The sequence below is a fragment of the Sphingobium lactosutens genome, assembly GCF_013393185.1.
In the GTDB taxonomy this organism is placed as follows: domain Bacteria; phylum Pseudomonadota; class Alphaproteobacteria; order Sphingomonadales; family Sphingomonadaceae; genus Sphingobium; species Sphingobium lactosutens_A.
In genome coordinates this window covers 1-57671 of the sequence record NZ_QJQX01000079.1, presented here as the reverse complement: position 1 = coordinate 57671, position 57671 = coordinate 1, and the positions used below count along the sequence as shown (strand labels likewise).

The following is a 57671-nucleotide window of genomic DNA, read 5'->3' as shown; positions in this document are numbered from 1 at the left end:
GATAATTCCATGGCGGGATCATGCCGACCACGCCGATGGGCTCCTTCAGGATACGCGTGCCGCCCCGATCCTCGGAAAAGGGATAATCCCCGATCGCCCCGGCAAGATAGCGGAATTGTTCGGCGCTTGCCTGCACGATAACGCGCGCATAGGCGACCGGCATGCCGATATCCGCCGTTATGGCCTGCGCCATGTCTTCCGCTCGTGCCGCATGGCCATCGGCGATGCGGTTCAGCAGCGCGGCGCGTTCCTCGAGGCTGGTCCGTGAATAACTGGCGAAGGCTCGTCTTGCAGCGGCAACCGCGCGGTCCACGTCCTCCGCCGTGCTGAGCGCCAACCGGCCCGACAACGATCCCGTCGCGGGATTGACGATGTCCTGCGTGGCGTCAGTGGACGGGTCGACCCAAGTGCCGTCTATGTAGTTCTTGAGGATGTCGTCCATGACGGTACCTTTCCAATCTTGCTAATTCTTGTGGCCCTCGCCCGGAGAACCCTGATTATCCGCTAGATGCGCGGTTGAATGGCGGAGCATCGGTCTTCTCCACCGCGGTCCGAAAAGTTCTCCGTTATCGAAACACGGGACGGACTGGTTCTCGCGAGGTGGCCTGACCCGCTCAACTATCTCGCCGTTCGGGGCGGTTCCGACGACTTTTCCGTCGCCAGAACCGCCCCGCCCCCCAGGGAGAGGCGCGGGGGGAGGGGGTTTATTTGCCGTGGGGCAGGAATACGCCGCGGAAGCGCATCTTCCCGGTCGACAGCCGGTCATAGGCCTCGGTCGCCTGATCGAGCGAGAAGGTCTCGACGATCGGCTTGACCTTGCCCTTGGCAGCGAGATCAAGAATTTCCGCCAGGTAGTGCTGTCCGCCATGCGTGGAGCCAACCACGCGTTGGCGCATCATATGGAACGGCTTGCCGTCGGACGGGATCGAGAACGGCTTGCTGAAGTCGAGCCCGCAAAGAACGATGCGCCCGTCAGGATTCACGCCCGCCATGGCCTTTTCGGCGGTGTCGAAGTCGTTGGTTGTGACCAGAAGAATGTCCGCACCGCCGGCTGCCAGCAACTCAGCGCCGTCGGCGACGACGAGATCGGCGCCGAGATCAGTCGCCAGCTTGTGCTTGTCCGGCGAATGCGTGATTGCGATGGTCTCGTACCCCAGCGCCTTGGAGAACTGCACGGCGACGTGGCCCAATCCACCGATGCCCAGCACGGCGATCCTTTCACCAGGCCTCGGCTCCGCATCACGCAGACCGCTCCACGTGGTATAGCCTGCGCACATCATCGGCGCGGCATCGACATAGTCGAGTCCGTCGGGCAACAACACCGTGCCTTCGGCCGAAATCGCGATATATTCTGCGTGCCCGCCCTGCGTCGCGAACCCGGTCGTCCGGGGCTCTACGCAGTTCATGGCCGTCTGGCCGGTCAACGGGCGGTTCTGGCGGCAGTACGCGCACCGACCGCATGAGGACTGCACCCAGGTCGTGCCGACCCGGTCTCCAACCTTGCGCGTATGCACGCCCGCGCCGACCTCGACGATCTCGCCGACCACCTCGTGACCAGGCGTTTGCGGGTAGATGTCACCACCGGCCCCCTGGGTCGCCCAGACATCGGTAAAACACATCCCCGAGGCATGAATTTTCACAAGGACCAGCCCTGGCTCTGCCTTGGGTACAGGAACCTCTTGAACCTCCCAGGGACGATTCGCCCCTGTCATCACAACTGCCTTCATCTTCATGAACTTATCCTTTTCTTCGGCGGGCCCGCTGGTGGGGCTGACGGTCTAGGGCCCAGGTAGCGACCAGCAGGGTAGCGTGGCCCCGCAGTAGTGCGCCTGCATGCAGATTACGGCCCGTTGACTATCCAGACAATCTGTTCAATATTTCACAACATCATGAAAACAATTCACCAATCCAAAAGCAACGATCTGTCTGCCTTTGCCGCATTCTTGGCGGTCGCCACGCATCGCAGTTTCCGCAGTGCCGCCAGCGAACTCAACATGACGCCCTCGGCGATCAGTCATTCAATCAAGGTTCTCGAGCAAAGGCTGAGTGTCCGCCTCTTCAACCGCACGACTCGTAGCGTCTCCTTGACGGAGGCGGGCGAACGCCTCGCCTCGAAACTGAGGCCGGCGATGGCCTCGATCGAAGAAGCCGTTCAGGAGTTGGAGGGCGATGGCCATTTCCCGAGCGGCACCGTACGGATCAATGCCAGTGAGGGCGCAATCCGGTTGGTTCTACGGCCCATGCTCGCACGCTTTCTGAACAAATATCCTCATGTCCATCTCGACATAGTCAGTGACGGCAGACTCAGCGATATTGTTGCCGATGGTTTTGATGCAGGTATTCGTTTGGCGGAGGCCGTACCAAAGGATATGGTGGCGATCTCCGTCACCAGAGAAGTGCGGTTTGCGGCAATTGCGTCGCCCGAGTACTTCGAACGCCGCGGATATCCAAGCGTTCCGCACGACCTATACGACCATGACTGCATCCGCTTCCGATTTGAAAGTGGCGCAATCTACCGATGGGAGTTGGAGCGACTGGGGGTTATGGAAAGGATCAATGTGTCCGGACCTCTCACGTTGACCGACCAACCGCTGATGGTGGAGGCCGCAATCGATGGGATAGGCATCGCTTTCGTCCCCGACCATCTTGCGAAAGATGCACTGGAAGACGGTCGCCTCAAACGAGTTTTGGAAGACTGGTGCCCTGCGGATCCAGGACTGTGTCTTTACTACTCGGGACGGCGCCACATATCATCTGGTCTGAGAGCGTTGATTACCATGCTGACCGAACCACCATCAGACAATTGACGACCCGCATCGTTAGCGCCCTGCAATCAATGCCGGGCAAGGCGCATTTGTCGCTCAAGAGCTTAGGTCGCGACCGTGGCCTTGGACCGGGCGGGGAAATTCAGTGCCGCGAAAATGCCAGTTTCCTCGGTACCCGAGCTCATCGCGTTTATCTGCCCAAGCCAAGCCTCCGGACAGCTGCTCAATCCGGCGGCAATTGGCCCGGCCGGTCGATGTCGGTGAGTTCGCCTGCTGGTGCGGCGACGAGCACAGCGGACGCAAGCAAGGCACGCCCGCCCATGTCTCCATGCAATTGCTCCAGTTCATCGAACCTCGATCGGTCGAACAAGGCAGGGGGCATCGCCACACCGCGCATGCTTGATCCGACAACCGGTGCCGTTCCCGGATCAAAGCGGTCGAGCATCGAGCGAAGGTGCACAGACGTCACGAAGGGCATGTCAGCGAGCATCAGCAGCGCGGCTTGCTCTCGGCCTGACCGGGCTGCATTGATCCCCAGTCGAACTGAATTTGAGATGCCATGGTCAGGCAACAGGTTGGGCACCGCCTCGAAACCGAGCGCTGCAAACCGTCGCGCCAACGGTCCGTCACAATCAGCACAAATCGCAATCAGTCGTCCCGATGCGAAGTCGATGAGAACCCGTGCCGCGTGGACCGCGAGCGGGACGCCGCGAAGCTCGGCCATCAGCTTGTCGTCCGTGCCGAAGCGTCGCGATTGCCCGGCGGCCAAAAGAATTGCCACAATGGCACCGAGTTCGGTCATCTCCCCTCCACTTGCGCCACTTCGGCGCTCATCTTGGTGTCCCGCGCATGAACAGTTTAACAAGCACGCCGACCAATATTCTGCAATTCACATTGGAGCGCCCGACCCGAGGTAGGGATATCGTCCTCGTCACGCTGGTCGGGATCACCGGCTCCTCGCCTCGCGCGCTCGGCGCGCAGATGGCCGTGGATGCTTTCGGCGACTATCGAGGATCTTTCTCAGGCGGCTGCATCGAAGCCGCCGTTGTTGCCGAAGCCGTGGCGACACTTCAGTCCGGCAAGGCAAGGCTCGTCCGATTCGGTGTTGGCTCGCCTTATATCGATATTCGCTTGCCGTGCGGAGGCGGGATCGATCTTCTGTTTTCGCCGAGACCCGACCCGCAAATCATCGCGGCGATCCTGACTGAGCTCGAGGGCCGCCGGCCGACTGGGATAAACGTCTCGCTTGACGGCATCGGCGTCGCCATCGTTCCAGACGTCGCCACCGGCTGGCATTCGAACACATTCAGCGTCGCATATTTACCATGCGTCAGGATCGTCGCGATGGGCCATGGCGATACGCTGATCTCGACCGCACGCCTCGCCCACTTCCTGGGCGCCGATGTGCAGGCCTTCTCTCCCCTAAGAAGCGACGTTAGCACGCTGTTGGCGAACCAAATCGATAGCACCTTACTTGAGATCCGCACACAAACGCCGACGCTCGAGTCCGATCCCTGGACCGCTTTTGCTTTTCTGTTCCACGAGCATGAGTGGGAAGACACCCTGCTACCCTGGGCGCTACGGCAAGCTCATTTTTGCGCATTGGCCATAGGCGGGCATGGGAGTCGGAAAAACAGGTCGGAAATGCTGCGCCGCGAGGGCTTCGCGCGCGCCGTGCTGGAGCGCTTCGAGCTACCCGCCGGCCTCATCCCAGCGACGCGCGACCCGGCGACCCTCGCCCTGTCTATCGTCTCGCAAATCATCGGGGAATATCACTCTAGTGTCTTGGGGGGTGGTGCTGCCCATGACACGAACCGACTTACCCAATCTTTGGCACCGTGAGTAGATGACGCTCATAAGGTCGGTTCTTTCCACGGGCATCTTCGAACGGATCGACTTTCATACATCTTACGGGGGCAGCGCCGGATTGCCTCACCATCTCATCAGATCCTCAAGCCGGCGGGTCAATCCAGGAAGCGCGTTTCACCTATGCGATCACAGCGCTGCGCATGGATTTACCAACCTGCGTTTCGATGACGGGGCCTTTTCGGAAGCTGACCTTATGACCGGAAGGATCGTGAGTGTTGATCATAGCGCCCTCGCTGCCCGACCCGTCATTTGGCGCGCACCGGATCGCTGATCAGGCGCACGTCCTGCTCTATACGGCCAGACGTGTCTCACTTATTTTGCCGCGGCCGTCATTGATGAAATGCTCTCATCATCGCATCAAAACTACCGTGGATTATAGACATCCCATCGGTTTGCTATGTGACGATGGGCAAATCACTCCTCGAAGAAGTAAAAGCCATGGTCATGCTACACATAAATGGTCAGCAATATTCGTTCGAGGGCGATCCCCGGATGCCGTTGCTGTGGTATCTCCGCGATGAGATCTCGTTTACGGGCACGAAGTTTGGTTGCGGAATGGCCCTATGCGGCGCCTGCACGGTTCACCTCAACGGTGATCCTGTCCGCTCCTGCCAGATGCCGGTCGGCGACGTGGGCGACCGGCAGATCACGACAATCGAGGCGATGAGCTCGGACAGGATCGGCAAGGCCGTCCAGGATGCGTGGATTGCCGAGCAGGTTCCCCAGTGCGGCTATTGCCAGTCAGGACAGATCATGTCTGCCACCGCACTGCTGCGGGTGAAGGCGGCCCCGTCGGACGAGGACATCGACGCAGCGCTGAGCGGCAACATATGCCGGTGCGCCACCTATCGACGCATCCGTACTGCGGTCCACAAGGCAGCGCAGGAGTTGCGTTGATGCGGCGTCTTCGCATGATGATCGCCGCCGATACGGCATCCCAGCGGTCAATGCAGGCCAGCCGCAGGCAAGTGCTTGCAGGACTAGGTGGGTTCATCATCGCACTCGGGATGGGCGGACGCCTCGCGCATGCCGCCGCGATCGAGAAGGACGCGGGGTTCGTTCCCAATGTCTTCATCCGCGTCGCCCATGACGGTCACGTCAAGGTCATCTCCAGCTATCTGGAGATGGGCCAGGGAACCTTCACCGGCCTGGCAACCATGGCAGCTGAGGAACTGGACGTCGGAATCGACCAGGTCACGGTAGAGGCGGCCCCTGCCGACCTTGCCTACGCCAATCCCAAGTTCGGCATCCAGGGCACGGGTGGCAGCACCGCCATGGCCGGGGCGTGGGACAAGATGCGTCCCGCAGCCGCGACCGCCCGCGCCATGCTTCTTACGGCGGCGGGCAAGCGCTGGCGCGTCCCGGTCGAACAGCTCACGGTAGAAAGAGGCGTCGTCCATCACGTGGCCAGCGGCCGGTCCGCCGGCTACGGCGACTTTGTTGATGCCGCCATGCGCATGGCCGTCCCCACCACCGTCGAAGTCAAGAAACCGGATCAATACCGTTTGCTGGGCCGGCCCGGCACCCGCCGCATCGACGTTGCCGCCAAGGTCGATGGCAGCGCGATCTACACGCAGGACCAGAAGCTTCCCGACATGCTGGTCGCGGTGATGGCCCATCCGCCCAAGCTTTGGGGCAAGGTCGCCGCGGTCGACGCAGAGGCGGCGCTCGCGGTTCCGGGCGTCGTCGCCGTGGTCGAGGTGCCGGGGGACGACGATGTCCAGGGTGGTGTCGCCGTCCTGGCGCGCAACACCTGGGTGGCAATGCGTGGCCGCGACGCGCTGAACATCCGCTGGGACGGGACGAAAGCGCCCCGGATCGACACCGCGGAGATGGCGAAAAGGTTCGAGGATCTCTCGAAAACCCCTGGCCGGGTCGCGCTGACGCGCGGAAAGATACTAACGGATCGCCCGTCCGGCGGCACGACGATCGAGGCCATCTATCATCAGCCCTTCCTCGCCCATGCGCCGATGGAGCCGATGAATTGCCTCGTCCACATCGAGGGTGATCGCTGCACGATCTGGAACGGCGAGCAGAATCACACGATCGATCAGGTCAACGCGGCGAAGGAGCTCGGCATCCCGACCGACCATGTCGCGATCAACCAGCTTTATGCCGGCGGCAGCTTTGGCCGTCGCGCCAATCCGCGCTCCGACTTCGTGCGGGAGGCGGTGCGGATCGCCCGCGAGGCGCGCAAGAAGGGCATCGGGGTCCCGATCAAGATGGTCTGGATGCGCGAAGACGACATGCGCATGACGCAGTATCGTCCGCAGACCGTCCACAATGCGGTGATCCAGCTCGACGGCGACGGGAAGATTGCATCTTGGCATCATCGCATCGTCGGCGCGAGCTTTACCAAGGTAACCGCGCCGGACGGAATCGACCATATGCTGCTCGAGGGCATCGAGGACATGCCCTATGCCATCCCCAACCTGCGCCTCGAACAGCATAATCCCGAGGACACCTACGTCCCGACGCAATGGCTGCGGTCGGTCGGGCATACGCACAGCGCCTTCGTTGGCGAGACGCTGATCGACGAGGCCGCGCGCGCGGCCAAGGCCGATCCCTACCAGTATCGCCGCGCGATGCTGCTGAAGGGCGATCCCCGCCAGCTCGGCGTTCTCGATCTGGTCGCGCAACGCTCGGGCTGGGGCCGTCCGCTCGCGGAGGGGGCCGACGGCACCCGGCGCGCGCGCGGGATCGCGCTGCAACAGGCGTTCGGAACCTATGTGGCCCAGGTGGTGGAGGTCAGCCTGCACCAGGATGGAAGCTATGCTGTCGACCGGGTCTATTGCTCCGTCGACTGTGGCACCGTCATCAATCCCGACATCGTCATGGCGCAGATCGAGGGGGGCACCGGTTTCGGACTGTCCTTCCTGCGTCAGGCGATCACGATCAAAGACGGTGCCGTCCAGCAGGGCAACTTCAACGACTATCCTGTTCTTCGGATGGACGCGATGCCGCCGGTCGAGGTGTCGATCATTCCCTCGACGGCAAAGCCGACCGGCGTTGGCGAACCCGGTGTTCCGCTGATCGCACCGGCCGTAGTCAACGCGATCGCTTCCCTTACAGGCAAGTCCATCCACGCACTTCCCCTTCCCGCAGAGATTGAACTTTGATGACCAGCGAAAACCCCGCTCCCCGGAAGCGGTTCAGGCCGCTGCGCTGGGCCGGTTATGCGGCGATCGTGGCGGCCGCCGGCTTTGGCATCCTGCTTGGCGACGCGATGATTACCCCTACAGGCCCGGATCCGGTTTCCCCGATCGGCGGCGCTCCTGCGGACCTGCCTGCGTCGATGTCACGGGGCGAATATCTGACGCGCGCGGCCGACTGCGCGGCATGCCACACCCGGCAAGGCGGCCTGCCCTACGCGGGCGGGCGGCCCTTCGAGCTTCCGATCGGCACGATTTTTTCCACCAACATCACCTCCGACCCGCAAAACGGCATCGGCCGATGGACCGACGACGCATTCGTGAAGGCCGTGCGGGAGGGCATCGGTTCCAAAGGCCATCTTTATCCGGCGATGCCCTACACCTCCTATTCCCGGATGAGCCGGGCGGACGTACTGGAAATCAAGAAGTATCTACTCTCGCTGCAGCCCGTCCCCCAGGCAGCGCCGGAGAATACACTCGGCTTCCCGTTCAACCAGCGCTGGGGAATGTTTTTCTGGAACACCGCCTTCTTCCGTGAACGCCGGCAACCGCAGGTCGAGGGTCACAATGCGACCTGGCACCGTGGCGCCTATCTGGCGGATGCGCTGGGTCACTGCAGCGAATGCCATACACCGCGGAATCTCGCCTTCGCGAGGAAGTCTGGCAGCGCCTTCGCGGGTTCGGTCACCGAGGGCTGGAAGGCGTATAACATCACGGCCGACAAGACCGACGGGATCGGTGCCTGGACGGACGACCAGATCGCGTCGTACCTCCGCACCGGCCACGCCCCGGGCCGAAGTTCTGCGGCAGGGCCGATGGCCGAGGTCGTGGAGAACAGCACCCAGTATCTGACCCCATCAGACATAAAAGCGCTGGTGGGCTATCTCCGCTCGGTACCGGCCCGCAAGGGCGGCGAGCCGGGCGGCACCGTCGAGACCAACCCTCTCGGCGCCCGGAACTCGAACGCGGTTCTGCCGGGTAAGGATCCCCAGCAGACGTCGTCGCGCGGCGCAAGGCTGTTCGCGGGCGATTGCGCAGGATGCCACCAGTATAATGGTGCAGGACGCCAGTCGAACTATGCCAACCTCACGGGCAGTCGCGCGGTGAACGACCCGTCCGGCGCGGCGCTGGTCCAGGTGCTGTTGCACGGCACCAAGCTGAATGTCGGGGGCGTCGAGCAGAGCATGCCGGCATTCGGAGCGACATATTCGGACACGCAGATCGCAGAGGTCGCCAATTATGTCCTGACCCACTTCGGTTCCAAGACTGGATCGGTGACGGCCGGCGACGTCAAGAAGCAGCGCAAATAGAAATGACGATGGGACGAGGGCACGGGGCCGCGAGATCGAGCCCATCAAACCGTAGGCCGCCCCGTCTGCCCCGGGTGCCGCATCATCAAACCCGCTCCTGCGCGACGCGGGAAATGAGCGAGTCGCAAGAGTGAGAGAATGCCAATCATCCACCCTCGGCTTTGCCGAACGGCTTCCGCTTAACCGCGATCGTCCGTGGATCGGGTATCTCGTCACGGTCGTGGCGATTGGCATCGCTTTCGTCGTCCGCGAAGCGGTCGACTCACTGGTGCCCGCCGGCTTCTATCCTTTCCTAGCCTTCGTGCCGGTTGTCGCGGCCTGTGCTTTCCTGTTCGGCCCGCGTCAGGGATTGCTTGCCGCCACACTTGGCGGCGCGCTCGCCTATTATTTCTTCCTCCCGCCGCAAAATTCGCTCACGATAACGCGCAACGCGGCGATCGGCGTCGGCCTCTATGTCTGTATCGGGATCGCCTTTGTCTATATCGTCGCACTTCTCCAACGCGCCTTGGCGGCTTTGCGCGCCGAGCGCGATCATAGCATCATGCTCGCGGAAACGCGCCGGCTGTTGTTCCACGAGTTGCAGCATCGCGTTTCCAACAACCTACAAGTGATCGGCGCGCTGATCTCGCTACAGCGCCGTGAGATCGAGAACGAAGACGCGCGTGCCGCGCTCGATGCCGCGTCAAGTCGGTTGGCCATCGTTGGCCGAATCTGCCGTGAACTCTATAGGGCGGACGGCAAACATGCGAATCTGCCAGAGTTTCTCCCCGGCCTGACCGGCGCCGTTTTCGAGGCAGCGGGGCGAGACGATATTCATTGCAGCTTCGACTTGCCACGCGATTTGGCTCTCAATCCCGATCGGGCAGTTCCGTTCGCGCTGATGTTCACAGAGGCGATCGCGAACGCAATCGAACACGCCTATCCTTATAGCGGCGGGCCGGTGAAAGTCACCGGTACGCACAGCAACGCTGATGGCCAGCGCTTGGTGTTGACGATCGACGATGAGGGCAAGGGCCTTCCAATCGACTTCGATCTCGATGCTGGGGAGAGCATGGGGTTGCGCATTGCTGCCAAGCTCGCGCGCCAACTCGGCGGCGAATTTTCGCTTGAACCTGGGTTAAACGGTAAAGGTGCGCGCGCCAGAATCACAATGCCTGCGGATTTCGTTGGATAAGGTAATCAAGGCATGATGGTTGTGTGATTTGGCGCATGTTATTCATCACGGATCGTTGTCGATCTGTAGCGGCTTTGGAGGCGGTGCAACTGCGCTCCGATTATGGGCTTTTAGCCCCTCCCCTTGCCGCGCGTGCTTGGGACAAGTTGCCGGGGGCGGGCACCGCTCAATATTGGCGAGGTGGAGGCCTCTCCCACACTCGTGGAAGCTAGGTTCGCGCCCGCAGGTCGCGAACGGCACCAGCCTGGCATCGACCGCCCTGCATCGTGCAGCCCCCGCTTATCGGCCTATCGCGGACAAAGTCTTCGGAAGATATGGTTTCTGTCCACATCGTTATATTTAGGGAGGCTTGGCGTGAGCAGGTTGTGGAGTCCGTTTGTACAACGCCTTGTCCCCTACACTCCCGGCGAACAGCCGAAGGGCAAGAGTTTCGTGAAGCTGAACACCAACGAGAACCCGTATGGCCCTTCGCCTCTGGCCCTAGAGGCCATTCGAAATGCGGCCGATGACAGATTGCGGCTGTACCCCGATCCGACCGCATTAGAGTTGGTCACTGCAATTGCCGACACGCTGAACATGGCAGCGGATCATGTGTTTGTCGGTAATGGCTCCGACGAGGTTCTCGCCCATGCATTCAGCGGGTTCTTCCGCGAAAGGGGCGTAGTGTTGTTTCCCGACGCCACCTACAGCTTTTACCCGACCTATTGTCAGCTTTACCAGCTTCCATTTCGTCCGATCCCACTCGATGGAGACTTTCGGATAGATCCCGAGGACTATCGCGGCCCCTGCGGCGGTATCGTCATTGCGAACCCCAACGCGCCCACTGGCATCGCCCTCGATTTAGACGAGATTGCAGATATTCTGCGCCGGAACCCCGATGTACTAGTGCTGGTTGACGAGGCTTATGTGGATTTCGGCGCCCAGAGCGCGTTATCGCTCGTGCCGGAATATGATAACCTCCTCGTGGTACAGACCTTTTCCAAATCTCGTAGCCTCGCCGGCCTGCGAGTCGGTTTTGCCGTCGGGCAACCGCACCTGATCGAGGCACTCCGTCGGATCAAGGATAGCTTCAATTCCTATCCGCTCGATCGACTAGCCGTTGCGGGCGCGGTGACGGCCTGGCGCGATGAAATCTGGTTCGACAGAACGCGGCGTCTCGTAATAGCCGACAGGGAATGGACAGACCAAGCACTGCGCGAGTTGGGCTTCCAGGTTCTTCCGTCGACGGCGAATTTCCTTCTAGCCTCCCATCACGGGATCAGAGGGCGGACGCTACTTGAGGAACTGCGCGCTGAGGGCATTCTGGTACGCCACTTTGATGCAGAGCGGACCCGAGACTGGCTAAGGATTTCCGTGGGAACATCGCAAGAGTGCCGTACGCTCCTTGGGGCGATCTCTTCAATAGTGTCGCGCTGCGCTATCTGACGCCTGCGCCGCCCCCCCTAATTGCTGCGGCGGCCACAGCCCCAACTATTTCACTCGGTGCTGAAGTAAGTTCACTACATTTGGGCACCCATATCCCCCTTTCCCAAACTCTATCAGATATCGATATCGCCCGCCCGGTCACGATGTATCATTTACCACTGAACGACTGTGTCGATTGGCACTGATCGAAGCGGCATGGCTACAGCGCACGAAAGCGACGCCGGCATTCCGAAAGGCGCAGCCCAATTTTGATGTCGGTCTCGCTCGGGGCGAAGCGGGCGTTGCCACTCAAGTGCAGTCAAATCTTCCTAGTTCCACGATAAAAAACGTTTGCCATTATCTGTTGCAAACGTTTTTTATCCATCTTACTGCTCAGGCGACAAAGATTGAATGGCCGACTCAAGGCTGAAACGGAGGGGACTATGAACGGAACTACCAAAATCGCGCTCTGCTGCACGACGGCTTTTCTCGTTGCCATGCATTCGCAAATCGCCAGCGCGCAAACCGCCCCTGCACCCGATCAACAAAAGCCAGGCTCATTCGACGCAGGCAAGGGGAGTTCGGTTGATGCGAGTGTGGATGCACTTGGGCTCGACGACATCGTCGTCACCGGTACGAGGACCGGTCGCAGAAAGTTCGAAACTTCTTATGCGATCACCACGATCGATGACGAGCAGATCAAGCAAAAAGCTCCGCTCAGCGTCGCTGACCTGATCTCATCCACACCCGGCATCTATGTCGAGAGCTCCGGCGGCGAGGTCGGCAACAACGTCTATTCCCGTGGCCTCCCAGCCGACAATTACCGCTATCTTCCGTTGCTGGAAGACGGCCTTCCGGTTTGGGAAGAAGGGGCAGGCGCCTTTACCAATGCCGACGAGTTCTTCCGCGTCGATGCGACGGTAGACTCGCTGCAAATCGTCCGCGGTGGCTCAGCTTCCATCACCACATCCAATGCCCCAGGCGGCGTTGTCAACGTTATCACAAAGCGGCCTACGCGGGAGTTGCAGGGGCTGGCCAAAATAGAGGTTGGTGACTGGGATCATTATCGCGGGGACATCAATATCTCAGGACCTTTAACCGACCGCCTTTCTTATTCGATTGGTGGCTTTTATCGCCGCGACAGTGGTCTTCGGGATCCTGGCTTCACGGGGAACCGAGGCGGCCAACTCCGTGTCGGCCTCCAATATGATTTCGCCGATGAGGGCTCGCTCTTCATCAGCTATCGCAAGCTTGACGATCGCAACATCTTCTATACCGCCATTCCCTTGGCAAGCCCGCATAAGGGGCTGCCTGGCTTGAATGCCGGTGACGGAACGCTCGTCAACGACGCCTTCGCGCGCCTTACTGTGCCAGATGGCGGAGGCGCATACACCAAAGATATCGATCTGACCGACGGCATTCACACGAACACCGATACGGGAACTCTTATCTTCAACAAGCCGTTCGGCGATGGTTGGGAGGTCAATAATCGCGCCCGCTATACAAGCGGGAGTGTCGACTTTAATGGCCTCTTCTCCTCGGGCGTGTCTACCAGTCAGAACTTTCTCAACAGCGCGCTGAGCCGCTTGCAGGCAGCGCGTCCCGACACGGTTTCGGCCGTCTATCTAGATGCAGCAACCGGGCGGCAGGTCGCAGCATCAGCCCTCGGCAATCAGTTGGCTCTTACCGAGAGCATCTTCAACACGCGGGTCAAGCTGCGCAACTTCATCAACGATCTTAGCGTGACCAAAAAGCTGCCGACCGGCTTTGGCGACCATACTCTGACGCTCGGCTATTATTTCAGCCATTTCACCCAGACCCAGACCTGGAACTGGAACGACATTCTTGTCGAGGGCATCAATCGCCCGCGCTTCTTCGACGTGGTCGGTCTTGATGCGGCGGGCCAGCAGACGGTCTCGCTGACCACCAATGGCCTTCTCAACCTGCATAGCAACCTTCAGCGCTTCCACGACAATGTCGATATCAACGCCTTCTATGCGACCGACAGCTGGCAAGTGACCCCCAAGTTGCGGATCGACCTCGGCGCACGCTACCATCATGTCAGCAAGAAAGGCACGATCACGCAGACGACCGGTGTGAACCTGGGCGACACGACCACGATCGCCGACGACAATGTCCTGGTTTTCACTGGCGCGGAAACGCCCTATCGGTTCAAGACGGGCAAATGGGCCTTCTCGGCCGGCGCGAACTATGAGTTCAGTGGACGGGTTGCCGCTTTCGCGCGCTACAGCCGCAGTTTCCGCATGACGCCTGAGTTCGCGCAATGGTTCGACGGTGTTCCCGTGGAAGACCGGATCGATCTTGTGGAAGGCGGGGTCAAATATAATACGCGCCCGTTCTCCGCATTCGTCACGCTCTTCTACAACAATTTCCCGAACGTCGCTTTCCAGACGCAGGTCGCGGGGCCGAATGGAACGACCGTCACGCAAAATGCAAGGGCGGCCGCCCGCTCTAAGGGCGTTGAGGTCGAATTGTCGCTGCGCCCAGTCTCCTTCTTCGATATCTCCGCGAGTGGAAGCTATCAGGATATCTCCTACACCGGCTTCTCGGGTGTAGAGAATGGGACGGCGTTCGATTTCAGCGGCAATCGTATCGTCCGTCAGCCGAACTGGATGTTCTCTGTCCGCCCGACCTTGCATCTGCTTGACAGCAAGGCGACCATTTTCGGGGAGGTCGCCTATACCGGCAAGCGCTACGCAGATGCCGCGAACACGATCGCCCTTCCTGCCTACACCGAGGTGAGGCTTGGTGCGAGTTACAAGGTCAGCGACCGGCTGTCGGCGGAGCTTGTCGTCACCAATCTCTTCGATACCGTCGGGCTTACCGAAGGCAACCCGCGGGTGGGAGCCATCATCGGCGTTCAGGAAACGGCCTTCCAGGGCCGCCCGATCTTCGGTCGCCGCGTTCGTGGCGGCATCACCTACACCTTCTGAACGGAGCCGCCACGATGCGTAAATGGACCGCCTTGGTGCTGGCGGCAGCTTTTGCCGCCCCAGCGCCGGCGCTGGCGCAATTTCGCCAACCTGTCCTGTCACCAGATGGCAGACTCGCGGTCGAGATTTCCCTCGACAAGGGAGAGGCGGTCTATCGCGCGACATTCAACGGACGGCCGATCCTCGATCGTTCGCGCTTGGGATTTCGATTCAGTAACGCAGCACCGCTGGACTCAGGATTTCGCGTTACCGCGTCGCAGTCCCTCGACCATGACGAAATCTGGAACCAACCGTGGGGCGAGCGGCGCCAGATGCGAGACAGGTATCATGGTCTGATTCTTACGCTGGCTGCACCGGACGGGCGACAGCTCGGTGTGGAACTGCGCGTGTTCGATGATGGGTTCGGATTTCGCTACACGCTGCCGGGGAAACGCGACGATCAACTGGTCGTGAGCGATGAGGAGACCGAATTCCATTTCGCCCAAAATTATCGCGCATGGTCGATCCCTGCCTATCGCGAGAAATACAGCGAATATGAATATAACCGCTCTTCGCTTTCCGCCATCCAGACCGCGCAGACGCCTTTGACGCTCGAAGGCGACGGCGTGGCTCTGGCCGTGCATGAGGCGGCCCTAGTCGATTATTCTTCAATGAACCTCCGCATGCCGGAGGAAAATAGCCGCACGCTCAAGGCCGACCTCTCGCCCTGGCCCAATGGCGACCGTGCACGAGTGAGTGGCGGCCAGAAAACGCCCTGGCGCGTCGTCATGGTAGCCGATGACGCCGCCCGCCTTGCCGATTCAACGATCGTCCTCAACCTCAATGAACCCAATAGACTGGGCGATGTGAGTTGGGTTCATCCGGGAAAATATATCGGCATCTTCTGGGCCATGCATACCGGTCTGCTCACCTGGGAACCGGGAGAGCGCCTTGGTGCGACGACGGAGCGAACGCGGCGCTATATCGACTGGGCAGCAGCCCATGACATCAAGGGCGTTCTGGTCGAAGGATGGAACAAGGGGTGGGAGGTTTCGGAATGGTGGAAGAATGGACATTCTCGCTTCACGTTCAATGAGGCTCAGCCCGCCTTCGACATGCCGGCCGTTTCGGCTTACGCGCGATCCAAGGGCATCGATCTGATCGGCCACCATGAGACCGGCGGACAGGTGCAGGACTATCTGCGCCAGCTCGAACCGGCACTGGCCTATTACAACCGATATGATGTTCGGTCGATCAAGCTCGGCTATGTTGGCACGAAGCTGGACTCGATCTACTGGCCGGACAGCCAATATGCTGTCGAGAATCTGCAGAAGGTGGTCGAAGCGGCCGCACGCCACCACATTTCATTATTCCCGCACGAACCCGTCAAAGATACCGGTCTGCGCCGGACCTGGCCTAATCTTCTGAGCCGGGAAGGAGCCCGCGGGCAGGAATATAATGGGGGCAGTCCGGACACCGGCAACGCACCCGATCACACCACTATTCTTCCCTTCACTCGGCTCCTGTCCGGACCGCTCGACTTTACGCCGGGCGTCTTCCATTTCGATTATCGCGCGACCCGCCCGAATAACCGGGTGCCCTCGACGCTCGCCAACCAGCTCGCCCTCTATGTCATACTCTATAGTCCGGTTCAGATGGCAGTGGACCTGCCTGAACATTATGACGAACATCCCGAAGCATTCCAGTTCATCCGGGACGTTCCGACCGACTGGGAAACCAGCCGGACACTTCAGGGACGTATCAGCGAATATGTCGTGACCGTACGGCAGGACCGCGGCAGCGCTGACTGGTACCTGGGAGCTATCACCAATGAAGCGGCGCGCACGGTGAGCGTGCAACTCGACTTTCTCGTCGCCGGAAAACGCTATGAGGCGCAGATATACGCAGATGGTCTTGGGGCCGACTGGCGAACTGCGCCTGAGAGCGTCGCAATAAGCCGGCGCATCGTGACGTCGACCGATATGCTCGATCTCCGCCTGGCTCCCGGCGGCGGCCAGGCAATCCGCTTCAAGGCTCTATAATGTATCAAAGTTCTACCATCGACCATCGCATCGATCATTTTGGCAGAACGCTTCGTCGGCAACTCAAGCGCCTGTACGGCGACGTCCATGATGTCGATGACCTGTGGGAGCGTGTCGAAGAGATCCTGCGCGCACGGCATGAAGATCGTTCTGCGGCACTGAGGGATCTCGACGCGACGCGCGCGGCAGATCCGAACTGGTTCGTGGCGCCCGAAATGCTCGGCTATTCGACCTATATTGATCGCTTTGCTTCGACCGTCCCGGGGCTAGAGCAGCATGTCGATCATCTCGAGGCGCTGGGCGTTCGCTATCTTCATCTCCTGGCGCTTCTCAAGGCACGGAAGGGAGACAGCGATGGTGGCTTCGCTGTCGCTGACTATCTGTCGATTGAACCAGCTTTGGGCACGATGGCCGATGTCGAAAGGCTTGCAGCGCAGCTGCGCAAGAGCCGCATCAGCCTTTGCGTCGATCTCGCGCTCAATCACACGTCCGACGATCATCATTGGGCGTTAGCCGCCAAGGCAGGCGATCCCTTGTTCCGGGATTTCTATATCGTCGTCGACGAGGAAACGGCGCGCCTGCGCGAGAAGGATCTGAGCCAAGTCTTCCCGGGCACCGCTCCCGGCAATTTCACCCATGTACCCGAGATGGGTGGCTGGGTCTGGACAACTTTCTATCCTTTCCAGTGGGATCTCAATTGGGCCAACCCGAAAGTGTTGCTGGCGATACTGGACGCGATGTTGCGCCTCGCCAATCACGGCTTCGAGGCATTCCGGTTCGACTCGATCGCCTTCCTCTGGAAGGAGGCCGGGACTGACAGTCGGAACCGCCCGGCAGCGCATCACATCGTCCGCGCCTTGCGCGCTGCGCTCGATATCGCCGCCCCTGCCACGCTGATCAAGGCGGAGGCGATCGTCCCGACCGCTTATGTCCCACCCTATTTCGGCGCGGATGAAGGCGAGGGCTTCGAGGCTGAATGCCATCTGGTCTACAATAATTCCCTGATGGTAGCCGGATGGGTCGCCCTTTCGGAAGGGGATGCCGCTTTGCCGGAGGCAATCATCCAAGCAAGCGGCGGTCTTCCCCCGGGCGCGAATTGGTTGAGCTATGTGCGATGCCATGATGATATCGGATGGAGTAGCGTGCTGAATGACCTTGCGAGCTTCGATCCGAAACCGATTGAGCGCCTGACCCAGGCAGCGCGTTTCACCGAAGGTCGGCAGGGCAGTTGGGCCTGTGGGGAAGCCTTTCAGTCAGATGGGGCGAGCGTACACGGCACGAACGGAACCCTGGCTTCACTGGCAGGCCTGGAGCGCGCGACAGACGAACAAAGCAGGGATGCGGCCTTGCGTCGCATCCGTCTTCTCAATGCCTTGTCGATTGCCAGCGGCGGACTTGCAACGCTCTTTATGGGAGACGAGGCCGGGCTCCTGAACGACCATTCCTATCTGAACGATCCGCAGCGTCGCCACGAAGGTCGTTGGGTGCACAGGCCGGACATGGACTGGGAGGCCTTGGACAAGCCGACAGCACGTAGAATTATTTCGGATATCAACGCGCTCCGAGACGCGCGCATCGCCAGCGGCGGGGCAGGCGGTCCGGAAGCCTTCGACACAGGCCATCCTGCCCTCCTCGGTGTTCGGTGCGGAAGCGACCTTGTGTTTCTCAATTTCAGCGCGACGCCTATTTCTGTGGTCTTACCGACCGACTGCAGTGATCGGCTGATCGGTCGGCCCATCGATCGTCAAGCCATTCTGAAGCCTTGGGATGTCTTGTGGGCGGGAGTGAGCGAATGACAAGAGCACCGCTTTTCGGCTGTATCGAGGCTGGCGGTACGAAGTTCATGCTGGGGGTTGCGCGCGACTGCGACACGATTCTGGATACGGTTCGGATACCCACAAGCACTCCGGATGTCACATTGCGCGATGCTTTGGCCTTCTTCGTCAATGCCAGCAATCAATGGGGCTCGTTTGACGCATTTGGTATCGCTTCGTTCGGGCCTGTCGATCTTGATCGTCTCTCCTCCAGCTGGGGCAGAATCACGGATACACCAAAGGCGGGATGGACCGGCGTGGATCTGGTTGGGCCAGTTGGCAACGCGTTCGATTGCCCGGTCGGCTTCGACACGGATGTGAATGGCGCTATTTTGGCAGAAAGCCTTTGGGGCGCGGCCGTCGGTGCGGATATTGCCGTTTACGTAACAGTGGGAACCGGTATCGGTGGCGGCGCGCTGGTTGAAGAACGCCTGGTCCACGGCGCGCGTCATCCGGAGATGGGTCATATGCTGCCGCGACGGCATGCACTCGACCTTGAATTTCCTGGGATCTGCCCTTACCATGGCTGCTGCCTTGAAGGCCTGTCCAGCGGACCCGCTATCATGGCGCGCTGGAGACATTCACTTTCCGAACTCCCGCAAGACCATCCCGCGCACGAGATCATCGCCTATTATCTCGCACAAATGATCGTCGCGCAGCAGGCCTTTCTCTCTCCCCGCCGCGTCGTGCTGGGCGGCGGCGTCATGGCAACGCCCGGTTTGATCGAACGCGTGCGAACGCAGACCTCGATATTGGGCGGCGGCTATTTCGGGTCTGTCGATTTCGATGGGCTCATCGTCGAACCAGCGCTCGGCGATCGCGCCGGCCTCCTCGGCGCCCTCGCGCTGGCTCAGCGAGCAAGGCGATGACAAAACCTCGCCTGTCATTCCCACGCATTCTCGAAATGAACCTCGGGTTTCTCGGCTTGCAGTTCTCTTTCGGGCTGCAACAGGCCAATATGGGACCCATCTATGGTTATCTGGGGGCAAATGAAGCAAACATGCCGCTTCTCTGGCTTGCAGGTCCCGTAACGGGGTTGCTTGTCCAGCCACTGATCGGCGCACTCTCGGACCGGACGAACAGTCGGCTTGGCCGGCGGACACCCTATTTTCTCGTCGGCGCGGTTCTGTGCTCCCTGTGTCTATTGGCCATGCCCTATAGTCCGGTACTGTGGGTGGCCGCGTCCTTGCTCTGGGTGCTTGATGCATCGAACAATATAACGATGGAGCCCTATCGCGCCTATGTCGGAGATCGGCTGCGCGAAGAACAGCGTCCATTGGGGTTTCTAACCCAGTCCGCTTTCACCGGGCTTGCCCAGACATTGTCGTATCTATCTCCCTCGCTGCTCGTTTGGATTGGTTTCAGTCAGGATGCGGTCGATCGCAATGGCATTCCTGACGTTACCCGGATCGCCTTCTTTCTGGGAGCGCTCCTGAGCCTTTCGACTATTCTATGGTCGGTCGTACGCGTGCCCGAACTTCCAGTATCAACTGCTGATGGCGATCACGGTAGCCATAGGTCCCTTTCTTTACGAGGGGCGCTGGCGGACATCCAAATCGCGATCATCGAGATGCCGCCGGCTATGCGTCAGCTCGCCTTGGCGATGCTATGTCAGTGGTATGCAATGTTCGCCTATTGGCAGTTCATTGCATTTGCCCTGGCACGTTCTCTTCATGGAACCGCAGATGTCCATAGCCATGGCTTTCGCGAGGCGACATTGACGGTTGGGCAGGCTGGCGCCTTCTACAATGCGGTCGCCTTCGTTAGCGCTTTCGCTCTTGTGCCCGTCACGCGACGTCTCGGCGCCCGCAGCGTCCATGCTTGCTGCCTTGCCGCATCGGGCGTCGCGATGCTCACTATCCCGCTCATAAGCGGGGAACCATGGCTCTATCTCGCGATGATCGGCATCGGACTCGGCTGGGCCAGCATGATGGGCAACCCTTATGTCATGCTCACAGACGCCATCCCCTCCCATCGCTTTGGTATCTATATGGGGATATTCAATATGTTCATCGTCGTCCCGATGATTATCGAAAGCATCAGCATTCCCTTAATCTATCGGTCTGTCCTCGGGGACGACCCGCGCAACATACTCTACCTGGGTGGCGTGTTGATGCTGGTCGGGGCCCTTGCAACGTTGAGGGTGCGGGCAGGTGCAAGATTTCCCACACCTGCCCAGGCAAAAGTTTAGGCGCTCTCGCGCACTACTAGTGTCGGCGGCATTGAGATCGACCGGGTATTTTCTCCATCGATCCGTCGGAAGAGGAGATCGACAAGGGCGTCGCCCGCCGCCTCCAGGTCCTGCCGGACCGTCGTGAGCGGAGGCGCTGTATAAGCCGCAAGGCTGACATCGTCATAGCCGACAATAGCAACGTCATGTGGCACACGGCGGCCACGCTCCTTTAATGCCCGCATCGCGCTCAGCGCGATGACGTCGGATGCAGCCACAAGCCCATCGACTTCCAGTCCCGCGTCCAGCGCGGATGCAACGGTCCGATAAGCGGCCTCGCCTGTCAGATGCGCTTGCAAATGGGCTATAGGATCGATTCCAGCCTCTGTGCAGACCTGCAAAAATCCTTCATTTCGCGCTTTAAGCTCGGGGATATCCGTCATTCCAACGAAAGCGAGCCTGCGGCAGCCGCGCTCGAGCAGGTGACGGGTGGCCAGCTGCCCCCCGAGGCGATTGTCAGATCCCACCGAGCAATAGGATTGCCGCGAAGTCTTCTGCCCCCATACCACAAGCGGAGCGTATGTTTTCGCTACACCCCGCAATTCCTGTTCTTGGTCTGACTGACCGATCACTAAGATGCCATCAACGCGTCCGCTACGCGCGATCTGGCCGAGCCAACCCGGGGCGCTGGGTATCACCTTGGACAAAACAAGTTCATTGCCGCGAGCCGAGAGGGCGTCTGCAAGATGCCCAATAAGCGTAATGAAGAACGGATCGGAAAATGTCTGGGCGCTTTCATGGCCAAGCGGAAGCACGACAGCAATCGCATCGTTCCGCCCGCGCTTCAAGCTTTGGGCGGTTCGATTGATCTGGAACCCATGCTCATCCGCGATGCTCTGTATCCGCTCACGGGTCTTCGCACTCACGTAGCCCCGATGGGACAATGATTTGGAGACAGTGCCCACAGAAACGCCTGCCAGCGCCGCCAAGTCGGTAAGATTCATTGGACGTTTCATCCAACACGCTCTGCCAGTTTGGTGACCGAATTAGAAGGGGTAAGGCAGAGAGTGAGTGGGTCCCACGCAGCGCGGATTTGAAATGCGTACTGCAACCAGCTCGCTGCTAAGCTAAACTGCCTTTAGCATCTCTAACAGATGGGCCAGGTCCAAATCGGGAATGGACTGGCATTTCTGAAGTATCTCTTTCATTGCCTGCTCCCCTACGAATGGAGCGGCCAACGCCGAAAACTTTCTGTCCAGGCTTGCGTCAAGATCGTCAGATCGGCCGCTGCGGCCGAGCGAGGTATCATAAGCCGCGTTGAAAATGCTGCCGTCAACGTCACGCAGTGTTGCACGGGCTTCGAACCGAGAATCGAGATCGCCCCGGATAAGGACCTTCTGGCGCAGCTCGCGCAGCCCCGGCTCCTGCGCGATGTGATCACTGAAGACGTCGATGTCCGCTGTGTCATGCCCGCCCAGCACCAGAGCGGCGACGTGCCGCAAGCTGAACTTGCTTTCGAAGCCCGTCTCCGGCTCCGCAATGTTGCAGGTCTTGAGATGCTCGGAGGGTACCCGCAACGTCAGATCCGCCACATCATGCGGCGATATTCCATGCTCCAGCACGATGGATCGCACAGCTTCGATGCTGGAATGCGTCAGAAAACAAGACGCATGATGCTTGAACTGCACGGACGCAAGGCTGTCGCCGAACTCAGGCGCTCTCCAGCCCGGAGGAATGGGCTGGTGCGCCTGAGTGCTCAGAAATCCCCGATCCGCTTCCAGGCTATCGGCAGAGGCGGTCATGCCGCGAGCAGCCAGACTTGCCGCGGTAACCCCGGCAGAACATGCGCGTCCGGCATGATAGGGTTTGGCCATCGTTCCAAACATGCATTTAAGCCCCGCAGCCTGCGTCGCGGCAAGCCCGATCGCATGCTGGACCGCGCCTTGATCGAGACGCATCAGGACGGCCGAGGCAGCGACGGCACCGAATGTTCCCACCGTCGCCGTCGAATGAAAGCCGTGATCATAATGAGCCGGCATCACGAGCGAACCGACGAAGTGCGCCGCGTCATAACCCGCAATGATCGCCCGCACGAACAGTTCGCCATCTGCCCCCAACGCCTCGCCGACCGCGAGCGCGGCGGGCACAACAACGGCTCCTGGATGGCCGACGAAAGGCTGGATATCGTCATAGTCAAGCGCATGACCGGCTGTACCGTTGATCAAGGCCGCGTTGGCGACCGAGGCCCGTGTCCGTGCTCCGATTAGCGATATGGCGCCTGCGTCCGGCCCGAATTCAGCTCGCATCAATTTCGCGACAGGCTCAGCCGACCCGGCGACTGCGACGCCAAGCCAGTCGATCAATATCCGGCGCACGGCAGCATGATGCGCCTCCGTCGGCTGCCGATCGCCGGCCGTCACGATTGATTGCGCAAGCATCGCTGTCAGCGGCTGCCTGTCTGTCAGGCCCGTTTCAACAGTCATATGCGGATCGTCACGCATTTGAGTTGGGTATAATGGGTCAGCGCCTCGATGCCCTTCTCCCGGCCGTAACCGCTGTTCTTGTACCCGCCAAAGGGCGTCTCTATGCCGCCGGCCATATATTCATTGACGAACACCTGCCCTGCTTCCAACGCGGCTGCCATGCGCAGCGCACGGCTGAGGTCGCGCGTCCAGACACCCGCCCCCAATCCGAATTCGCTGTCGTTGGCCATTGCGACGGCCTGATGTTCTTCCTCGAACGTCAGGACAGTCAGGATCGGTGCGAAAGCCTCCTCGCGCGCGATCCGCATGTCCGGAGTCACGCCGGAATAGACCGTGGGAGCGGCAAACAGGCCGCGCCCAGCTTCAGCTCCTGCCGCGCCGCCGGTCAGCCGGACCGCCCCCTCGGAAATCGCCAGCTCATGAAATGCCTGGACACGTTCGAACTGCGCAACGGTCGTAATCGCGCCAAAAACCGCGCCGTCCTGATCGCCATATTTCAACGCCTCGACCGCAGGTACGAGCCGGCGCAGGAATTCGTCGCGGATCGAGGACTGCAGGAGCAGGCGGCTTCCGGCGATGCACACCTGCCCGGCATTGACCGTGAAGGCACGGACGACCCCTGTGACGGCGGCATCGAAATCCGCGTCATCGAAAACAATATTCGGAGATTTGCCGCCCAGTTCCAACGTGAGCGGGATGATGCGCTCTGCGGCAACGCGGCCGATCTCGCGACCCGCCCGGACGCTGCCCGTGAACATGACCTTGCGGACGCGCGGATGCGCCACCAGTGGCTCTCCGACCTCCCGTCCCGTCCCGAGCACGACGTTGAGGACGCCGGGAGGTAGCCCGCACTGCTCGACCGCCAGTCGCGCGACTTCGACCAAAGTGGACGGCGTCTCCTCCGACGGTTTCGCGACCACTGTATTGCCTACAGCCAGGGCCGGCGCGACTGCCCGGGCCGCCTGATTCAACGGAGCGTTCCAGGGCAGGATAGTGGCAACGACACCGAAAGGCTCGCGCCGCGTATAGCTGTGATAGGGCGCGCCGATATTGATCACATCGCCATAGAAGATGTTGGCGAGGCCGCCATAATATTCGAAATATTGCGCCGACGTTTCGATCTCGCCGGCCGCCTGCTCAAGCAACTTTCCGGTGTCTAGCGCTTCCATTTCGGCAAGCCGGAGGGCATTCGCCCGGATCATTCGACCAATATCGACAAGGATGCGGCCACGCTCCATCGGCCGCATGTCGCGCCACGCCGCGAAAGCGGAAGACGCCGACTGGGCAGCAGTATCGACGATCTCCACGCCTCCGAGCGCGACGCGCCCGATAACCTCACCCGTCGCTGGCGCCCGATTATCAACGTAGCTGGCGTTTGGTTCGACGACCGAGCGGCCGGCAATAAAATGCTCACAATTCATCGTTCGAGCCTTTCCCATTCTTGATCCTAGCCATTTCGGGCGCAGCTCAAAGCGACGAGCGCACTTCATTGCATATGCAATGGATCGTCCCACAAAGTTTGGGGCTGACCCTTGCCGTGGCACTACTCGAGCTCGGTCACATTCCGGGGGAGCAGCATGTCACTCTTCCCCATTGAACCGGTGACCAAGACCAGTTGCAGCTACCTGAGTACCAACCCTCGGTTCGACGACGTTTTGCGCCTCGGAGAAGGCAAATGATCGCCCCTATGTAGCGTAGCCTACCCCACCCTCACCCTTCCGCTGTGAACTGGACCGGCATGTCGACAATCGCGCTGAACCAAATAGAGTTGAGAAAGGTCGGCTTGGTGCTCGGTGCGATATCGGGTACCCGGCGGACAATCTGGCCGAGCAGCAATTGGAGTTGCAGCTTTGCGACCCTTGCCCCCAGGCAAATGTGCGGCCCGATACCGAACGATAAATGCCGGGCCGCGTTCGTACGCGTGATGTCAAATCGGTCGGGGTCATCGAAAATTTCGGGATCCCGGTTCGCGGCAGCGTAGGAAAGATACAGTTTGTCCCCTTCTTTAACCTCGCGATCGCCGATCACCGTGTCCAACGTCACGGTCCTGCGAAATTGAATAACAGGCGGCGAGAACCGCAATACTTCGTCGATGGCATTCGGTAGATATGTCTCCAGATCGGATCGCAGCAGCGCATATTGGTCCGGATGCTCGCTCATCAGCCGGATGAAATGCGCCGCCGTACTGCGGGTGGTTTCATGCCCGGCGATCGACATCGTGACGAAAAACATTCCGATCTGTGCATCGGTAAGCCGCTCGCCATCAACATCTCCGTTGACATAGGCACTCATCATGGAATTGTCGGGCATGATGCGCTTTTGCTCAGCGAGCCAGGCAGCGTACGCAAAAAGTTCGTCCAGCGGTGCGACGTCGCTTTCTGCTGTTAGACGCTCTCCTTCGGTCAGCGCATTTTCAACGTCGGCCATCGCGTTGCCCAACCGAAAGATCTTCTCGCGGTCGGTATCGGGAATGCCCATGAGCGTACAGAATGTGTAGACGGGAAGACGCGACGCGACATCGAACACGAACTCGCATTCACCGCGCCGTGCTATGGAATCCACGATTTCCTTCGCTACGCGTCCGATCTCGGGCTCGAATTCGGTTATCGCCTTGGGCGAAAACGGCGGCGTCACGAGCCGTTTGGCCTTCATATGCTGTTCGGGAGCCATCCCCATCAGCCCAGCCTGCTGAAATGCCAGCGCCTCTCTTTCGAGATCCCATATGACGGGTCCGCCGACATGCGACGAAAAGAGTTTCTGGTTTCGAGACACCACGTCCTTGTAGCGCGTCAGCACCCAGAAACCCTGCTGGAGTTCACCCCAGATGGAAGAGCGGTTCAGCTGAACAATGTAGTTCTCGGCGGCAGGAGCCGGATTCCAGTGCACGGAGTCACCGCTCTCCCGCCACCGCCGTAACAAGTCGAACGGTGGCCCTTTTTCAGCGGGAATCAGTCCCGGAAGTCCGAGATTATCCTGGAGACTATTCATGCGATTGCTCCGCTTTCCTGCTGATAGGAGCGAGCGCGTCCAGCCGCTCGCGCCATGCCCGGATATTGGCACACCTCTCCACGATCGCGCGGGCTTCCTCTGCGTAGAGCAGCGCCGACACCTGCGCAGCGGCCGAGATGTCGGCTGAGGAGATAGTGTCGCCCACAAGCCACGGCTGATCTTCGAGTAAATTGTCGAGTGCTCCGAAGTGGCGTTCTAGGTCACGAACGATCGTGGGATGATCCTTGCGGCCGACACCTTGAGCAGCCGTCAGCTTACCCGCTGCGTCGAGAAAATAAGTGCGAAGATCGTCACGGGAGAGGTGAGGAAACGACACGGCGAATTCATCGAGCGCCCGATCGAGGTTGTGCGCCCAAGCTAGGCGCACGGTGATTTCGTAGAAATAGAGGCTCTCGTCTGCCCAGTCTTCGATGATTGCTGCAAGTGCGCGATCACGGATGCTCTGCGGTGCCAGCGGCCTATCTTTGAATGTAGTGTCGAGATATTCCAGAATGTCCGTCGAGTCCTGAACGATCGTTCCGTCATGGTCGATGGCGGGAAATTTCCCGACTTTGCTCACACGGCTGTATGCCCCAGCCGCTGCCTTGGCGCGATCGACGTCATGCGCTTCGAACGCGATGCCCTTGTAGTTCAGCGCCCGGCGGACCTTCTCGGTAAAGGGCGAGGTTGCAAATTGGTATAATATGATCATGAACTTGCGCCTCGCGCTGGCCCAGCAGTCAGCTCAGCCAAAATTCTGCCGGTGTCATGGGGGTCATCGTCCGGTGAGCCGGGCGCATAACATGCGAAAGCGGCTTCCAGCTGCTCGGCACGCCGCCGGGAGGCCTTCAGCGAACTCGGGTTGGTCGGAATGAAGAAATCACCGCGCATCACGCCTTCTATCGCCAGGCGAGCCACATCTTCGGCCCGCTTTCCCCTGGAAAGCCACATTCCTGCGGCCTCAATTGCGGCCGGGTCCCCTGGACCCAGCGGGCTCAGATGCTTAGTCCGGTGCAAGTCGGTCGAGACAAGGCCTGGACAAAGTGCGCTGATGGAGATCCTCGCCGGCAATTCCGCGCGAAAGACCTCCGCGAGCCCCAGTACGGCATGTTTTGTCGCGGTGTAGATGCCCACTCCGGGATGTTGCAGTCCCAGAGAATGTTCGGACGCCGTCACGCAAATCCGACCGTTTGCGCCGGAACCGAGCATCAATTTCGCAAAAGCAGAAACGCTGTTCCAGACACCGCGCACGTTGACCGCGAACAACCAGTCGAACTCGCGCACATCCGCATCGACCAGCGGACCACTAATGCCGACGCCCGCATTGGCAAAAACCAGATCGACGCCTCCCATGTCGGACCAGGTTTTCTCGGCAAGGGTCGTCACCGCCGCAGTGTCGGAAATGTCGCAGGCGACACCGGCGACCTTGCCGCCGATCTCGTTCGCGGTTGACTGCGCCTTATCCTGGTCGACGTCGACCAGCAGGACGCGGCAACCCCGCGCCGCAAGATCGGTCACCAAGGCGCGGCCGATTCCTGAAGCGCCTCCAGTGACAACCGCCGACTTGTCGGCCAATTCCATCACAGATTTCTCTCCCAGTTTAGGCCATCGTGCGCTTGCGATCGCCGCGCCGGTTAGCCCCGGCCGACGTTTCAGCGGCTTAGTAGCGATATGATAGATTGACCCCGAAGGTCCGCGTCCTGCCGGGAATGCGCCCGATGGTATCGTTGAGTTTGACCGTATTGGTCCAGTAATTTTCGTTGAACAGGTTGTTGGCGAACAGTCCGACCCGCCAGCTATTGTCTACCGAATGGAGCGTGATGTTCGCGTTGACGAGCGTATAAGCGTCGATAGCGAACCTCTGGTCGAAGCTGATGCGCCCGATCGTCTTCGTCTGGTAGTTTGCGGTTGCGGAAAACTGCAGGCCAAGATTGCTGCCGATTGGCTGGTCGTAGGAAACCATTCCGTTCAGCTGCCACTTCGGAGTCTGTGGAAATGGCGCCTTCGAGAAATCGACGCTCGCACCTGTTTCGTCATATCCAATGAAATTGGTGATCTCGCTCTTGGTATAGGAGGCCCCCAATCGCATCATCAGTTCGTGGGTTGGCCTATAGGTCAGTTCCGCCTCCCCGCCGTATACGCGCGATTTCGGAACATTCACGATACTTGGCAGCGTCACGAAAATGGGATCCAGGATAACGCTGAACAGCTGCTTGTTGCGATAGTCATAATAGAATGCCGCCGTGTTCAGCTGAACCTGCTTATCGGCAAAACTCAGCTTGGCGCCTATTTCATAGGCCGTCACCTTTTCTTGCTTTGCCGGTTCAAGCTGGGTCTCGACGTTAGCAGCAACCACCGGGAAGACGCCCGTCTTGAAGCCACGGCTGATTGAGGCGTAGAGCAGTGTGTCACTATTGGGCTGCCAGGTTGCGCTGACGCGACCGGCGACATTGTCCTCTTTCAACCGGAGATTGAAAATCGGTGGATTTGACGAAAAATCTGCACTGTACGTCAGGCACTGGTTAGGCTGAATGTTCGGGTCCCGGAACGGCTGCCCGCTAGCCAAGGCAACAAGCGCCGCCACGCCGGTATTCCAGACAGGGGCGGTATTGTTGTTATAGTCGCGCGAGCACCCCTCAAATGTCAGCTTGTCACTCGTGTAGCGAAGCCCGCCGGACAGTTTGAAGGTATCAGTGACCTCATACTCCGCGTTGGCGAAAGCAGAAACAGATTCGCTCGTCTGCCTGGTCGTGTTCTGGTAGCGTGAAAACCCTTCGGCGATCTGTTGCTGTGTGTATTGAGTCTGCGGAACCATCGATCCCAGGAAGGAGAGCAGATTGAGCACCGATACATCGCCGCTGTACCCAACCTGATCGTCTACAATGCGATCGTCGGAATAATAGGCGCCTGTAATCCAGTTCAGTCGCCCTGTCTCACCGCTCAGGCGGAGCTCCTGAGAAAAAGACTTAATACGACCGATGGATCTATATCCGAAGAGTTCGAAGGCTGTGCCATCCACATCGCTAAGATCATCGCGCTTTACATCGCTATATGCCGTGAGCGACGTCAACTTAACGGCATCGGAAATCTGATAGTCGGCTCTACCATAGATCGAATAGAATCGGGCATCAGCTTTATATGCAGGAGAGTCGGCAAGGTTCGGCCCCCAGTCCGCCTGCCCGGCATTGAGCCTCGTGCTCACCGCCGGCGCGAGCCCCGGTATTTCGAAACCCGGCGTAACCGGCGTGAAATAGGCCGCCTGCGCCGCGACGGTGTCGGAACTGTTTTTCCAGTAGGAAGCGCCCAGTGTAAAAGTGAATGCCTCGCTCGGCGTCCAGAGCAATGTGCCGCGTATGGCCTGCCGGTCGATCTCTCCGAGCCTGTCGCCAGGTCGGCTAATGCTACGCTGCCATCCCTTGTCGGAATTCTCGCTTCGTCCGGCGATCCGGAACGCCAAGGTCTCGGTGATCGGTCCGCTGATGAACCCTTCGAAATTATATGTCTCGTAATTGCCGAGTTCGGCGGAGATCCCGGCTTTGAACGTCTCGGTTGGCTTGGCGGCGATAAAGTTCACCAACCCGCCGGTAGTGTTGCGGCCATAGAGCGTTCCTTGCGGGCCCTTGAGGACTTCGACCCGCTCGATGTCGAAGCTTGGACCGCTCGCCAAATAGGGATAGGCATAGGCAACCTCATCCATATAGAGCCCGACCGGCGACGTCGACGACAGGTTGGGCGTATTAAAGCCAATGCCACGCAGTGTGTAGATGGGCGTGTTCGCCTCGGACTTGGCGAAATTGAAACCCGATACGACTTGCGCGAGGTCGCTGGCGTCTCGGACGCCTGCATCTCGGAGAGAATCGCCGGTAAAGGCCTGAATCGACAAAGGGACCTTGTTGATGCTCTCCGAGCGTTTCTGCGCGGTGACGACAATGTCACTGTCGGAGGGCGCCGCAGCGGATTGGCTTGAATCGGTTCCCGGGTCGCCTTGCGGGGCTTCCGGCACGCCGTGCGCCCATGCTGAAGTGGCCGCTAGCGACATCGCGCCGGCGCCAACCAACAGATACTTACGGAATCCCCTCATTATTATACCCCTCCCACTTATTATCGTTGTTCGTGCCGACTTGACTGTCGGGTCTCTCTTATCGAGCGCGGATCGCGAAGGGATGTTGTCTGGGAGGCGGTTACGGACCTCCGCGGTGTCCCCTATCGTCCGAACGTAGAGGATGAATGTCACAGTTTTCGTTGCTTGCGGATCACATCCGTAATGATGTGCGCTGCATCGGTATTTTGTGGACCCGCGCCGAGGCAAAGTTGAACAACTGCAGCCCAGAGTGGGACGTTTGCGGGAGAGGGCGGAACCCTACGCTCTCATGACTGCCATCCGAGACGCTGGCCGAGTTTATTCCTTCGCTGGCCGCGAGACCAGCGGTTACGTTGACCTTGGCGGGTGTGCCGCGGGCGCCTGATCGACGACGATTGATCACGCTCTCATCCGCGGGTTGATTATCGCACTACCCGTATCCGTCGCTGGGCCTATCATCCGCCTAAGTTCGGGCGTCGGACGAACCTGCCCCACCGTAGGCCGAGGATTGCCCATCACAGTCGGGTGCCCGCGGCACGCCGGCCAAGGCTATGCAATTGTGCGCTGGCGCCTCCTCTCGGGATCGTCACGCGTCGATCAGCCAGCCATCGCCGGTGACACACGACGTGCAATGTCCCAGGCATAGCCGACCAGTTCACGCGCAATCGCGGTGGTCACCTTGGGCTGGGGTTTACCCGCAGCTGCGAGGCGACGGTAGCGCTGACACAGGCGGACCTGGGCTTTCCATCCAATCGCCTGGATCTCTTCGGCCAAATCGCCGACGCGCTCGCGATAGCGGCGTTCCTCGCGAGCGGGCAACCGGTACGACCAACCAGCCTCAACCAGCATGGTGCGTGCCTGTGCATTACCAGCTCGCGTGATCCGGCCGCGCTTGGTGCGAGCGCCACTGGAATGCTCCGAGGGCACCAGACCGACATAGGCCATCAACTGTTTGGGATTGTCGAAACGGGTGAGATCCCCGACCTCGGCGACCAGCGTCGCGGCGCTGACCAGCCTGATGCCGCGCAGGGCCTGAAGGTTGCGAACCAACGGTGCAAAACGCCATGCTTCCACCGCTTCGCCCAGTGCTGCTTCGAGGCGGCCGACCCGTGCCAGCGCTTCAAGCACCCGCTTCTGCATTTCCTCGAAGGCCAGCCTCTGATGCGGGAAATCGACCCGCTGTTCCGACAGCCATCGCCAATACATCTTCGTCCAGGCTGCCTTGCCGCCAAAACGACGATCATGCCGAAGCAGGAAGCTGCGCACTGTCTGCTTGGCCCCGATAGCATCGTCCTGCGCGCTGCGACGGGCGCGGATCAGGTCACGTACCGCCTCGTGCGCTTCGTCCGGCACCCAGATCGCGGTAAGTTCGCCGGCACGCAGCAGCCGCGCCAGCGTCATCGCATCGCGGCGGTCGGTTTTCACATGGTCACCCGGCCGCCGCGGCATCATCGAGGGTGCGATGACGATACAATTCTGCCCCAGCTTCGTCAGCAACCGGTGCAGACCATAGCCGCGGGGCCCGGCCTCGTAGCAGAAGCTTAACGTCGTATCCGATGCCGTCAGCCGCTTGATCAGCTTCCTGACCGCATCGTCCTCATTGGCAACGGTGCCAACGTAGCGCACCTCGCCTCCGCGCTCCCCGTCGGCAACTCCGACCGCAATGGTCTCCTTGTGCACGTCCAGGCCGATGTACTTCACTACCTCCGTCATGACTCGCCTCCGTTGCTGACAAATCCATCGTCAGCATCTCAGATTTGAGCCGCTAAGGCTCTGGCAGTCATGGGGTCTAAGCGCCAACAGTCTCGCTCAGGCGACGCTTTTCACCTATGCTTCGCACATCACCGGGAATGGCTTGGTCTGGGGACATCGCGGCTGTTCCAGCTGCGGGGTACAACGGCATTTCCCTACAGAAGCCGACGTGCGCGATCTTGGCCGTTCATCGACATGAACTGGCTGACTGCTGCCTGTCGGGTCGGAAGCAAGTCTGACAATGCGGGCTACCGCTCTATCGTAGATGCAGGAACGTGTTTGTGGTGATGTCCGACATTCCCCAAATCAGGTCATGATCATAGCGCTCGCTACGACCACCATTCCGAGTAAGATCCCACCCGCAATCCATCGGCCCGCCGTGAGGATGGCTGCAGCAATCGTACTTGGATCGACCGGGATCGGATCGGCTTCCAGGCGCCGCAACGCCGCACGTATGAGCCGCGGGGAATCATCACCGACCTTCACGAGCTCCCCAGGCCAGAGCTTGTAGCACTGGACCCCAGTGTTCGGGCGAGAGCCTTGCCTGCGCAACACGGAACGCCGACCGCCGCATGGCAGCCGACAGATCGAACTCAGGGTAGATTGCCGACAGCACCCCGTCGATCGTCACGAGCGCCTTGAAAATCAGCAGCAGATCGGGCGGCAACACCATGCCTTCGTCGCGCATCATCGGCAGGAAATCCGCCACCATCGCGCTCAGCACGATGCGCCCCCCACCGTGCCGGGCCACCAGTCGCTCGGCGGTGACGTGAACTCGTTCCGGGGCCACACCGCTTCCCGCCGACCAGATCGCCAGCACCTCGGCTAAGGCAGCGGGATCCCCGGAATTCAGCGATTGGACAAAACCGATAAACTCCTCGCGACGGCGTGGCGAGACGTGTCCGATCATGCCGAGATCAAGCAATGCGATGCGGTTACCGTCCAGGCACAGCAGATTGCCGGGATGCGGGTCGGCATGGAACCGTCCGTTGATCAGGACCATGTCGAGCACCGCCTCGGCGCCGAGGCGCGCGATCGCCGCCGGATCGATTCCAGCCGCACGCAGCGTGTCACCATCACGCGGCGCGACGCCGTCAATATAGTCCATCACCAGCAGCGTTTCGGATGTCCATGCCCAATGAATCTCGGGCACCACCACGCGCGGTTCGTGGACGAAATCGCCGCGCAGCCGGTCGGCATTGCGGCCTTCGCTGGTGAAATCAAGTTCTTCGAGGATACACTCGGTAACAAGGCCCTGGCGGTGGCCAATCTCAGTCTCCCTTTGGGCGCGATGGCCCTGGTTGGCGGTCCCGCCCATGCCTTCTCGGCGCCCGCCCAGGGCGACCTCGGCTACGATATCTACGATATCGTCGTGAACCAGGGCGTGAAGGGCCCGTTGGGCTTCGTGGGCGGCGTCGCCGCCTTCCTGTTCGGCGTTTCGCGCCTCTTCTCGAACATTATGATCGGCATCCCGACCATCGTCGCGGCGGTCTGCCTGATCAAGGCGGATTCCATTCTCCAAACCTTCGGGATGGTCGTCTGACACGCGCGGCAGGACTGCGCCCCGGCTGACCGGGGACATGCCTATGCCGCCACCAAGCTGGGGACCGATGGTCGGTCCCCGGAAACCGGCACCTTCACAGGTGTCATGAAGCAGGAGGAGAAGGGCGATGGACGAACGCCTTCCGCAATATCTGCATCGGCCGGTCCAGATTCTTTGGTTCGGATCGGACGAGTTCCTGCTCGCGACCTCGAGCGTTTTCGTGGCCGCGATCGTAGGCGGACTTGTCGGCTGGGCGCTCATCGCCGCCCTTCTCCTTTTCATCCCGTGGAAGCGGACCAAGCCCAGGGGCTATCTGCCTCATCTCGCCTGGCGCTGGGGCCTCGTGTCCTTCCCACACTATCCGGGTCCCACGCAGACCCGCTTCTTCGAGTAAGCACCATGGGCATCTTCAAGCGCAAGGAACCGGGCGGTGACCCGTTGCTGGGGAAGCCGGCAAGCTATGGCATCCATCGCTACCTGCAGGGCTCGGCGAACCTTTTCGAGGAGAATCGGCTGCTCAAGGTCGCGATCGCAGGGATGTTCGGTGTTACCGCGGTCCTGGGCGTGGTGATCTACACGACGAACCAGAATGCCCGCACCATCATCGTGCCGTTCGGCGCCACAGGCGATCTTCATGTCTCGGGGAACACGCCCTCGGAAGCGTATATCGTCTCGATGACGCGCAACATCGTGGCACTGTCGGGAACATGGTCGGCCTATTCGGCGGACCGGCAGTTCCAGGAGTTGCTCGGCCTCGTCCACCCGTCCGCTTACGGCGCAATGCGCGACAGCCTGAACGTCATCCTCGACGAACTCGCGAACAACCCAACGCTGTCGATCGCCACCTATATCCGGAACGATCAGCCGGTGCGGTGGACCGCCCATGAGATCGTCGTGCCGATCGAGAAGGTGCGCGTCATCGCCGGCGTGATCCGCAAATTCCGGGGCATTTTACGCATCGGCTACGGCATCGAAAATGGCCGCTTCTGGCTGACGCGTCTTTCCGAGGAGCAGTTCGATGCCGAAACCCACTGACTGCCGCGCGATGTGCGGCGCCCTGATGCTTCCCCTGCTCTTTCTGGCAGTGCCGGCGGCGGCGCAGACGATCCACGCGCTTCCCGAACAGACCAGTCATATTCGCCTGTCCAACCGCGACATCAATCATGTCGTGTGCGAGGGCGGCGAAATCGAGGACATCAAATTTTCCGCCGAGAAGGGTCTTGCGGTGGAGAAAGGCGGCCCGGACGCCTGGATCAAGTTCCTCGCCCGGGAGATCGACGATGCTGGCCAGGTGACGCGCACTTATGTGACGCAACCTTCTGAATTCTTCGTGCACTGCAACGGCGCCACCTATCCGCTTTATGCCGAGCCAGCCGAGATCCCGGCCCAGACGGTAGTGCTTGTGCCCGGCGCCCGGCAACGCGCCCAGACCAATAGCGAGTGGATGGCTGCGCTGGCCGATGAGGACCGCGCCGTTTCCATCACCATGGCGCTGCTGGACGATCGCATCCCCGCCTCGTTCAGCGAGGTCGCGCCATCTGCCGGCTCGCTCAGCATTGCGGCGGCGCCAGACCTGTCGATCACCGAACAACGCCGTATCGCCGTCGAGGGCGCCGGGCTTTCAGCTTCCCAATATCATGTGCGATCCACGGCCGCGGTGACGCTGGACGAGCGCCAGTTCGTCGATCCGGCGCTTGGGGAGCGTATCTTCTCGGTCACCCTGGACCGGGTCCGCCTCGAAGCCGGTGAAACGGCCCGACTGGTCGTCGTACGCAGGGGAGCCGGGCGATGAACGGCGACATGGACAAAGATCAGGCGGAAGGCCCCGAAAGCCTGTCGCCCTATCAGGCGCATCTTGCCGCGCAAAATGCACGCGACGAAGAGGCAGCCATGCGCCGTCCCGCCACGGCCTTGCTCGACTGGAAGGCGCTGTGGGGCAAGATGTCGGCGAAGCAAAAGCTGCGCGCGCGCCAGCTCCTGGTCGGCGTGGCAGTCGGTGCACTGGGGATCGGTCTCTATGTCGCTTCGGACAGAGAGGAGGAGATCAAGCCCGTCGATCCCGCCGCATCGCTCAACATGGGCGCAGGGCTGCGCGGCGACAGTCTCGAGGTGAAGCTGCGGGGCGACCTCAAGAAGGTCCTCGATGGCCAGCAGCTTCTGGGCGACAGGGTCAGCGCGATCGAGGAAGGCAAAGTCGTTCCAGGGTCACGCACGCCCAGCGGCAGAGCGCCGGGCGGTATCGATGGCGATCTCCCGCCTGCCCTGCCGGACAGTGTGCCCGCCCTTCCCTATCCCACGGAAACCGGCGACATCAGCGCGGATGCCGACAAGCTTCCTGCGCCGCCTACCGGTCCGGTTGCGCCGCCTGCTCCGCCCGCGCCGCCGGTGGAAAAAACGGTCGGCGCGATCGGGACAGCGACCGGTCAGGTCGTAGCCCAGGGCGCGGCCGACAATTCCGCCTCATCCAAAAAAAAGAAACGGACGATCTATTTACCGCCTGGTTTCATGAAAGCGCGGCTCCTGACCGGGATCGACGCGCTGGCGAGCCGGGACGCGACCAGTAATCCCGAACCCATCATCGCGCGGGTGCAGGCGCCCGCCGTCTTGCCCAATGAGGTGAAGGCCAATCTTGCCGGATGCTTCGTCGTCGGCAACGCCACCGGGAGTCTCGCCAAGGAACGGGTCGAGGTCCAGCTCGTGTCCCTCTCCTGCGTCGATTTCGACGAACATTCGATCGTCGATCAGCCGGTGAAGGGCTTCTTCGTCGATACCGATGGCAAGAAGGGCCTGTCGGGCAAGGTGGTGACGCGCGCCGGGGCGACCCTGGCGCGCGCGTTCATCGCGGGCACCATCAGCGGCATCTCGCAATCGGTCGAAAGCACCTTCGGCAACACCTCGACTTCGGCTCTGGGCACAGTGCGCACGCTTGATGCGGGCGACGCCGCCAAAACCGGGATCGCCGGCGGCCTATCGAAATCCTCGGATAAGCTCACCGACTTCTATCTCGATCTCGCTCGCCAGGCTGGTCCCATCGTCGAGGTGGGCGCCGCCAAGGATGTGGTCGTGGTGAAGCGCGCATTCCGTTCCGTTCGCTCCTGACCCGTTCGTTGAGCGTGGGCTCCTACCATAGGCCCGGCCCCCGCGACGCCCCCAGCCGCATGTGCGCAACCTTTACCCGCATCGACTTGCCGGCGATCTCCACATCCTCATGGCTCCAGTCGAACTGGTAGGCCTCGCCACGCTGGAACAGCATCGGAATAAGGCCGTCGTCCCGTCGCCGGCATCCCTGCGCCGCTCGATCTTCCACCGTGCGGCATAGCGGCGCACGGCATCGTAAGAACCCTCGAACCAAAGGCCAGCGCAGCTAAACCCTCACGCACCAGAAGGTCGTGGATACGGGTCATCCGAAGCCGGTCACACCGCCTGAATATCCAGACGGCTGTTTAAGCTATCGAAATGAGGCCCCCTTTTAGACGCCGATCAACCCCGCTAACGGGGTTCTTTCTGCACGCCGATCCACAACGTGTCCGCGCAACACTCGACAGCGATGCTGCGTTGACGATGCGATCGCTCGGCCTGTCGACGCGTATTCTGGTTGCGAGCCCCCAACTGGCCAGCCAAGTCGAAAGCATCGAGCAACTGGCCGCGCCCCCCACATTGGCAACGCATGACCCAGCGTACGATCTCGAATAGCATCTGGAAGCGGAAGACGACCGCAAGCAGGCGGGCGGGTGACGCCGCGCATGGGCTGTGCCGATATGGCGACCGTGCGCAACGCAGCCATTGGAGTCCTAGGCGTGGCGATCCCGCCCGATCATATCTGCCGCGAGCCGCTCCTCGCTGGAAGTCTGGTGCGCGTCTTGCCTACCGCCGGATGCACTGACGACGATGGCTGACGCTTCGATCGCGCTATTCATGATCGGGTGAAGCGCCAACGGTCAGCGTCGCTCTCGTCGGGGTCAAACCGATATCCGTCGCTGTCAAAACCGCGCATGGCTTCTACATCAGCGATATGATGTTCACACATCCATCGCGCCATCATGCCCCGGGCCTTTTTCGCATTGAAGCTTACAAAACGCGGACCGTCTGGACCCGGCTCCCGAAAGTCGACATGAATCACGCGCAAGCCTTCCAACCTGTTCTCGACCGCAGCGAAATATTCCTGGCTCGCCAGGTTAAGTACCACGCCTGATCCCTCTTCAGCCAATTGCGTGCGCAAAAGCGCGGCGATGCGGTCGCCCCACCAGTCGGTCAGCTTCTTATGGCGCGGTGCCCAGCGGGTCCCCATTTCCAGGCGATAGGGACGGATCGCATCCAACGGACGGAGCAGCCCATACAAGCCGGACAGCATTCGCACGTGATCCTGCGCAAATGCAACGCTGGGCTCATCCAGCGTGTCCACCTCGAAACCCGTATAGACATCACCGGCAAAGGCATAGAGCGCCTGCCTCTCAGGCAGGTCGGCAAAGTCGCGGAAGCGGTCCGCATTAAGCTTTGCGAGGCGCGGCGAGATATGCATTAGCTCCGACAGCCGCTTTTGCGAGAGGTTAGCGGCGGACCTGGCAAGGTCGTGCGCCTCGCCGGCAAAATGCGGCGTCGTGAGGGCAAGCGGCGGCAGCGCACGCTCAAAGTCGAGCGTCTTGGCAGGTGAGAGCAGAACGATCATGGCTCAGCCCGTAGCTGCGCCTGGCCTAAGCGTCAAACCGGGGATCTCCAGTCTTTCGGTGTCACCCAAAGCTCGACAGGCGCCACAAATTTGTCGGGAGCAGGCTTGCCCACATTTGCTCGATCGGCCGAAACGCCCTCCCCTGTTTCCAGATGAAACGTTGCCCAAGGCTTGGCCATGCGGCCGAAGGTCATCTTCTGAATGGGCTGGCCAGTTGTGGAATTCATACTGATTGCAACTATGCTCATCCAGCGCCCGTCAGCGACCTTCTCCCATGTGTACGCAACCGACCATATCGGTATGCCTTGTAACGACGCAGCATTGTCGTCCCTCCATGGCCGCGCAACGCGCAGTTCATCATCCTTAGAAGCAGACCCGATCAACATGCCCTTTCCCCTCGACGGGAAAAATTGTGTATTGAGGACCGCAGCATGACCCACGGGATATTATACAGCTTCCGCCGTTGCCCATATGCGATGCGAGCGCGCCTCGCTCTGGTGGCAAGTAGGACCTGCGTCGAACTGCGCGAAGTAAAGCTCTCCGCGAAGCCCGAAGCGATGCTCGCCGCCTCACCCAAGGGAACTGTCCCCGTGCTGATCCTGCCTGACGGCAGGATAATCGACCAAAGCATCGACATCATGCGCAGCGCATTGGCTAGGAATGATCCAGAGGACTGGCTGAACCGGGACGATCCAGAATTGATTGCGATGAATGACGGCCCCTTCAAACATGACCTCGATCGATATAAATATCCCGAGCGCCATGGTTCGGATGCCGTGTCCCATCGAGCCGCTGCGTTGACATTCCTGGAAAAGCTGGAACGCAGGCTTGCGACGAATTCATACCTGAGCGGCGCCAGATGGGGCATGACAGATGCAGCCATATTACCGTTCGTCCGTCAATTTGCTGCGGTCGATCAGGGTTGGTTCGATGCCCTTCCACTCCCGTCCCTCAAAACCTGGCTAAGCGAAGGCCTGGTATCGAAACTGTTTGCCACCATCATGTCGCGGGTACCGCCTTGGGTGCCGGAAGAGGCTCCAGTCTTCTTCCCCCCGCAGAAGGGATAGATCCGACCTCTTCGTCTTCCAAAGCGTGCGGAAACGACCCAAGTCAGCCAATTACAGATCAATTTTCGCGCTTTAGGTGCGGCTGCTGCCCAGCAATTTGGGCCATTGGACGGCATCCGGTCGCGACGGAGCCAGCTGCATCATCATAGCCAATCCCGACTTTACCGTATCCATTCGGTGAAGACCACTGACAGCCGAGGCGAGGCAGGGTTTTCCCGACGGACCCGATATCCGTCGCTTTTGTTTGTAGCGCGGTTTCAACAGAATGAGGTCACTGGCCACTTCCAAACGTGGCGGTATGCCTGATTGACGACAACTGAAGATGTCAGCTCGACGATCATATCAGTCGAGTTGACGAAGAAACTCCCTTGCGACCAGACGGCCGAGCGGGGAAGGTGTTTCCCGCACCGGCCGGCCGGCCGTCAGTCTCGCTCGCGAGGTCGCGTGCTGTGGCGCGGATGCGGCGCAACTCGGCCTCATGAGGCACGGGCACATGCTCGACCTGTCTGTCACTATTGGCCAGCTCAGCGCCCGATTGCTGCGCCGGTGATAGCATGGCGCCGGTCGCGCTGCAGCGGATCTTGCCGAAACGATAGAGCACCGACGGCGTCTTCGCGTCGATCAGGCTTCTGATCGAGCGCTCGACGCACGCACCGCCATCGGCACGGCGGATGGCGATGGTGGAAGACAGCGGCGCGGTGATGGTGAAATAGCCGCGATCATCGGCCACGGCATAGTCGGTCCCGGCCTCGATCCGCGCCTGTGCGGCGGGTGAACCGTCCTCCAGCAATATCTGGCCGAACAGGCTGATGACGCGCTGCGCCTCGAACCGCATCCGCACCACGTTGCCGGGATAGAGCGTCACCTTGCGCCGGGTACTGTCGATATCGAACTGCGGCGCGCCTTCCGGCTTCAGGCCGATCTGATATTCCCTGAAGGCGGTCAGCCCCAGCGCGACGCGGCGGCCCGGCTCGATATAGTCATAGGGCCGACCATCGACCGTGACGCGATAGCCGCCGGCCGCAAGCTGGTTGTCGTCATTTCCGTTCTGCGTCCCGCCGGAGGCTGCGCCCGCTGTTGTCGCGGCGTCCTCACGCGTGGGCGCGAAGGAAAGACGGTTGCGCCCGGAACCGCCAAGCCATGGGCTGTCTCCTCATGGAACAGCGCCGGAATGCCCAGCCGGGTGTTTTCGACGAGAAAGCGCTGCACCGCATTGACGAATGCGATCGTCTCATCAAGCGATCGGTAATGCTGCGTCTTGAAGCGAGCCGACCCGGCAGTATCGGACGGACGACCGATCTGGCCGATGCCATCAGCGATCACACTGGCCGCCTTGTCGGGCGCGAAATCGCCCTCAGCATTACAGATCGACGCCTTGCCGAACCAGAGACAACGCATCTGCGCCACTTTCTCCTCCAGCGTCATGCGCGCCAGCAGATCACGTACCCGGTCGGCGACCGGCAAGGCGGGATCGCGATAGGGCATAGCTGCCACCTGCGCGGCGAGCGCAGGCATCGCCGCCAGCATCGATCCCGCCATCAAGGCCCGCCGCGTCATGCGATAGTGCATCTCTCACCCCCTCCCTGTTCAGCCCATTTCCGGGCCATGTTCGCGCTACCATCGCGAGTTCGACGCACACGACCAAGAGGGCGAGAGCGTCATTTATCACTGGCGCGGCCTTTATGTTGGCTTGGCGCTGCAATCAGTCGATAGGTTACGCAGCCGACAGCATGGGAAGGACAGCAAAAGATGGATAAGGAAGACGGCAAGGGGCTGGCAAGCAGCGCGGCATCCTATCCCCGCGCAGTGCTGGACCTGTTCGACGCCTATGTTCACGGCGCGATCGATCGGCGCGGCTTCCTTCAGCAATGCGCGCTATATGTCGGCGGCACGGCGGCGGCGACCGCCACCCTGACCGCGCTCAGCCCGGATTTCGCGCGCGGTCAGGTCGTAAAACCCGACGACCAGCGCCTGGCCATCAGCCATGTCGATATTCCCTCACCGCAGGGCCATGGCAGGATCCGCGCCTATGTCGCGCGTCCCGCGGCCAAGCCCGGCAAGGCGTGGCCGGTCATCATCGTCGCGCATGAAAATCGCGGGCTGAACCCGCATATCGAGGATATCGCCCGGCGGCTGGCGCTCGACGGATTTCTCGCGGTGGCGCCCGACGCGCTCACCACATTGGGCGGCTATCCGGGCGACGAGGACAAGGCGCGCGCCGCCTTCGCCACGCTGGACCGGGCAAAGATAGGGGAGGATTTCGTCGCCGCCGCCACCCATGCACGGACGGTGGAGGGCAGCAACGGCGCGCTAGGCGCGGTCGGCTTCTGCTTCGGTGGCGGCATCGCCAATCTGCTGGCAACCCGTCTGCCCGATCTGCGCGCCGCCGTCCCTTTCTATGGCAGTCCCCCGCCGCTGGCCGATGTGCCCAAGATCAAGGCCGAACTGCTGATCCATTATGGCGGCAATGACGAGCGGACCAATGCCCGCTGGCCGGACTATGAGGCGGCGCTGAAACAGGCCGGCATCCGCTATCAGGCCTATATCTATGACGGCGCGGAACACGGCTTCAACAACGACACCACGCCGCGTTTCGACAAGGCGGCGGCCGATCTGGCCTGGAGCCGGACGCTTGCTCTGTTCAAGCGGACGCTTGGCTAAGGCGCGAAGCTGAAGCTGACCGGTTTGGGCGAGGTCGCCAACTGGCCGCTGTCGCGCAGTCGGCCGGTGCGGCGGTCGATGGCGAAGATGCTGACCCGGTCGGACTTTTCATTGGCGACCAGCAGCCAGCGGCCGTCGGGCGCGAAGGCAAAGCCCCATGGCACCTCGCCACCCGACCCGATACGCTGCACTAGCGACAACGTCCCCTTGCGCGAGTCGATCGCGTAGACGAGCAGGCTGTTTTCGCCCCTGTTGCCTGCATAGACGAAGCGGCCGTCGGCGCTGACCAATATTTCCGACGCGCTGCTGTCGCCCCTATGGTCGGGACTGTTGGTCGCGACCGTCTGCAAAAGGCTCAAATGCCCGGTTGATGCGTCCCAGCCGAAGGCCTGCACCTCGGCTGTCAGTTCATTGATCAGATAGAGGAACTTTCCGCCCGGATGAAAGGCGATGTGGCGCGGCCCGCTTCCGGATCGGGCGACGAAATGCCGCTCCTTGCCGGGCGCATCCGGGCGCAGTGCATGCGCTTTGCCGTCGAACGGATAGACGAGCAGCCGATCCGCTCCCAGATCCGCAGCCAGCACGAAATGGCCGGATGGGTCGATCGCCACGCTATGGGCGTGGGCTTTGGTCTGGCGTCGATGCGGACCGGAGCCGGTGGCGGCGACGTTCGATGCGGCCGGTCCAAGGCTGCCATCCTTCAGGATCGGGAAGGTCGCGACCGAGCCACCGGCATAGTTGGCCGCGATCAGCGTCATCGATCGAGGGTCGATCGCCAGATAGGTGGTGCCGCCGCCTCCGGCGTCGACCTCGTTCAACCTGGTCAGCGCGCCACTTTTCGGGTCGATGCGAAAGGCAAGGATGCTGCCGTTCTTCGATCCGTCATTCCCCTCCTCATTCACCGAATAGAGGACCGGCAAGCGCGGATGGCGGATGGTCCAGGTCGGGCGCGGGACGCTGGCGACCGGCCCTTCCATGGCGAGCGCGCCGCTTTTGGGGTCGAAGCGGCCAAGGCGGATTTCGGAGCCATGCATGCCGACATAGACGGGCAGGCTCCGTGCCGGTGCGGCCGCCAATGGCAGGAGTGGCGCGACAACGGCAGACAACGCCAGTCCCATGACAAAGCGTCGTGCGATCATTCGCTTGCTGTCCATGACGCGCGCCCTCTTCCTGTTTCTCATCACATCAGGTCATTCGCATGGCGCACCGTTCCATGGCTATAAGAAGCTGGGCGATGGCCATTGGAATGCGCTCATCGCATGGGCATTGGCTGTCGGCGCTCTCGACCTGCGTTCTGACGATTGATAGCGGCAGCGCTTATGGACGCCACCCGCCACCCCTTCGCCTATCGCGACTTCCGCTATTTCTGGACCGCGCGCATCTGCGCGATGCTGGCGCATAGCGGACTGGTGGTGGCGCTGGGCTGGGCCGTCTACGATGAAGCGCGACTGTCCATGGGTATTCGCGCCGCCGCCTTGCGACTGGGACTGATCGGCCTCGTGCAGTTCCTCCCGATCCTGCTGCTCATTCCGTTCACTGGCCTTGCCGCCGACCGGTTCGACCGACGCATGGTCGTGCGGGCGGCGCTTATCGGCCAGCTATTCTGCCCGGCGGCGCTGACTTTCCTGGCTTTCGGACCGGGGCAGAATCTCTATGCCCTCTATCTCGCCGCCGCCCTGTTCGCCGGCGCGCGCGCCTTTTATCAGCCGGCGATGAATGCCCTGCCGCCAGCCCTGGTCCCGCCCGGCACATTGCCGCAAGCGATCGCCGTGACGGCCATTGCCGGCAGGATCGGGGCCATCCTGGGTCCGGTGCTGGGCGGCTTTGCCTATGCGCTGGCGGAAGGATGGGCGTTCGCATTCAGCGCCACCCTTTTGCTGGTGGCGCTGCTTTTGCATCTGCAAATCCGCCCGATCTCGCAGAAGCCGCTGGCCGACCGGCGCGGTGCCATAGTGCAAATGATCGACGGATTTCGCTATGTGCTGACCAACCGGCTGCTGCTGGGCGCCATCAGCCTGGACATGTTCGCGGTGCTGCTGGGCGGCACTACGGCGATGCTGCCGATCTTCGCCCGCGACGTATTGGATATCGGCCCGGAGGGGCTGGGCCAGTTGCGCGCGGCGTCCTCGATCGGCGCGCTGGCGACGGCGATCTCGCTGTCCTGGCGGCCGGTGCGGGAGGATGTGGGTACGAAGATGCTCTTGTCGGTCGGCCTGTTTGGCCTTGCCACCATCGGTTTCGGCCTGTCACGCTCCATGCCGTTGTCGCTGCTCTGCCTGGCCGTCGCGGGCGCGGTGGACATGGTGTCGGTCTATATCCGCCAGTCGCTCACGCAGTTGGCGACGCCCGACGACAAGCGCGGCCGAGTCGGTGCGATTTCCAGCCTGTTCGTTGCCGGTTCCAACGAACTGGGCGAGATGGAATCGGGCATTGCCGCCGCGCTGCTTGGCCCGGTCGCGGCGGTGGTCGCGGGCGGCGCGTGCGCGATCGGCCTGGCGGCGCTCTGGGCGCGCCTCTTTCCAGAACTGCTACGCGCGCGCCGTTTCGACACGCTGCCGCCAGCCTGAAATCAGGTCAGGCGAATTCCAGTTCTGCCGGCACCGGCCGCTTCGGCCCGTTCATCACCCCATCGACATGGTTGCGCAACATGCGCAGAAAATCCGCATGCAGCCGCGTCGGCAACCAGTCGGCGCGGGTGGTCACGCCTATGACTGGGACGGGCGAAATCGGGCCGAAGGGAATGGCCGCCAGCCCCTGCCCTTCATGCTGCAATTCATAGGAGGTCATCAGCGTCAGCCGATCGCTGCCCGACAGCAGCGGCCGAATCACCGCCAGCGCCGAGGTGGAGATGGGTGCACGCACATCGGGATGACCGGCAAAGAGATGATCGAAACAGGCGCGACGACTGGAGCCGGCCGCACCGATCAGCCAGTCATGACGGCTAAGGTCGTCCCGCGTCACTGCACCCTTGCCGACCAGCGGATGTCCCTCGCGCGCGACGATCGAATAGGGCGTGTGCGCCAGTTCGATCGTTTCCAGATCCTCCGCATCCTCACGCGGCAGCAACCCGACAACGAAGTCGACATCTCCCGCGCGCAGGCTTTTCACCATTTCCACGGCGCTTTCATTGCGGATCACCACCTGCGCATGGGGTTCGCGCTGCATGAAGCTGTCCAGCATCGACGCCAGCAGCACGCTGCCACCCAACGGCATGGCTCCCACCACGATCGGCGCCGACGCGCCACCCTGCGCCGCGGCCAGTTCCTGCACGCCCCAGTCGATTTCCTGAAGGCAAAGCTTGAGCCGTCGTCCAAGCTCGATCCCGTCGGGCGTGGGAATGGTGCCGGCGGCGGTGCGGTAGAAAAGCGGCTTGCGGACATTGCTCTCCAGATCGCGCGCGGCGCGCTGGAGCGTGGCGGGCGACAGGCCCAGCACCTGCGCAGCCAGCGGGAACGACCCTTGCTCAACGATCGCGATCAGCGCGCGCACCTGCGAACGCAGCAGGCGGGCAAAGACGGTCCTTGCCCCGGCCGCGCCGCCATCGACCCCGAACTGCATCAGCGCATGCTCGAACTGGCTTATGAAGCGCGACACGCGGCGATAGAAAAGGTCGCCATTGGCGTTGAGATAGGAGCCGCTCGCCCGCCGCTCTACCAGCCGCGCCTCGACAAGCTGTTCCAGCTTGCTGAGCGATTGAGTTACCGCCGGTTGTGATAAGTTACAGTCCTCCGAAGCGCGTCGGACGCTCTCCAGCCGGCCCACCGATTCGAACAGCTTCAACTGGCGGAAACTGATCGCTTCCAGCTGCGATTGAGACACCATTTTTGCGCCCTTTCGATCCTCTCTATGATCAGAGGCCTATCATGATTTTTATACCTATTGAAAGTGTGAACAGGCAATTTGCAGACACGCCCCTGATTGAAAACAGGTCGCGGCTCTTTCGTAACCTGTGCGACCGCGTTGACTATTGGGTCGGCAAAGCGCTTCACCATGAACGTCAAAAGTGAGCGGGAGAGTCCCTGTGTCAAAGGTTAAGCTGAAAATCGCCGTTGCGGAGCATCCGCACACCTCCGCCATCCGCGACGGATCGATCCCGATCGAGGGCGTCAAGGCGGAGATCGTTACCGTCAAGCCGCAGATCGGCGCCTTCCGCCGCATGGTCCGCGATCTGGAATTCGACGTCTGCGAGATTGCGCCGACGACCTACATCATCGCCCGCGCCTATGGAAAGAAGTTCAAGGCGCTGCCGATCTTCGTCGTCCGCCGCTTTCACCATTCGGGCCTGCTGGTCCGCCCCGACGCCGGCATCGTCACGCCCAGGGATCTGGAAGGCAAGAAGGCGGGCGTGCGCGCCTATTCGGTCACGACGGGTGTGTGGACCCGTCAGGTTCTGATTGACGAATATGGCGTCGACAACAGCAAGATCAACTGGTTCGTCGATGACGAGGAGCATGTGCAGGAACTGAAGCTTCCCGCCAATGTCAGCCATGTCGCGGCTGGCGACAGCCTGGCCAACATGATGGCGCGCGGCGACATCATCGCGGGCTTCGACGCCGCGGCGGGCATCGGCCGCACGGGCGCGCCGACCGGCGGCTGGCAGGAAGTGGAGGCCAATTATCCCGACCTCTTCCCCGATGCCGAGGAACTGGAGGCGGACTATTATGCCCGCACCGGCGTCTATCCGATGCACGGCACCATCGTCGTCAAGGACAGCGTTCTGGAGGAGCATCCCTGGGTCGCCCGCTCCATCTACGACGCCTTCTCCAAGGCGAAGGACGATTGGGTCGCCAAGCTCAACAGCGGCGAGGCCACCGGCGCCGGCGCGGACAAATATCGCAAGCTCCAGGCGATCGTCGGCCCCGATCCCCTGCCCTATGGCATCGAGGCGAACCGCGCGACCATCGAAGCGCTAGAAAAGACTGCCTTCGACCAGGGCCTGACCCCGCGTCGGATGAGCATGGACGAACTATTCGTCGATCCCGAACAGGTACCGGCGCTCACCGCCTGATCCAGTTACCGGGCGGGCGGAGAGCGCTGTCCGTCCGGACCAACTCTTATCCGGTCCAGCCCCAATTCAATGCCATGGTCGCCCGCTGCAGGGCGTAAGCCGGGCATGACCACGGAGACATAGATGATTATCGATTGCCACGGCCATTTCACCACCGTGCCCCAGTCCTTCCGCGATTGGCGGAGCAAGCAGGTGGCGGCGGCCAACGACCCGGTGAACGCCCCCAAAGTATCGGACTGCATCGTCACCGATGACGACATTCGTGAGGGCGTGGGCAATGGCCAGCTCAAGCTGCAGCAGGAGCGCGGCAGCGACCTGACGCTGTTCTCGCCGATCGCGGGCCTGATGAGCCATCATCTGGGCAATGAGCGCACCAGCCTGGAATGGGCGACGATCAGCAACGATCTCGTCCGCCGGGTGTGCGACATCTATCCCGACAATTTCGTACCGGTGGGCATGCTGCCGCAGTCGCCACTCGCACCACCCAAGAACTCGATCCCCGAACTCAGGCGCATGGTCAACGAACTGGGCTTCGTTGGCGTCAATGTGAACCCCGATCCAACCGGCGGCTACTGGACCGGAAAACCCTTTACCGACAAGGAATGGTATCCGCTGTTCGAAGCGATCTGCGAGTTGGACGTGCCGGCGATGGCCCATGTCGCGGCCAGCTGCAACCCGAACTTCCACGGCACCGGCGCCCATTATCTGAACGCCGACACGTCGGTCTTCATGCAGATCCTGCAATCGGACCTGTTTACCGATTTCCCGACCCTGCGCCTCATCATCCCGCATGGCGGCGGCGCGGTGCCCTATCACTGGGGCCGCTATCGCGGCATGAGCCTGGAGATCGCCAAGCGCCCGCTCGAAGGACTGCTCGACAATATCTATTTCGACACCTGCGTCTATCATCATCCCGGCGTCGAGCTGCTGACCAAGGTGGTGCCGACGTCGAACGTGCTGTTCGGTTCGGAAATGATCGGAGCAGTCCGGGGCAAAGATCCGAATACCGGCCATTATTTCGACGACACCAAGCGCTACATCGACGCCTGCGAGGCGCTGAGCGACGCCGATCGCCAGGCGATCTTCGAGGATAATGCCCGCCGTGTCTATCCGCGCCTCGACGCGCATCTGAAAGCCAAGGGGCTGTAAGACATGACCGTCATCGACATTCACCCGCACATCATTTCCGACGATGCCGAGCGCTATCCGCCCGCGCCTTTGTTCGGCAAACGGTCCGACTGGTCGCAGGAACGCCCCTGCACCGTCGCCTCGCTGATCGCAGCGATGGACGAGGCCGGCGTCGACAAGGCGGCCGTCGTTCATTCGTCGACCACCTATGGCTTCGACAACAGCTATGTCGTCGACGGCTGCAACCAGTTTCCCGACCGGCTGATCGCGGTCGGATCGGTCGACGTCGCCGCCGACGATGCGGTGCCGGTGATCCGCGGCTGGGTCGACAAGGGGCTGAAGGGGCTGCGCATCTTTACCGGCGGGTCGACCAAGGATTTCGACCCGACCGAACTGGAAAACCCCGCCGCCTATCCCGCCTGGGAAGTGCTGGGCGAATTGGGTGTCCCCATGTGCATCCAGACCGGCCCGATCGGCTTGCCGCAGGTGACGGACCTGGCCAGGCGCTTCCCCAAGGTCAACATCATCCTCGACCATCTCGGCCGCCCGGACGTGCTGGACGGCCCGCCCTATGCCAATGCCGACAGCCTGTTCGCGCTGGCCGACATCCCCAACATCTATCTGAAGCTCACGCCGCGTATCTTCGACGACGCGACGAAGGAAAAGGCCTCGGCGGAGACTTTCTTCCCCAGGGTCGCGGCCGCCTTCGGCGCGAACCGCATGGCCTGGGGGTCGAATTTCCCGACCTCGCCTGGCACGCTCGCCGAAATCCTCGCGACCGCCCGCGCCGGTTTGGCTTCGCTGAGCGCAGCGGATCAGGAATGGATTTTCTCGAAAACCGCACAAACGCTCTATCCCGCCCTGGCGGACTGAAGCATTCATAAGAAGGCCGCAGGAGAGGCTATATGGCATCGTCAACCCTATCGAAGGACGCAGCTGCCACACCGGCGACCAGTGCGCCGATCCTCTCCCCGGCCGCGCGATGGCTGGTGCTGTTCCTGCTCGCGACCGGCGTTCTGATCGCCTTCGTGGACCGGACCAGCATCTCCTCGGCGCTGGCCGATCCACCCTTCATCAAGCATTTCGGTCTGTCGGATCTGGATCGCGGCTGGCTCAACTCCGCCTTCTTCTGGTCCTATGGCCTGGTCCAGATTCCGATGGGCTGGCTGGTCGACCGCTATGGCGTGAAGGTGCCCTATACCATCTGCTTCGTCCTCTGGTGCCTCGCCACGGCGGCGATCGGGCTGGTGGATGCCTTCGCGACCCTGCTGATGATGCGCCTCATCATTGGCGCAGCCGAGGCAATCGTGATGCCGGCCAGCTATCGCTGGATCAAGAATAATTTCAGCGAGCGGCAGAATGGCACAGCGGTCGGCATCTTCGCCATGGGAAACAAGTTCGGTCCGGCGATCGGTGCCCCGGTCGCAGCCTGGCTGATCGTCAACTATGACTGGCGGATGATGTTCATCCTGACGGGCGTCGCCGGTTTCATCTGGCTGATCCCCTGGATGCTGATCGTTCGCAACGACTGGCCCACGGTAGAGGAGCGCGCCACCGCGAAGAAAAAGGCATCGGCGGTGACGATGGGCGCGATCCTGCGCAGCCCGCTGGTCTGGGGCGCGATGATCGTCAATTTCTGCTACGGCTATTTCACCTTCTACTGCATGACCTGGATGCCAGCCTATCTGGTGGAGGAACGCGGCCTGTCGCTGAAGGAGTCCGGCCTCTACACTTTCTTCAGTTTCGCCGGCATCGCCATCGTCGCGGTCATCGCGGGCTGGACCGCCGACAAGATGATCGAGCGCGGCGGCGATCCGGTGTTCGTGCGCAAGGCGTTCGTTATCGCCGGCTTCATCGGGGCGTGCACCGTCATGCTGGGCGCTTACGCCCCCAGCCTGTCGATGGCGCTGTTCTGGAACGTCTTCTCGCTCTCCTTCCTGGGCCTTGCGACAGCGAATAATCTGGCGCTCTGCCGCCTGACTTTGATCCCCAAGCCGGCGATCGGACTGGTGACAGGCGTGCAGCAGGTGGCGACTTCCCTCGCCGGCGGGGTCGCGGCCAGCCTGTCGGGATGGCTGCTTCATGTCAGCGGCGGATATGACCTGCCGATGCTGGTGATCTTCGCCTTCCTGATCATCGGCGCGGCGGCGACATGGATCCTGCTCCGCCCGCAATGGGCGCCCAAGGTCGCGGAATAAGCAATCGCATCGGGCCTGCTTTGGATTGGCCCGGCAAAAGCGCGGCCCATAGGCTGCAGCTCACAAGACAGAGGTTCATATGGCAAAGATCGTTTTCGGAATGGCGGTGCCGCACAGCGGGATGCTGGGGCAGAAGCCGGAGGATTGGCTGAAAAATGGCGACCGGGATCGCAACAATCCCGAACTCTGGTTTCAGAACCGGACCTGGACATATCCCGAACTGGAGGCCCATCGCGGCGCGGCGTTCGAGCCGTTCCTGACCATCGAGGAGCGCACCAAGCGTGCCGCCAAATGCCGCGCCGCGCTGGACGAGATGGCCGAGGCCTACAAGGCCGCGAAGATCGACGTCGCGATCGTGCTAGGCAAGGATCAGAAGGAAATCTGGCCCGACCAGTCGCCCTCCATCACCATCTATACCGGGCAGGACGTGCATAATGGCCCGCCCCAACGCGCAGTCTACGCTCCCGACCATCATGTCGTGCATCAGGCCTATCCTGACCTTGCCACCTACCTCATCAAGACCTTCCAGAAGGAAGGCTTCGACCTTAACGACCTGCAAGCCTGGCCTGAAAATGTGTGGATGGAGAAAAATCAGGGGCGCAAAGCCGACTATCCGGTCGTGCCGCACGCCTACAGCTTCGTCTATCACCAGATCATGGGCGACGATGTTCCGCCCCATGTGCCGGTGCTGTTCAACCTCTTCTACCCGCCGACGCAGCCATCCATGGCGCGCTGCATCGAGTTCGGCCGCGTGCTGCGCGACGCGATCGAGGCCTGGCCGGAGGATGTGCGCGTCGCCGTGATCGCCAGCGGCGGCCTGTCGCACTTCGTCAACGACGAAGCATTCGACCGCGACGTCATGGGGAAGCTCGCCGCCTATGATTATGAGGGCCTCGCCGCGATCCCGGACGGCTATTATCAGTCGGGCACCTCGGAAGTGAAGATCTACTCGATCGTCATGATGGCGCTCCAGCATACCGGCGCGCAGATGACATTGGTGGATTATGTCCCCTGCTGGCGCACGGCGGCCGGCACCGGCGAGGGTATGGGCTTCATGTATTGGAACGCGCCCGAATAAGCGGCGCGATTCCCCCTTCATTCAGACAAGAACGGACGAACATCATGACCGACACGCGCCTCAACGGCGTCATCCGCGCCTTCGAAGCCGGCAAGCCCGCCTTCACCTGCTTTGCCAAGGTGGACAAGCTGATCGCGCAGGAAATGACCGACGCCCCCTATGACGGCGTGGTCTTCGAAATGGAGCATAATCCCTATGACGTCGCCGCGCTGGGGGACGCGCTGCAATATATGCTCAATCGCAAGAAGATCGCGGAAACCGGATCGGTCGCGCCGTCGGTGACGCCGCTGGCTCGCATCCCGGCCAATGGCGGCGAGATGAACCAGTTCCAGGCCAAGCAGGTGCTGGACCGCGGCGTCTATGGCGTCATCACGCCGCATGTCTCGACCGTCGACCATGCCTGGAATGCGGTCGCTTCGTGCCGCTACGCTAAGCCGACCGGCGCTGCCTATTATGAGCCGAAGGGTATTCGCGGCGACGGCCCGGCGACCGCCGCGCGCTACTGGGGGCTGAGCCAGGCCGACTATTACGCCAAGGCGGACGTCTGGCCGCTGGTGCCCCATGGCGAAATCCTGGTCGGCATGATGTGCGAAAGCCCCGAAGCGATCGAGAATCTGGACGACATCCTGTCCAATGTGCTGGGCATTGGCCTTGTCCTGATCGGCGAAGGCGATCTCAGCCAGGCGCTGGGCTATCCGCGCCAATATGAGCATCCCGAAGTCGTCGGCGCGATGAACAGGATCGTCGAGGTCTGCAAGAAGCATGATGTCGTCGTCGGCAATCCGCACACCAACGCCAAGAATGTCGAACGGCTGATCGGCGAAGGCTATCGCTTCCTCATGTCCGCCCCATCGCGCAGCTATGGCGTGGTGGGTCAGGGTCGCGAACTGGCGGGCTATTGACATGAACGGCGCGGAAAGCCTCGTCGAAACGCTCGTCGATCAGGGCGTCGACATCTGTTTCGCCAATCCCGGCACGTCGGAAATGCATTTCCTGGCAGCGCTGGAAAATCCCCGGATGAAAAGCGTGCTCTGCCTGTTCGAGGGGATCGCGACGGGCGCGGCCGATGGCTGGTATCGGATGAAGGACAGGCCCGCCTCCACCCTGCTCCATCTGGGGCCGGGGCTGGCGAACGGCCTTGCCAACATCCACAATGCCAAGCGCGCCTCGTCCGGCATGGTCAACATCATCGGCGAACATTCACTGTCGCATCTGCGCTATGATCCACCGCTCCAGTCGGACATCGAGGGGCTGGCCCGCCCCTTGAGCCACTGGGTCCGCCGCGCCGACAGCGCCTCGACCATCGCCTGGGACGCGGCGCAGGCCGTGGCGGCGGCGTCCGAACATCCCGGCAAGATCGCCACGCTGATCCTGCCCGGCGACACCAGCTGGCAGCAGGCGCAGGGCAAGGTCGTGCTTCCCAAAATCGCACAGACCCGTCCCGCGCCCGCCGCTGCGCGGATCGACCATATCGCGCAGATATTGAAGTCCGGCGAACCCACGCTCATCATCCTGGGCAACAAGGCGACCCGCGGGAAGGCGCTGGACCTCGCCGGCAAGGTGGCCGCCGCCACCGGCGCGCGCCTCGGCTCGCAATTCTTCACCGCCCGGATCGAGCGCGGCGCGGGCCGCACCCCGATCGAGCGCATCCCCTATGCCGTGCCGCAGGCCATGGCCTTCCTCGACGGCTTCAAGCATATCGTCACGGTCGAAACCCGCGAGCCGGTCGCCTTCTTCGCCTATCCTGACAAGCCGAGCCTGATGAAGCGCGAGGGCACGATCGTCCACCCGCTGGTCGAGGAGCATGAGGATAGCGAAGCCGCGTTCGACATGCTGCTCGACGCGCTGGGCGCCACCCATGCCGCGCCGATCGTCCAGCAGCGGATCGAGACGGCGGCGCCCAGCGGTGCGCTAAATCCCTTGAGCATCGCCCATGCGCTGGCGGTTTCCCTGCCCGAAAACTGCATATTGGTCGATGAATCGCTGACCACTGGCCGGGAATCCATGGGCCACACCATGGGCGCGGTGCCGCACGACCTCATCAACAATATGGGTGGCTCCATCGGCTATGGCACGCCGGTCGCCACCGGGGCGGCGCTCGCCTGCCCGGACCGACGGGTCTTCTGCATGGTGGGCGACGGCAGCGCCATGTACACGATCCAGTCGTTGTGGACCCAGGCCCGCGAGGGGCTGAACATCACCACCATCATCTTCGCCAACCGCAGCTACGCCATATTGAAGGCCGAATATGCCAATATGGGCGCGGGCCAGCCGGGCGCGCAGGCGATGGCGATGATCGACATCGACCGTCCCACCATCGACTGGGTCGCCATGGCGAAAAGCATGGGCGTGCCGGCGCTGGCCGTGGAGACGGCCGAGGATTTCACCAGGGCGATGCGGAACTCGGCGCGCGAGCCGGGACCGTCGCTGATCGAAGTCAGGCTCTAAAGCAACAAGGGGTAGAGGAATATGGCGACCACCGCCGACGAGGTGCTGACTCTGCGCACCAACCTGGCCGAATATCCGGTGACGAAGGCGATCCGCGACGGACGCGTCACCTCCGACATCGTGACGCTCGACTGCTGCGGGCCGGACCCGGCGCAAAACGGGTTCAAGGACATGGTCCGCCGCAACCTGTATGACGCGGGCGAACTGGCGATCGTCACCTATTTGCAGGCGAAATGCTACGGCAAGCCCTATGTGCTGCTGCCCGCGCCGGTTTCCGGCCGGTTCCAGCATCATTGCGCCGGCTTCAACCGCGAGCTTGGCCATCTCGATCCGAAGGACATTGAGGGCCGCCAGGTCGGCGTGCGCACCTATGCCCAGACCACCGGCCTGTGGGTGCGCGGCATATTGCAGCATGAATATGGTGTGGACCTGAACAAGGTCACATGGATGACCGTGGGCGAAGGGCATCTGGAGGAATATAGCGATCCCGCCAACTGCGTGCCGCTGCCCAAAGGCTCCGACATCGGCCAGATGATGCTGGACGGCGAACTGGCCGCCACGCTCCAGGGCGTCGACCTGCCCAAGGATCCGCGCGTCGAGCGGCTGGTGCCCGATCCCTTCAACGCCGCGAAGGACTGGTTCGCGCGTGAGGGCGTGGTGCCGATCAACCATATCTTCGTCGTCCATCAGGATGTTGCGAAGAACCGGCCCGACGTCGTGCGCGACATCTATCGCATGGTCGGCGAAAGCCGCGACCTGACCGAAGGCGGCCTGCCCGATCCCTTCCCGCCCATGGGCGTCGAAGCCAACCGCAAGGGCCTGCAACTCGCAATCGACTGGGCGTTCGAACAGAAGATCATCCCGCGCAAACTGAGCGTCGACGAACTGTTCGACGATGTCACGGGCGCGCTGGGATAACGATCGCGACAAGGCGGCAGGAATCGATAGTCTTCTGCCGCCTTTCTTATAAGTCACAGACCGACACATCTTCTAAATAACATAAGCAATTCCAGTAGAACGGAATTGATCATAACAGCGCACCATGGGGAGGACACATCATGCGCCGCTGCACCTTTTCAATAACCGCTCTTCGGGGCGGGCTTTCCGGCATGGCGATCGCAATCGCCATGCCGGCTGTCGCCCAGACCACTGAACCGCCCGCGGCCACGGACGGCGTTTCCGATATCATCGTCACTGCGCAAAAGCGCACCGAAAACGCCCAGAATGTTGCTGTCGCGATCACCGCGCTCAGCACGCAGGATATTGCCGCATCCGGGGTCACGAGCACGGAAGATCTGCGTGCCGCCGTTCCTTCGCTCAACGTCACCACCGCGGCGGGCGGCTTCGGCCTGCCCCGCATCCGCGGCGTCGGCGCCACCGGCCAGGGCGCGGGCATCGAAAACCCGGTCGCCGTCTATGTCGACGGCGTCTATTATGGCTCCGCCATCGGCGCTCTCCAGTCGCTGTTCGACGTCGAGCAAGTGGCCGTGCTGAAAGGCCCACAGGGCACCCTGTTCGGCCGCAACGCGACCGGCGGCCTGATCCAGATCACGACGCGCAAGCCCAGCTACGATTATACTGCGTCCGCCCGTTTCGGTTACGGCAATTACGATACGGTCAGCGCCGCCGCCTTCGTTTCGGGCGGCCTTGCCCCCACCCTCGCCTTCAGCCTGGCTGGCCAGTATGAAAATCGCGGCGACGGCTATGGCAAAAATGTCTATACCGGCAAAGATATCCAGACCGATCGCACCTATTCGCTGCGCGGCAAATTGCTCTGGGAACCGAGCGATGCCACGTCCATCACCCTGTCGGGCGACTATTTCGGCCGTCAGGCCGCGGATCCGGCATTCGTCACCTTCAGCCGCAACAGTGCGGGGCAGGACGTACCTGCCGTCATCGCATCACTGGGCGGCGATCCGCAGCGCGACATCTATTCGGACTTCGATCCGACCCTGCGCGGCAGCCAGAAAGGCGCCAGCCTGACCATCGATCAGGAACTGGGCGGCGTGAACCTGCGCAGCATCACCGCCTACCGCAAGACGAAGCTACGGACCTTCTTCGATCCCGACGGCACGGTCCAGCCACGCCTGCGCATCGACAACAATAACCGCGACAAGCAGTTCACACAGGAAATCGACCTGATTTCCGACAATGATGGCCCATTCAACTGGGTTATCGGCGGCTTCTACATGAAGAGCAGCGCCGGCCAATATCCGGGCCGTACCACTGGTCTCACCACTTTCGGCGGCAATGGCTATTCCGACGACTTCACCGACATTGGGCTGGAATCCATTGCGGGCTTCGCCGACGGTACCTACAAGCTGAGCGAGAATACGAAGATCACCGCCGGCATCCGCTATACTTATGACCAGCGCGACATCGATGCCCAGCGCGTCGCCTATAACGGCAACACCGGCGTCACGACGACGACCGAATATGATGCGGCAAAGCGCAGCTTCAAGAAGCTGACCTGGCGCCTGTCGGTCGACCATCGCTTCTCACCCGAAGTCATGGCCTATGCCAGTTACAATCGGGGTTTCCGCAGCGGCACTTTCGTGCCCCAGATCGCTACGCCCTTCAACGTGCTGGAACCGGAAGTCGTCGATGCCTATGAAGTAGGCCTGAAGACCGACCTGTTCGATCGCAAGGTGCGCCTCAACGTCGCCGGCTATTATTATGACCAGTCGGCGGTGCAGGTGATTCAGGTGATCGCTGGCGTCAACAATGTCTATAATGCGCGCAAAGGCGCCCGCATCTATGGCGTGGATGCCGACCTGACTTGGCAGGTGAGCGACAATCTGCGCCTGTTCGGCGGCTTCAACTGGACAGATGCGCGCTACAATTCGTTCACCGACGCGATCATCTCCATCCCCTACCCGGTAGGGGCGGGTTTCACACCGTCCGCCTATAGCTATGTCGACAGCAAGACCGGCGCGACCGTCGCCAATACGAGCTGCCTTGGCACCTTCGGCGCGCCCACGGCCCAGCTCGGCGGCAACTGCCTGTTGCGCGGCGATGCTTCGGGCAACAAGCTGCAAAACACGCCCGACATCACCTTCAGCCTTGGCGGCAGTCTGGATATTCCGACCAGCGCCGGCACTTTCACCCTCACGGGCAATTATTATTATAATGATGGCTTCGTCGCGACCGCCGACGAACGGGTGAAGCAGGCGAGCTACAACACGGTCGACGCCTCGATCACCTGGAAGGAGCCGGGCGACAAATTCTATGTCCGCCTGTGGGGCAAGAATCTGACCGACGCCTTCTACCGCAGCCAGATCAGCGCCACCAACAGCGGCGACAATGGCTATGCCGGCGCGCCGCGCACCTATGGCGTAACGCTGGGCTTCGATTACTGACCAAGGCTGAACGGGTCGCACGGAAGCCCCGCCGGTTCATGCCGGCGGGGCTTTTCTTTGTGGGAGGATGGGGAGCGGAGTGGCGTCAGTTGACCGACCTTCCGCCGGAGGGGAAACTGCAAAAGGGGTGGGAAGCGGAATGGCGGATTATCTCGCGTGACTATATGGCAGGCGATATAAATTAAGCGTCATGCCAGCGAAGGCTGGCATCTCAGGGCGTGGTGCGCGACAGTTGGGTATGGCGCGAGGCGGTTGCACTTACATTATGACCAACAAGCCGAGAGGCGTGCTCTATATCGGGGATACTGCTGAGCTTGCGGCGCGTATCGAGCAGCATCGCAGCGGGACTGGCTCGGCCTTTTGTAGGAAATATGGCCTGACGCGCCTCGTTCTGGTGGAAATGCATGATGACATCACATTGGCCATTGCTCGCGAAAAGGCGCTCAAGGCATGGAAGCGAGACTGGAAAATCCGACTGATTGAGGAGAGCAATCCCGATTGGCTGGATATAATGCATCTTATTCTATGACCGCCTGAGACCCCAGCCTTCGCTGGGGTGACGGGTGTGGAATGGCCGC

At 61.4% G+C, this 57671-nt stretch carries 50 protein-coding genes and 1 pseudogene (1 of these 51 running past the window's edge); 32 read left to right on the top strand and 19 right to left on the bottom strand.

Features of this window, described 5'->3' with window-relative positions:
• Positions 1–442: the 5' portion of an aldehyde dehydrogenase family protein gene (locus tag DM806_RS22760; RefSeq protein ID WP_179045441.1), read on the bottom strand. 977 nt of this gene lie to the left of the window's left edge; the window shows 442 of its 1419 coding nt (coding positions 1–442); its start codon is at positions 440–442; its stop codon lies beyond the left edge, outside the window.
• 262 nt (positions 443–704) lie between these two features.
• The gene (locus DM806_RS22755; RefSeq protein WP_218647615.1) at positions 705–1733 is read right to left on the bottom strand and encodes an alcohol dehydrogenase catalytic domain-containing protein; all 1029 of its coding nucleotides are present in this window, start codon (positions 1731–1733) and stop codon (positions 705–707) included.
• A 90-nt stretch (positions 1734–1823) separates the two neighbouring features.
• Here DM806_RS22755 and DM806_RS22750 point away from each other — a divergent pair, with 90 nt between their 5' ends.
• A complete protein-coding gene (locus DM806_RS22750) occupies positions 1824–2807 on the top strand; it encodes a LysR family transcriptional regulator (RefSeq protein ID WP_372859720.1) in 984 nt (327 codons plus the stop codon).
• A gap of 181 nt (positions 2808–2988) precedes the next feature.
• On the opposite strand, the gene DM806_RS22745 is transcribed toward DM806_RS22750, so the two are convergent.
• The gene (locus tag DM806_RS22745; protein WP_179045440.1) at positions 2989–3567 is read right to left on the bottom strand and encodes a nucleotidyltransferase family protein; all 579 of its coding nucleotides are present in this window, start codon (positions 3565–3567) and stop codon (positions 2989–2991) included.
• 47 nt (positions 3568–3614) lie between these two features.
• Here DM806_RS22745 and DM806_RS22740 point away from each other — a divergent pair, with 47 nt between their 5' ends.
• The 12 genes from DM806_RS22740 (at position 3615) to DM806_RS22685 (ending at position 20654) form a co-directional block, all read left to right on the top strand.
• Positions 3615–4607, top strand: coding sequence for an XdhC family protein (locus DM806_RS22740; protein ID WP_179045439.1), 993 nt, complete (start codon positions 3615–3617; stop codon positions 4605–4607).
• A gap of 432 nt (positions 4608–5039) precedes the next feature.
• Complete coding sequence (locus DM806_RS22735; RefSeq protein ID WP_306294795.1) at positions 5040–5531, top strand: (2Fe-2S)-binding protein; 492 nt, start codon at positions 5040–5042, stop codon at positions 5529–5531.
• Positions 5531–7753, top strand: a complete 2223-nt coding sequence (locus DM806_RS22730) for a xanthine dehydrogenase family protein molybdopterin-binding subunit (RefSeq protein ID WP_179045438.1) — start codon at positions 5531–5533, stop codon at positions 7751–7753. The genes DM806_RS22735 and DM806_RS22730 overlap by 1 nt, the downstream gene beginning before the upstream one ends.
• Positions 7753–9096, top strand: coding sequence for a c-type cytochrome (locus DM806_RS22725; protein ID WP_179045437.1), 1344 nt, complete (start codon positions 7753–7755; stop codon positions 9094–9096). Before DM806_RS22730 ends, DM806_RS22725 begins: the two co-directional genes overlap by 1 nt.
• Positions 9097–9226: 130 nt before the next feature.
• Positions 9227–10270, top strand: a complete 1044-nt coding sequence (locus tag DM806_RS22720; RefSeq protein ID WP_179045436.1) for a sensor histidine kinase — start codon at positions 9227–9229, stop codon at positions 10268–10270.
• Positions 10271–10624: 354 nt separating this feature from the next.
• On the top strand, positions 10625–11695 hold the full coding sequence (gene hisC, locus DM806_RS22715) for a histidinol-phosphate transaminase (RefSeq protein ID WP_179045435.1): 1071 nt from the start codon (positions 10625–10627) through the stop codon (positions 11693–11695).
• 175 nt (positions 11696–11870) lie between these two features.
• On the top strand, positions 11871–12104 hold the full coding sequence (locus DM806_RS22710) for a hypothetical protein (protein WP_179045434.1): 234 nt from the start codon (positions 11871–11873) through the stop codon (positions 12102–12104).
• Between the two features lie 13 nt (positions 12105–12117).
• Complete coding sequence (locus tag DM806_RS22705; protein ID WP_179045433.1) at positions 12118–14628, top strand: TonB-dependent siderophore receptor; 2511 nt, start codon at positions 12118–12120, stop codon at positions 14626–14628.
• Positions 14629–14642: 14 nt separating this feature from the next.
• Positions 14643–16649 (top strand): glycoside hydrolase family 97 protein, encoded by a 2007-nt coding sequence (locus tag DM806_RS22700; protein WP_179045432.1) that lies wholly within the window; start codon positions 14643–14645, stop codon positions 16647–16649.
• Positions 16649–18445, top strand: coding sequence for an alpha-amylase family glycosyl hydrolase (locus tag DM806_RS22695; protein ID WP_179045431.1), 1797 nt, complete (start codon positions 16649–16651; stop codon positions 18443–18445). Before DM806_RS22700 ends, DM806_RS22695 begins: the two co-directional genes overlap by 1 nt.
• The gene (locus DM806_RS22690) at positions 18442–19332 is read left to right on the top strand and encodes an ROK family protein (RefSeq protein WP_179045430.1); all 891 of its coding nucleotides are present in this window, start codon (positions 18442–18444) and stop codon (positions 19330–19332) included. Before DM806_RS22695 ends, DM806_RS22690 begins: the two co-directional genes overlap by 4 nt.
• The gene (locus DM806_RS22685) at positions 19329–20654 is read left to right on the top strand and encodes an MFS transporter (protein ID WP_179045429.1); all 1326 of its coding nucleotides are present in this window, start codon (positions 19329–19331) and stop codon (positions 20652–20654) included. The genes DM806_RS22690 and DM806_RS22685 overlap by 4 nt, the downstream gene beginning before the upstream one ends.
• On the opposite strand, the gene DM806_RS22680 is transcribed toward DM806_RS22685, so the two are convergent.
• From DM806_RS22680 to DM806_RS22640, 9 genes are all read right to left on the bottom strand, one after another.
• On the bottom strand, positions 20651–21637 hold the full coding sequence (locus DM806_RS22680; RefSeq protein ID WP_179045428.1) for a LacI family DNA-binding transcriptional regulator: 987 nt from the start codon (positions 21635–21637) through the stop codon (positions 20651–20653). The genes DM806_RS22685 and DM806_RS22680 overlap by 4 nt on opposite strands.
• 123 nt (positions 21638–21760) lie before the next feature.
• Positions 21761–23116 (bottom strand): MmgE/PrpD family protein, encoded by a 1356-nt coding sequence (locus DM806_RS22675; RefSeq protein WP_179045427.1) that lies wholly within the window; start codon positions 23114–23116, stop codon positions 21761–21763.
• On the bottom strand, positions 23113–24555 hold the full coding sequence (locus tag DM806_RS22670) for an aldehyde dehydrogenase family protein (protein ID WP_256869442.1): 1443 nt from the start codon (positions 24553–24555) through the stop codon (positions 23113–23115). The genes DM806_RS22675 and DM806_RS22670 overlap by 4 nt, the downstream gene beginning before the upstream one ends.
• Before the next feature lie 271 nt (positions 24556–24826).
• Positions 24827–26104, bottom strand: coding sequence for a cytochrome P450 (locus DM806_RS22665; RefSeq protein ID WP_179045426.1), 1278 nt, complete (start codon positions 26102–26104; stop codon positions 24827–24829).
• Positions 26097–26816: a glutathione S-transferase family protein gene (locus DM806_RS22660; RefSeq protein WP_179045425.1), complete on the bottom strand. Its 720-nt coding sequence runs from the start codon at positions 26814–26816 to the stop codon at positions 26097–26099. Before DM806_RS22660 ends, DM806_RS22665 begins: the two co-directional genes overlap by 8 nt.
• A complete protein-coding gene (locus tag DM806_RS22655; RefSeq protein WP_179045424.1) occupies positions 26813–27685 on the bottom strand; it encodes an SDR family NAD(P)-dependent oxidoreductase in 873 nt (290 codons plus the stop codon). Before DM806_RS22655 ends, DM806_RS22660 begins: the two co-directional genes overlap by 4 nt.
• A 79-nt stretch (positions 27686–27764) precedes the next feature.
• The gene (locus DM806_RS22650) at positions 27765–30185 is read right to left on the bottom strand and encodes a TonB-dependent receptor (protein WP_179045423.1); all 2421 of its coding nucleotides are present in this window, start codon (positions 30183–30185) and stop codon (positions 27765–27767) included.
• 597 nt (positions 30186–30782) lie between these two features.
• Positions 30783–31898 (bottom strand): IS110 family transposase, encoded by a 1116-nt coding sequence (locus DM806_RS22645; RefSeq protein ID WP_179045422.1) that lies wholly within the window; start codon positions 31896–31898, stop codon positions 30783–30785.
• Between the two features lie 511 nt (positions 31899–32409).
• Positions 32410–33255 (bottom strand): ABC1 kinase family protein, encoded by an 846-nt coding sequence (locus DM806_RS22640; RefSeq protein ID WP_306294794.1) that lies wholly within the window; start codon positions 33253–33255, stop codon positions 32410–32412.
• On the opposite strand from DM806_RS22640, the gene DM806_RS22635 reads away from it, so the two are divergent.
• From DM806_RS22635 to DM806_RS22615, 5 genes are all read left to right on the top strand, one after another.
• Positions 33193–33480, top strand: a complete 288-nt coding sequence (locus DM806_RS22635; protein WP_218647617.1) for a hypothetical protein — start codon at positions 33193–33195, stop codon at positions 33478–33480. The genes DM806_RS22640 and DM806_RS22635 overlap by 63 nt on opposite strands.
• A gap of 127 nt (positions 33481–33607) precedes the next feature.
• A complete protein-coding gene (locus tag DM806_RS22630) occupies positions 33608–33874 on the top strand; it encodes a type IV conjugative transfer system protein TraL (RefSeq protein ID WP_066764200.1) in 267 nt (88 codons plus the stop codon).
• Between the two features lie 5 nt (positions 33875–33879).
• Positions 33880–34515, top strand: a complete 636-nt coding sequence (locus DM806_RS22625) for a TraE/TraK family type IV conjugative transfer system protein (protein ID WP_179045420.1) — start codon at positions 33880–33882, stop codon at positions 34513–34515.
• Positions 34499–35272 carry a type-F conjugative transfer system secretin TraK gene (locus tag DM806_RS22620; protein ID WP_372859716.1) on the top strand — a complete coding sequence of 258 codons (774 nt, stop codon included), beginning with the start codon at positions 34499–34501 and terminating at the stop codon, positions 35270–35272. Before DM806_RS22625 ends, DM806_RS22620 begins: the two co-directional genes overlap by 17 nt.
• Complete coding sequence (locus tag DM806_RS22615) at positions 35269–36579, top strand: TraB/VirB10 family protein (RefSeq protein WP_179045419.1); 1311 nt, start codon at positions 35269–35271, stop codon at positions 36577–36579. The genes DM806_RS22620 and DM806_RS22615 overlap by 4 nt, the downstream gene beginning before the upstream one ends.
• 34 nt (positions 36580–36613) lie before the next feature.
• On the opposite strand, the pseudogene DM806_RS22610 reads toward DM806_RS22615, so the two are convergent.
• The 3 genes and pseudogenes from DM806_RS22610 to DM806_RS22600 all read right to left on the bottom strand — a co-directional run.
• Positions 36614–36902, bottom strand: a pseudogene (locus DM806_RS22610) (IS21 family transposase); the annotation flags it as partial.
• Positions 36903–37393: 491 nt separating this feature from the next.
• On the bottom strand, positions 37394–38146 hold the full coding sequence (gene yaaA, locus DM806_RS22605; protein WP_179045418.1) for a peroxide stress protein YaaA: 753 nt from the start codon (positions 38144–38146) through the stop codon (positions 37394–37396).
• Between the two features lie 32 nt (positions 38147–38178).
• Entirely contained in the window at positions 38179–38394 is a 216-nt protein-coding gene (locus tag DM806_RS22600) for a hypothetical protein (RefSeq protein WP_179045444.1), read from the bottom strand.
• A 183-nt stretch (positions 38395–38577) separates the two neighbouring features.
• Between DM806_RS22600 and DM806_RS22595 the strand changes: the two genes are divergently transcribed.
• Complete coding sequence (locus DM806_RS22595) at positions 38578–39213, top strand: glutathione S-transferase (protein WP_179045417.1); 636 nt, start codon at positions 38578–38580, stop codon at positions 39211–39213.
• Positions 39214–39550: 337 nt separating this feature from the next.
• On the opposite strand, the gene DM806_RS22590 is transcribed toward DM806_RS22595, so the two are convergent.
• Together DM806_RS22590 and DM806_RS22585 are read right to left on the bottom strand one after the other, a co-directional pair.
• Positions 39551–40078 (bottom strand): CS1-pili formation C-terminal domain-containing protein, encoded by a 528-nt coding sequence (locus tag DM806_RS22590; RefSeq protein ID WP_179045416.1) that lies wholly within the window; start codon positions 40076–40078, stop codon positions 39551–39553.
• Positions 40079–40155: 77 nt separating this feature from the next.
• Positions 40156–40782: a glycoside hydrolase family 3 N-terminal domain-containing protein gene (locus DM806_RS22585; protein WP_179045415.1), complete on the bottom strand. Its 627-nt coding sequence runs from the start codon at positions 40780–40782 to the stop codon at positions 40156–40158.
• A 180-nt stretch (positions 40783–40962) separates the two neighbouring features.
• On the opposite strand from DM806_RS22585, the gene DM806_RS22580 reads away from it, so the two are divergent.
• Positions 40963–41874 (top strand): dienelactone hydrolase family protein, encoded by a 912-nt coding sequence (locus DM806_RS22580; protein ID WP_179045414.1) that lies wholly within the window; start codon positions 40963–40965, stop codon positions 41872–41874.
• Here the strand turns inward: DM806_RS22580 and DM806_RS22575 are convergent.
• Positions 41871–43028: a lactonase family protein gene (locus DM806_RS22575; RefSeq protein ID WP_218647614.1), complete on the bottom strand. Its 1158-nt coding sequence runs from the start codon at positions 43026–43028 to the stop codon at positions 41871–41873. The genes DM806_RS22580 and DM806_RS22575 overlap by 4 nt on opposite strands.
• Between DM806_RS22575 and DM806_RS22570 the strand changes: the two genes are divergently transcribed.
• Positions 43027–43179 carry a hypothetical protein gene (locus DM806_RS22570; protein WP_179045413.1) on the top strand — a complete coding sequence of 51 codons (153 nt, stop codon included), beginning with the start codon at positions 43027–43029 and terminating at the stop codon, positions 43177–43179. The genes DM806_RS22575 and DM806_RS22570 overlap by 2 nt on opposite strands.
• Before the next feature lie 14 nt (positions 43180–43193).
• On the top strand, positions 43194–44441 hold the full coding sequence (locus DM806_RS22565) for an MFS transporter (RefSeq protein WP_179045412.1): 1248 nt from the start codon (positions 43194–43196) through the stop codon (positions 44439–44441).
• A 7-nt stretch (positions 44442–44448) separates the two neighbouring features.
• On the opposite strand, the gene DM806_RS22560 is transcribed toward DM806_RS22565, so the two are convergent.
• Positions 44449–45696, bottom strand: coding sequence for a LysR family transcriptional regulator (locus DM806_RS22560; protein WP_179045411.1), 1248 nt, complete (start codon positions 45694–45696; stop codon positions 44449–44451).
• 199 nt (positions 45697–45895) lie between these two features.
• On the opposite strand from DM806_RS22560, the gene DM806_RS22555 reads away from it, so the two are divergent.
• From DM806_RS22555 to DM806_RS22510, 10 genes are all read left to right on the top strand, one after another.
• Entirely contained in the window at positions 45896–46882 is a 987-nt protein-coding gene (locus DM806_RS22555) for a PhnD/SsuA/transferrin family substrate-binding protein (protein WP_179045410.1), read from the top strand.
• A gap of 123 nt (positions 46883–47005) precedes the next feature.
• Positions 47006–48031 carry an amidohydrolase family protein gene (locus DM806_RS22550; RefSeq protein ID WP_179045409.1) on the top strand — a complete coding sequence of 342 codons (1026 nt, stop codon included), beginning with the start codon at positions 47006–47008 and terminating at the stop codon, positions 48029–48031.
• Between the two features lie 3 nt (positions 48032–48034).
• Complete coding sequence (locus DM806_RS22545) at positions 48035–48883, top strand: amidohydrolase family protein (protein WP_179045408.1); 849 nt, start codon at positions 48035–48037, stop codon at positions 48881–48883.
• A 32-nt stretch (positions 48884–48915) separates the two neighbouring features.
• On the top strand, positions 48916–50208 hold the full coding sequence (locus tag DM806_RS22540; protein WP_179045407.1) for an MFS transporter: 1293 nt from the start codon (positions 48916–48918) through the stop codon (positions 50206–50208).
• A 79-nt stretch (positions 50209–50287) separates the two neighbouring features.
• A complete protein-coding gene (locus DM806_RS22535) occupies positions 50288–51286 on the top strand; it encodes a protocatechuate 3,4-dioxygenase (protein ID WP_179045406.1) in 999 nt (332 codons plus the stop codon).
• A 44-nt stretch (positions 51287–51330) separates the two neighbouring features.
• Positions 51331–52188 (top strand): HpcH/HpaI aldolase family protein, encoded by an 858-nt coding sequence (locus DM806_RS22530; protein WP_179045405.1) that lies wholly within the window; start codon positions 51331–51333, stop codon positions 52186–52188.
• A gap of 1 nt (position 52189) precedes the next feature.
• Positions 52190–53734, top strand: a complete 1545-nt coding sequence (locus tag DM806_RS22525) for an acetolactate synthase large subunit (RefSeq protein ID WP_179045404.1) — start codon at positions 52190–52192, stop codon at positions 53732–53734.
• A gap of 21 nt (positions 53735–53755) precedes the next feature.
• Positions 53756–54652 carry a phosphate ABC transporter substrate-binding protein gene (locus DM806_RS22520; protein ID WP_179045403.1) on the top strand — a complete coding sequence of 299 codons (897 nt, stop codon included), beginning with the start codon at positions 53756–53758 and terminating at the stop codon, positions 54650–54652.
• A gap of 191 nt (positions 54653–54843) precedes the next feature.
• Positions 54844–57093, top strand: coding sequence for a TonB-dependent receptor (locus DM806_RS22515; protein WP_179045402.1), 2250 nt, complete (start codon positions 54844–54846; stop codon positions 57091–57093).
• Positions 57094–57331: 238 nt separating this feature from the next.
• On the top strand, positions 57332–57622 hold the full coding sequence (locus tag DM806_RS22510) for a GIY-YIG nuclease family protein (RefSeq protein ID WP_179041560.1): 291 nt from the start codon (positions 57332–57334) through the stop codon (positions 57620–57622).
• The last annotated feature ends 49 nt before the right edge of the window (positions 57623–57671 follow it).

What these genes read in the sequence shown, in the direction of transcription:
- DM806_RS22755 (WP_218647615.1), bottom strand. Translation starts at nt 1,733, where the DNA reads ATGAAGATGAAGGCAGTTGTGATGACAGGGGCGAATCGTCCCTGGGAG.
- DM806_RS22745 (WP_179045440.1), bottom strand. Translation starts at nt 3,567, where the DNA reads ATGACCGAACTCGGTGCCATTGTGGCAATTCTTTTGGCCGCCGGGCAA.
- DM806_RS22740 (WP_179045439.1), top strand. Translation starts at nt 3,615, where the DNA reads ATGAACAGTTTAACAAGCACGCCGACCAATATTCTGCAATTCACATTG.
- DM806_RS22735 (WP_306294795.1), top strand. Translation starts at nt 5,040, where the DNA reads ATGGGCAAATCACTCCTCGAAGAAGTAAAAGCCATGGTCATGCTACAC.
- DM806_RS22730 (WP_179045438.1), top strand. Translation starts at nt 5,531, where the DNA reads ATGCGGCGTCTTCGCATGATGATCGCCGCCGATACGGCATCCCAGCGG.
- DM806_RS22725 (WP_179045437.1), top strand. Translation starts at nt 7,753, where the DNA reads ATGACCAGCGAAAACCCCGCTCCCCGGAAGCGGTTCAGGCCGCTGCGC.
- DM806_RS22705 (WP_179045433.1), top strand. Translation starts at nt 12,118, where the DNA reads ATGAACGGAACTACCAAAATCGCGCTCTGCTGCACGACGGCTTTTCTC.
- DM806_RS22700 (WP_179045432.1), top strand. Translation starts at nt 14,643, where the DNA reads ATGCGTAAATGGACCGCCTTGGTGCTGGCGGCAGCTTTTGCCGCCCCA.
- DM806_RS22695 (WP_179045431.1), top strand. Translation starts at nt 16,649, where the DNA reads ATGTATCAAAGTTCTACCATCGACCATCGCATCGATCATTTTGGCAGA.
- DM806_RS22690 (WP_179045430.1), top strand. Translation starts at nt 18,442, where the DNA reads ATGACAAGAGCACCGCTTTTCGGCTGTATCGAGGCTGGCGGTACGAAG.
- DM806_RS22685 (WP_179045429.1), top strand. Translation starts at nt 19,329, where the DNA reads ATGACAAAACCTCGCCTGTCATTCCCACGCATTCTCGAAATGAACCTC.
- DM806_RS22680 (WP_179045428.1), bottom strand. Translation starts at nt 21,637, where the DNA reads ATGAATCTTACCGACTTGGCGGCGCTGGCAGGCGTTTCTGTGGGCACT.
- DM806_RS22675 (WP_179045427.1), bottom strand. Translation starts at nt 23,116, where the DNA reads ATGACTGTTGAAACGGGCCTGACAGACAGGCAGCCGCTGACAGCGATG.
- DM806_RS22670 (WP_256869442.1), bottom strand. Translation starts at nt 24,555, where the DNA reads ATGGGAAAGGCTCGAACGATGAATTGTGAGCATTTTATTGCCGGCCGC.
- DM806_RS22665 (WP_179045426.1), bottom strand. Translation starts at nt 26,104, where the DNA reads ATGAATAGTCTCCAGGATAATCTCGGACTTCCGGGACTGATTCCCGCT.
- DM806_RS22660 (WP_179045425.1), bottom strand. Translation starts at nt 26,816, where the DNA reads ATGATCATATTATACCAATTTGCAACCTCGCCCTTTACCGAGAAGGTC.
- DM806_RS22655 (WP_179045424.1), bottom strand. Translation starts at nt 27,685, where the DNA reads ATGGAATTGGCCGACAAGTCGGCGGTTGTCACTGGAGGCGCTTCAGGA.
- DM806_RS22650 (WP_179045423.1), bottom strand. Translation starts at nt 30,185, where the DNA reads ATGAGGGGATTCCGTAAGTATCTGTTGGTTGGCGCCGGCGCGATGTCG.
- DM806_RS22645 (WP_179045422.1), bottom strand. Translation starts at nt 31,898, where the DNA reads ATGACGGAGGTAGTGAAGTACATCGGCCTGGACGTGCACAAGGAGACC.
- DM806_RS22640 (WP_306294794.1), bottom strand. Translation starts at nt 33,255, where the DNA reads ATGGGCGGGACCGCCAACCAGGGCCATCGCGCCCAAAGGGAGACTGAG.
- DM806_RS22630 (WP_066764200.1), top strand. Translation starts at nt 33,608, where the DNA reads ATGGACGAACGCCTTCCGCAATATCTGCATCGGCCGGTCCAGATTCTT.
- DM806_RS22625 (WP_179045420.1), top strand. Translation starts at nt 33,880, where the DNA reads ATGGGCATCTTCAAGCGCAAGGAACCGGGCGGTGACCCGTTGCTGGGG.
- DM806_RS22620 (WP_372859716.1), top strand. Translation starts at nt 34,499, where the DNA reads ATGCCGAAACCCACTGACTGCCGCGCGATGTGCGGCGCCCTGATGCTT.
- DM806_RS22615 (WP_179045419.1), top strand. Translation starts at nt 35,269, where the DNA reads ATGAACGGCGACATGGACAAAGATCAGGCGGAAGGCCCCGAAAGCCTG.
- yaaA (WP_179045418.1), bottom strand. Translation starts at nt 38,146, where the DNA reads ATGATCGTTCTGCTCTCACCTGCCAAGACGCTCGACTTTGAGCGTGCG.
- DM806_RS22600 (WP_179045444.1), bottom strand. Translation starts at nt 38,394, where the DNA reads ATGAGCATAGTTGCAATCAGTATGAATTCCACAACTGGCCAGCCCATT.
- DM806_RS22595 (WP_179045417.1), top strand. Translation starts at nt 38,578, where the DNA reads ATGACCCACGGGATATTATACAGCTTCCGCCGTTGCCCATATGCGATG.
- DM806_RS22585 (WP_179045415.1), bottom strand. Translation starts at nt 40,782, where the DNA reads ATGCACTATCGCATGACGCGGCGGGCCTTGATGGCGGGATCGATGCTG.
- DM806_RS22580 (WP_179045414.1), top strand. Translation starts at nt 40,963, where the DNA reads ATGGATAAGGAAGACGGCAAGGGGCTGGCAAGCAGCGCGGCATCCTAT.
- DM806_RS22570 (WP_179045413.1), top strand. Translation starts at nt 43,027, where the DNA reads ATGACGCGCGCCCTCTTCCTGTTTCTCATCACATCAGGTCATTCGCAT.
- DM806_RS22575 (WP_218647614.1), bottom strand. Translation starts at nt 43,028, where the DNA reads ATGGACAGCAAGCGAATGATCGCACGACGCTTTGTCATGGGACTGGCG.
- DM806_RS22565 (WP_179045412.1), top strand. Translation starts at nt 43,194, where the DNA reads ATGGACGCCACCCGCCACCCCTTCGCCTATCGCGACTTCCGCTATTTC.
- DM806_RS22560 (WP_179045411.1), bottom strand. Translation starts at nt 45,696, where the DNA reads ATGGTGTCTCAATCGCAGCTGGAAGCGATCAGTTTCCGCCAGTTGAAG.
- DM806_RS22550 (WP_179045409.1), top strand. Translation starts at nt 47,006, where the DNA reads ATGATTATCGATTGCCACGGCCATTTCACCACCGTGCCCCAGTCCTTC.
- DM806_RS22545 (WP_179045408.1), top strand. Translation starts at nt 48,035, where the DNA reads ATGACCGTCATCGACATTCACCCGCACATCATTTCCGACGATGCCGAG.
- DM806_RS22540 (WP_179045407.1), top strand. Translation starts at nt 48,916, where the DNA reads ATGGCATCGTCAACCCTATCGAAGGACGCAGCTGCCACACCGGCGACC.
- DM806_RS22535 (WP_179045406.1), top strand. Translation starts at nt 50,288, where the DNA reads ATGGCAAAGATCGTTTTCGGAATGGCGGTGCCGCACAGCGGGATGCTG.
- DM806_RS22530 (WP_179045405.1), top strand. Translation starts at nt 51,331, where the DNA reads ATGACCGACACGCGCCTCAACGGCGTCATCCGCGCCTTCGAAGCCGGC.
- DM806_RS22525 (WP_179045404.1), top strand. Translation starts at nt 52,190, where the DNA reads ATGAACGGCGCGGAAAGCCTCGTCGAAACGCTCGTCGATCAGGGCGTC.
- DM806_RS22520 (WP_179045403.1), top strand. Translation starts at nt 53,756, where the DNA reads ATGGCGACCACCGCCGACGAGGTGCTGACTCTGCGCACCAACCTGGCC.
- DM806_RS22515 (WP_179045402.1), top strand. Translation starts at nt 54,844, where the DNA reads ATGGCGATCGCAATCGCCATGCCGGCTGTCGCCCAGACCACTGAACCG.
- DM806_RS22510 (WP_179041560.1), top strand. Translation starts at nt 57,332, where the DNA reads ATGGCGCGAGGCGGTTGCACTTACATTATGACCAACAAGCCGAGAGGC.